Here is a 57,671-nt window from a genome sequence, read left to right on the forward strand (position 1 = left end):
GCAATGGAAATTAGAACCGATCAGTTCCACTGCTAAATCAAGTTTAAAAACAGAAGAACTTACCGCGGTTGAAGATAGTGCTGAAACGGTCCGTTTATATCCTAATCCGGCTAACGATAAAGTAAAATTGTTATTTCCTCAAAATGAGGGAGAATTTGCGACTATTCAAATCACAGATTTACTTGGGAATACTCAGATTTCTATAAAAGGTGTGACAGATGGTGAAACTTCATTGGACATTTCAAAACTAAATGCAGGCATTTATATTGTTTCAATTTCGAATGGAACAACTATAACTAATAAAAAGCTTGTGGTGAAAAAATAGTGTTTTTGAAAAAACAGAAGAATATGACTAGAATAAATACTTTCAAAACAGCAATTACAATAATGCTAATTTTTCTTACGGTAGTAAAAATAAGTGCTCAGAAACAGGTTGGAATATTTTATTTTTCCAATTTTGGACATTATTTGTACCAGCCTCAAATATTATCTCCAACGGGAGATTCCTGGATTATGCAGCAACAGTCACCGCCTTACAGTCCGCCGGGAGTAATTAATTTTTGGGGAAAGCCTTTGTATGCCAGTACGCATGGAGACGGGACTATCAAAAATAATTATGTTTTTTATTTTAATGGAGATCCAAATCAAACCAACAATGGATTATTGGATTATCATGCTGATTTAATCACACAAGCTTCAATTGATTTTATTGTGCTGGATTTTACAAATGGTGCTTTAGATTTTCCTGACGGACCGTCTTATATTTCTGCCACAAAAGCATTGTGCAAAAGATGGCAGGAAAGAATGAATGCGGGGTTACCGGTTCCTAAAATTGTATTTTTTGTTAAAGACGAAATCGCTTTAGATATTGTAGAGAATACCTATTTTAATGTCTATCGTCAAGATATGTTTTACAATTATTTGGGAAAGAAATTATTGTTGACCGCTATGCCCAATATGAATCTTCCACAAGGAGATCCGGGACAACCAGCCGTTCCTACAAATGGTAAATATGCAAATTACACTGCCAGACACTGTTGGGGCTTGGATAATACAGGAAGTTACTGGCAGTTTAAAGTAAATTCAGATGTACCGCCACCGCCATTTTACTATAACGGGCAACCGGAACAAATGTCTGTCCCTGTTGCAACACAGGCTACTTATATGACGACAGATGGAATCAATCCTTCCGCAGGAGCAAAAGGCAGAGTTAATGGAGATTATTTTGTAAAATATATGGATGCTGCAAAAAATGCAAATGTAAAGTTTGCTTTTATTCATTCCTGGAACGAATGGATTACAGGAAACTGGGGGACACAATCTTCGCCACATTTTGTAGATCAGTGGCTGCAGGAATACAGTTCTGATATCGAGCCTATGACAGGCGGACATGGTTCTTATTATTATGATTTAATGAAAACTAAAATCGCAGAATTTAAAGGAATTTCTTTAAATCAGACACCTTATGCCGGTGTAATCAATTTGCCCGGAATTGTTGAAGCAGAAAACTATGATAATGGTGGAGAAGGAATAGCGTATCACGACACAAATCCGCAAAATATAACCGGTGCCTATCGTAATGAAGGTGTAGACATTGAATCAAGTACTGAAGGGTTTTATAATTTATGTTTTTCGGATACGGGAGAATGGACAGAATATACCGTAAATGTTACCCAAAGCGGTAATTATGCTATTGATACCAGAGTTGCTTCAATGGCGGGAGGAAATTTTCATTTGGAATTTAATGGACAAAATGTAACAGGTTCTCTAGCTGCACCTAATACTGGAGGCTGGCAAAATTGGCAATGGGTTCATAAAGAAGTGTACTTAAACAGTGGAACTTATGTGATGCGTTTTGCCATTGATCAGCCAGGCTTTAATACCAACGGATTTGTTTTTACTTTTCTGAATAATAATAATGCAATTACCTCCGGACAAACTTATCGTTTAGTAAACCGAAACAGCAATCAGGTTTTAGAAATTGGAGGTTGCAATACAGCAGATGGGGCAGTAGCGCAACAATGGCCATGGCTAAATAGCGCTTGTCAAAAATGGAAAGTAGAAGCTACTGATAGCGGTTATTATAAACTAACGGCGCAACACAGCAATAAAACATTAGATATTGTTGGATGCTCTAATTCAGCAGGAGCATTGATTCGGCAATGGCCGTGGGTTGATGGTGTCTGTGAACAATGGAGTATTGAACCAACGGATAATGGATTTTACAGGATTATTTCCCGTGCAAGCGGACTTGCCTTAGAGGTTCGCGATGCCTTAACTACAAATGGAGCAGAAGTAAGACAATGGACTTGGAACACTGCTTCCTGCCAGCAATGGAAATTAGAACCCGTTAGCTCTACAGCAAAATTGACTCAAAATTTAAGGCTTTCAGAAAATGAAAAAATGATTTCTGATGTATTGCTTTTTCCTAATCCCGCAGTAAATCAGGTTCAGGTTTTGTTTTCCCAGAATGATGAAGAGAATGTAACGATTCAAATTGTGGATATGTCCGGAAAAATTGTTCAGTCAAAAAATAATATCAAAGGCGGTCAGATCAATGTTGATACATCAAATTTAAGTTCAGGAATTTATGTTGTTAAAATCAAAAGCGAAGAAAAAACAATGACGAAGAAGCTTATCATTAAAAAATAAAACCACACTATTACTTTACTAATTAACTATTTAAACCAAAATTTATGAAAAAAATCTACTATTATTTTTTAAGCATTTTTCTGCTCACAGGACTCAGTTCCAGAGCAGATATAGTGATAGAAGCAGAAACTGGAAACCTGTTTGGAACGCAATTTTTAAATTCCACCGCAGGATATTCCGGAACAGGATATGTAGGAAGTTTTGACAACGGAGGCGATAATGTTTCCTGGACATTTAATCTTCCATCTGCCGGATTGTACGAAATTAGATTTCGATATGCTTCTCCCTTTTCAGCAAAGAATTATGATCTACAGGTTAATAATGAAAATGCGCAACCTACATTTTTACAAAGTACGGGATGGAGCACTTCTTCAGCAGGAAAATATTTTCTGACTGCAGGTTCAAACACTATTAAAGTTTTTATGGGTTGGGGTTATTTTGATATTGATAATTTGACGCTGGTACCAGCTTCGGTAAATCCGCCAATTGCACCCGCAGCAAGCCTTGCAGATGCAAATGCAACGGCAGCTACAAAATCACTTTATAATTATATGAAAAGTCTTTACGGAAATAAAGTACTTTCAGGACAGCAGGATGATATTCAATATATTATTAATACAACAGGAAAAGAGCCGGCAGTCGCAGGTTTTGATTTAATGGATTATTCGCCTTCAAGAATAGAAAAAAGCGGATACACGCCGTCAAGTTCAGAAGCCAATATTGCGTGGGCGACAAAAGGAGCAAACAGAGGAATGATTAGCTTGGTCTGGCATTGGAATCCGCCAACAGATTTAATAGATCAGCCTACTAAAGAATGGTGGAGAGGTTTTTATACAGATGCCACAACTTTTGATATTCAGGCTGTTTTAGCTGATAAAAATGGTACACGTTATGCTTTACTGCTTCGCGATATTGATGCTATTGCAGTGCAGCTTCAAAAATATGCCAATGCCAATATTCCGGTACTTTTCAGACCGTTACATGAGGCAAGCGGCGGTTGGTTTTGGTGGGGAGCTAAAGGTCCCGGACCATTCAAAGAATTATGGCAGATTATGTACAACAGATTAGTAAATTATCATGGTCTTCATAATTTAATTTGGGTTTATACAGGTACAGCAGATGCAGCCTGGTATCCGGGAAATAGTTATGTGGATATATTTAGTCTTGATATTTATGGAAATGCCGGAGCAAGTATGAGCGTTGATTGGGATGGAACACAATCTTTTATGCAAACTAACGGAATCAATAAAATGTTGTCACTTTCAGAAACCGGAAATCTTCCGGATCCTGATAAAGTTAGAGCTTTTGGAACTTGGTGGTCTTGGTATGCCAACTGGCCTGGGACTTATTTAACAGGGCAACCAACGAGCGTTGTGCAAAAAATGTTTTTGGATAATGATGTCATTACATTGGATGAACTTCCCGATTGGAGAAACTTTAGCGGAGGCGGTATTCAAACACCTTATGCAGGAGTTATCAATCTTCCCGGAATTGTGGAAGCTGAAAATTTTGATAATGGAGGAGAAGGTGTAGCTTATCATGATACTAATCCGCAAAATATAACTGGAGCATATCGTAATGAAGGTGTAGATATTGAAAACAGCACCGAAGGCTATTATAATTTATGTTTTTCGGATATCGGAGAATGGACAGAATATACCGTAAACGTTACTCAAAGTGGGACTTATGCAATTGATGCAAGAGTGGCATCTGCAGGAGGTGGAAGTTTTCATTTAGAATTTAACGGACAAAATGTAACGGGTTCTTTGGTTGCTCCAAACACAGGAGGATGGCAAAATTGGCAATGGGTTCATAAAGAAGTTTATTTAAACAGCGGAACTTACGTAATGCGTTTTGCAATAGATCAGCCAGGTTTTAATACCAATGGTTTTATTTTTACACATCTTAGCGGAGGAAACGGAATTGCTTCCGGACAAACCTATCGTTTGGTGAACAGAAACAGCAATCAGGTTTTAGAAATTGGAGGCTGCAATACTGCTGACGGTGCATTAGCACAACAATGGTCGTGGCTGAATAGTGCTTGTCAAAAATGGAAAGTCGAATCTACCGACAGTGGTTATTATAAATTAACGGCACAACATAGTGATAAAACACTGGATATTGTGGGATGTTCTAATTCAGCTGGTGCGCTGATTCAGCAATGGCCGTGGGTTGGCGGCGTTTGTGAGCAATGGAGCATTGAACCAACAGATAGCGGTTATTACAGAATTATTTCACGCTCAAGCGGACTTGCTTTAGAAGTTCGAGATGCATTAACGACTAATGGTGCAGAAGTAAGGCAATGGACTTGGAATACTGCTTCTTGCCAACAATGGAAATTGGAAGCGGTTTCATCAACATCAAAAATGAGCCAAAGTTTGGGTGTTGCCGAGAAAGAGGAACAACAAAATAAGATTAGTATTTATCCCAATCCGGCAGCTAATCAGTTAACAGTGAGTATTCCAAGTATAATAAGTGAAAAAGTAAGCGTTGAAATAATTGATGTTTCCGGAAATATTAAAATTTCCAACAAAATTTCAGCTGGAGAAAATAATATAGATACATCAAAATTAAGTGATGGCATTTACATTGTAGCTATTAGTAGTGGTAACACAATTACTTCTCAAAAATTAATTATTCGCAATTAAGGTTGATTTTTAATTCTTATTAAATGATTAAGAGTTTGTTTAATAGCAAACTCTTTCATTTATAAGGTAAAATGAGAAATAATTACAGCAAGTTTTAAATATTTAATGACGTAAAATATTGATAAAGAAATATTCAATAAAAAAGAATTAGGATAGAAGATGTATAGGATATGATATTGGGAGTTCTTCAGACAAAGTTGCTTTGGTTGAGGCAGAAACAGGAAAAAAAGTAATTGTTTTGAATGAAACAGGTGCAGTGGGCGCCGCAAGAGCAGTCGGATTAGTAGATGGCGATTTGAAAAATTTGGTCTGATATTTCAAAAAATGATCATGTGATGACGTTTTCTCCACTGCGAAATAAAGAACCGTATCAGACAGCGTATCAAAAATGGAAAAAAGAATTAGCTACAATATTAAATCAAAAATAAAGTAAAATGGTAGTTTTAGGAAATAAAGAATACTACAAAGGTATTGGTCAAATTAAATTTGAAGGAAAAGAATCCGACAATCCGTTGGCCTTTAAGTATTACAATCCGGAGCAGATTGTGGCAGGGAAAACGATGCACGAACACTTTAGATTCGCCATTGCGTACTGGCATACTTTCTGCGGACAAGGAAGCGATCCGTTTGGAACAGGAACACAAAACTTTGCCTGGGATAAGTCTTCAGATATAATTCAGGCAGCAAAAGACAAAACCGATGCCGCTTTCGAATTTATCAGCAAAATGGGATTTGATTACTTTTGTTTTCACGATTACGATTTAATTGCCGAAGGGCCAACTTTCGCAGAATCTGAGAAACGTCTTTCAGCGATTACTGAATATTTAAAACAGAAAAAAGCAGAGTCTGGAATTAAATTACTTTGGGGAACTTCAAACTGTTTCTCCAACCCAAGATTTATGAACGGAGCAGCCACAAATCCAGACTTTAATGTTGTGGCAAGGGCGGGGGGACAAGTAAAATTAGCACTTGATGCAACGATCGCTTTAGATGGAGAAAATTATGTTTTCTGGGGCGGAAGAGAAGGATATATGTCACTTTTGAATACCGATATGGGAAGAGAAATGGATCACATGGCGCAATTCCTAACTATGTCAAGAGATTACGCAAGAGCGCAAGGTTTTAAGGGGACATTCTTCATCGAGCCAAAACCAATGGAACCTTCTAAACACCAGTACGATTTTGATTCTGCAACTGCAATAGGTTTTTTACGTGAATACGGTTTAGATAAAGATTTCAAAATCAATATTGAAGTAAATCACGCGACATTAGCACAACATACTTTTCAACATGAAATTGAAGTTGCTGCAAAAGCCGGAATGTTAGGAAGTATTGATGCGAACAGAGGAGATTATCAAAACGGTTGGGATACAGACCAATTTCCAAACAACATTCAGGAAACTACAGAAGCGATGTTGGTATTCTTAAAAGCCGGAGGATTGCAAGGTGGAGGCGTAAATTTTGATGCCAAAATCAGAAGAAATTCTACTGATCTTGAAGATGTTTTTTTTGCTCATATTGGTGGCGCCGATACTTTTGCAAGAGCGTTATTGACGGCGGATAAAATAATTACTTCATCATCTTACGAAAAATTAAGAACAATAAGATACAGTTCTTTTGATTCTGGAAAAGGAAAGGATTTTGAAGACGGAAAATTAAACTTAAATGATCTTTACAATATCGCTCATGAAAACGGAGAATTGACTTTGCAAAGTGGTAAACAGGAATTGTTTGAAAATATAATCAATCAATATATTTAATTAGTTTAATTTAATCCTAAAGTAATGATTAAGAAAAATGTTTCAATAAAGGATATTGCTCAGGATTTAAAAACCTCAATAACAACAGTTTCGTTCGTTCTCAACGGAAAATCAGAAGAAAAACACATATCAAAAAAGCTTACCAAAGAAATAATAGATTATGCTTTCAAAATAGGTTATAAACCCAATCAGATCGCCCAAAGTCTCAGAACTGGAAAATCAAAGATATTAGTTTTTATGGTGGAGGATATTTCTAATCATTTTTTTGCAAAACTGGCTAAAATTATTGAATATGCTGCGTATCAAAATGGCTATAAGCTTGTTTTCTGCAGTACTGAAAATAAAGATGACAAATCTACTGAGTTAATTGAGCTGTTTAAAAATAGAAATGTAGATGGTTTTATTATTGTTCCTTCGCCGGGAATAAAAAATGTAATCGAAGATTTGATTAAAGAAAAGCATCCCGTTATACTTCTTGATCGTTATTTCTCAGATCTCAAATGCAATAGTGTAATTATCGATAATCAGCAATCATCTTTTGATGCAACGAGCCATTTAATTGCCAATGATTATAAAAACATAGCTTTTATAACCACTGATTCTGAACAAACTCAAATGCAAAATCGTTTGCAGGGATATCAAAATGCAATTAATTTAAAAAATCTAAAAGAACATTTACTTAAATTACCATTCGAAGAAATAGGGAAAACGAATACAAAAAAGAATATAAAAGAATTTATAGATAATAAAGTGGAATTAGATGCGGTCTTTTTTGCGACAAATTATTTAGCAAAAGCAGGATTTGAAGTTTTTAAAGAGACTAATCCCAAATTATTTTATGAGTTAGGAATTGTAAATTTTGATGACAACGAGATTTTCGAGATTTACAATCCCTCTATTACAGCAATTTCTCAGCCATTAGAAGCGATTGGAGCTAAATTAATAGACTCAATGTTACGATTAGTGAACCAGAACGAAGAAAATGAAATGTCTGAAAATATTGTGTTTAAAACCAAGTTAATCATTCGGGAATCTTCACTTTCAAAAATTACAATGCAAAAATTATTTCGACCTTAATTTGAAGATAAAAATAGATTTAGTAATGATTAAATTGACTACAGTTTTTTACAAAGTGAAATAGTAAAACGGTAAATTAACCATTAAAAAACTTCAAAAACTTCTCATGTATTATTTGAAAGTTTAAACATAAAGAAAAAATGAAAAAGAAATTATTATTGTTGTCAATAGTCATTGGATTGCAGTTCTCTTGCAGATCCCAAAATATTGGAAATAAAACCACTGAAAATATAAAAAATAACAATCCTGTTTTTGAAGGATGGTACGCTGACCCGGAGGCCGTGATTTTTGGGAATGAATACTGGATTTACCCAACTTATTCTGACGATTTTCGAGTTCCAGACATTTCAAAAAAGATTTCAGAGAAACAAAAAGAAATTCAGAAAAACACAATAAATGAGCAATACTTAAAACAGACTTTTTTAAATGCTTTTTCTTCTAAAGATTTAGTTACCTGGAAGAAACATTCGCATGTCTTAGACATAGAAAATGTTTCCTGGGCTGCCTATTCTGTTTGGGCGCCATCCATAATCCATTCTAACAATAAATATTATCTTTTTTTTAGTGCTAATGATATACAGTCTAACAGCCAGATTGGCGGAATTGGTGTAGCAGTTGCAAACCAACCGCAAGGACCATTTAAAGATGCTATTGGTAAACCACTCATTGATAGTTTCCATAACGGAGCGCAACCGATCGATCAGTTTATTTTTAAAGATGATAACGGACAAAACTATTTATATTATGGTGGTTGGGGGCATTGTAATATTGTGAAATTAAGTGCTGATTTTCTTCATCTTGAAAAATTTGATGATGGGCAAACATTCAAAGAAATTACACCTCAAAATTACACTGAAGGAGTTTGTGTTTTTAAGCGAAATAGCAAATATTATTTGATGTGGTCAGAAGGAGACTGGACCGGTCCAGATTACAGTGTTTCCTATGCAATTGCCGATTCACCTATTGGACCATTTAAACGCATTGCTAAAATTTTACAGCAAGATTATAAAGTTGCAAGAGGAGCAGGACATAATTCTGTAATACATATTCCAAATTCAGATAAATGGTATATTGTTTATCACAGAAGACCATTGAGCACTGATAACGGAAATCATCGTGAAGTTTGTATAGATCAAATGTATTTTTACGAAAATGGAAATATTAAGCCTGTTCAAATTACTTTTGAGGGGATTAAGGCTGCTGTAATTGTGAACAAGTAATGTTTTGGAAAATTTGTATTGAGAAAGATCTTGACAAAGGTATCAAATTTAAACCTGATCCAATATTTTTAAACCGTTTTAACTTTTCATGGAAAAAAATTATCACCAGTTTATTTGTTACTAAATTGGCCACATAGGGAATAACAGTATAAGAGCCACTAATTTTTAAGAATGCAGATTCAGTAAAAGCAGCGGATGCTTCTGCCAAAATAACTTATCGACAAAAAAAATGATATGATTAATAACGGAATGATCCAAAGAAGTAGAAAGGCAATCAACTGCTTTAATAATGTTTTTAACGAAGTCTTAATTGGAATTTGATGAATATTCACATAATATAAATCCTCATCATCAACAGTTTCATTCTTTCCTTTTTGCATGTGGATATGCAAATAAAAAGTAGAGAAAAAGTTAAGATAGATTTTTGTAATTAGTTAATTTATTAAATTCTTCAATAGTTTTATAGTTCAAAGCAGAGTGCTTTCTTTTTTTCTTGTGCCAAATTTTGATGTATTCAAGTTCCATTTGATCTTTAGTAATTAGTTTATTTCCATAAATTAATTCTGTTTTTAGCGATTTTTAAAAACTTTCTGCAACAGCATTATTCCAACAATCTCCTTTACGGCCCATACTTCTAGTGAAGAAAATTAGAGAGATAGATAAGGGTGTAAAATTGCACCCTAAGTTATATTTTATAAAATCTATTTTTTTAGAGACGTAAAATATCATTAAAACAGCCTTAAGCTTTTGGGGCAAAAAAGGTATCCACTCCAAAGTGCTTGTGCCACGATTATGCCATAAAACTCAAAGTACTAATTTTTCATATTATTGGTAATAGAGCCTCGTTTCCTGAACTTTAAATACGAGTATTGCTAAGTGATTTGGCATTAACTTTAAGCCCAATGTATTAAACTTATTTCTATTTAACGGCTAAAGAGGAATTTGAACTTTTACCTCCCATTCCGCCTTTAAACTTCATTACTCAATATGTTTTAGTGCTATGTAGTTGTTTTCTCGACAAGTAAATTTTTTATTGATGTAATTACCTTTAAATCTGCTGGGATAAATTTGCCGATAAGAGAGCTTTTGCATAATTTTACATTTGTATGTATGAAATATTCCAAAAATATCTAGAAGATAGAACAACTTTGACAGATTCAGAATCTGCTTATATTAAATCCTTTGCCATTATAAAAAAACTGCGTAAAAGACAGTATCTACTTCAGGAAGGGGATATTTGGAAATATGATGCATTTATCACTCAGGGATGTCTTCGGACTTATTCTGTGGATGACAAAGGAAGTGAACATGTAAATAGTTTCAGTATAGAAAATTGGTGGACAGGCGATAGAGAAAGCCTGATGTTCCAGCAGCCATCACGTTTTAATATTGATGCAATTGAAGATAGTGAACTGATATTATTTACCCATGAAAATTTTGAAATGCTTTGCAGGGAAATACCAGCCTTTAACAATATGGTTAATGCAATTTTACAAAAAAGCTTTATAGCAGCACAAAACCGAATTCAGGCATCGCTTAGTTTTACGGCAGAAGAAAAGTACTTAAACTTTATCAACAAATATCCAGGTTTTGCTTCACGTATACCACAGACCATGATTGCATCTTATCTCGGCATGACACCAGAAACATTAAGCCGTATACGGAAACAGACGGCAAAGAAATAATTAATAGAAAGGAGCTTTAAGCTCCTTTTTTTATGCCCTATGCTGAACACTTGATCTATATCAAGTTTTTACTTATTTCTAATCAATGTACAGGTTTTGGAGTTGTCGCAACTTTGTAATGTTCAAAAGGGACAAACTTAATAAACATATAAAATTAGAAATCATGTCAAAAACAATTTTCATTACAGGTACAAGTTCAGGATTTGGTAAACTTACAGCTATAACATTAGCAAATGCTGGGCATTCAGTAATCGCAGGAATGCGAAATACAAAAGATAAAAATGCAGCAGCGGCAAAAGAATTAACTGCAATTGATAACATTGAAGTAGTAGATATAGATATTACAGATGATGTTTCGGTTAGTAATGCTGTAGAAAAAATGCTTACTAAGTACGGAAAAATTGATGTGCTTATCAATAATGCTGCAGTAAGCGGTTTCGGTCTGCTGGAAGGATATTCAATTGATCAGGTCCGCAGGATGTTTGATGTAAATGTTTACAGCGTGCTTCGCATGTATCAGGCAGTGCTTCCTGCTATGAGAAAAGAAAAAAATGGTCTTATTATCAATATTACTACTGGAGCAAGCGGTCATACACTTCCTTTTATGATTCCGTATATCGCATCAAAACTTGTGGTTGAAAGTTTTACCGAAGGTCTGCAAGATGAACTAAAAGATTATGGAATTGAAAACGTAAGTATTCAGCCTGGAGTTTATCCGACAGAAATGAATAACGGTTCTAAAGCTGGTATTCATGCTGATAAAGCTGAAATTATAGAGCAGTATGGAGAAGCCGCATCTGAAAAATTTAATGCATTAGGATCTGCCTTGTTTGGTAAAAAGGCTGAATTTGAAATGAATCCTCAGACTATTGCGGACGGAATTCTGGAATTGGTAAGTATGAAAAAAGGAGACAGACCGCTTCGTTTTCCACTAGATGCAATCGCTCAAGGCACGGACAAAGAATTTATAGAAGCTCGTGCAGCCATCAAAGCAAAATGGTTAGCAGCTTACAGTAATTAATTCACATCAAAAATCAAATCAAATTATATATAAATACATCAAAAACAGTAATCATGAAAACACATTATAAATCAAATCAAAAAATACAAACTTCTGCAGTTGCTCTATTAAATCTCGTTTTTTTCTTTTCGGCTTCAGAAAAGGCAGAGGCTCAAAATACTGCAGGAATTATTGGAATCGATCACGTTGGAATTAATGTACCTGATTTAAATCAAGGAATAACATTTTTCAGTGATGTACTTGGTTTTAAGCCCGTAACACAACTTGGACCTATACCGCTCGACGCTAGCTGGAAAGAAGCGAATCATATAAATCCTGCCACTGGAGCTGTAACTATAAAAATGATAAATGCCGGAACAGGCGCAAGTATTGAAGTATTTAGCTATGCTGATAATAAAGGGAGTAAAGTACATCCTAATTCAGACGATATTGGAGCTTCACATATTGCTTTTTATACATCAGATATAAATGAATCCGTAAAATATCTGAAATCTAAGGGCGTAAAAATATTGGGAGAACCATATTTAACTCCATCTGGAGATACGGCTGGAGAATCATGGGTATATTTTGAAACACCTTGGGGTTCTAAAATGGAACTGGTTTCTTATCAGAATGGAAAAGGTTACGAAAAGAATAATCCTTCAGCAATTCTTTGGTCACCTAAAGACACAGGAAAAAATGGGGCTGATAAACCGAATTCAAATATGCTCTCTGAGTCTGAAATCAAATCGTTAGTAGAATTGCACCTTGCAATTTGGAATGAAAAAGATCTTAATAAGCGCGATGATTTAATGAAAAAAGTGTATGCTGAGAACATCCAAATGGTTGATAGTCATTTTATTGCTAATGGCTACAAAGAAATAAATGGATTTGTGGATGGTCTTCAGAAAAAAAGTTTGAAATCCAGATTTTCGCCTGTGAAAGCAGTTGATGTAAATCACAATATAGCAAGACTTTACTGGCAGAACGGCCCTGCTGAAAAACCTGATGCCGTTACCGGAATGGATCTTTTTGTCTTCGAAAATGGAAAAGCGGTCAAACTATATGTTTTTGTTGACAGCAAAAAATAAAACAAAACATAAAAATTATCGGCGGCGCTTTACGGTTTTGTATTCAGAACTGTTAATGAAAAACGTCAATTTATATTTAAATACTAAACATTAAAAATCAACAATTATGAAAGCTTCAATAATAAATTCAAATTCAGAAAACGAAAAATTAATTCGAAAACTTTACAGCGTGGCAGAAAGCCAGGATGCCAATGCATTTGTCGAACTCTTTACAGATGACGGTCATTTTTTGGGATGTCTCTGCCGGAACTAAGTATTATGGCGAGGATATTGGAAAAACAGTAGATGTTTATGCAGCAGCTTTTCCAGATATGCACAGAGAACTATATGAGCTATATGTTTTGGACGATCAAAATACCGTAGTGGTAGAATTATCGTTAAATGGAACTCATAAAGGACCGCTGCAATTTTCATCAGGAGTAATAGAGCCCACTGGAAAAAAAATAGAGGTTCCGTGTTGTGATGTTTTTAAAATCGAAAATGGCAGAATAAAATCTTTCCATTGTTATAGTGCAGGGACGATTCTTTTAGGGCAGTTAGGAATTTTCTGATTTAAAATGAAGCAGGTTAATTGAATTTCCCAATTGCTTTATTTGCTTTTTTATTCTGGTTTTCGAAATATTGTTAGGTTATTGGTTGATAAACGAAAAATTTGTCTAATTTTTTGTCTGAATACATATTCTATTGCCAAAAATAAACAAACCAACTTGACGTATTTTAGCATATTATTTTTAAACTTTCTCAAGGTGAGAAATCTAGTTTGAGTAACAAATAAACAGGCGCCAATTGTTTTCAACTGGCGCCTTTTGGTTTTGGCTGACCGTTATCTAATTGTCTGCTTATTTCTAACCTGATGCACTTTCAGGTGTACTGAATAATAAAATGCTTTGGTTACTAGTACAAGATATAATATGTACTTTACGCTTTAAAAAATTGTTTTGAATAGAGGCTTTAAGTAACTTTGTAATATGAAATTCAAAAATATTTTCCATATCGATAATGACCCTGACGATACTGAATTCTTTTTCGCCGCAGCACTTGAGGCTTGCAGCAATGTCAGTGTTGATGTTTTTTTTGATGCGCGCAGGGCTTTGGAAAAACTATCGGACATGTCGATTATTCCGGATGCTATCTTTTTAGATCTCAACATGCCCATGATGGATGGCTTTCAGTTCTTAAAGGAAATCAAATGCCTCTCGGGCGCACAATCAATACCCATAATTATTTTATCAACTTCATCCCAGCCGGAAACTATAGATGCTGCCAAAAAAATGGGTGCGGAAGGTTTTATCACTAAGCCTTCGGACTATTACCAACTGGTAGATATATTAAAATCATATTTATAAACTTAATTATTAATATAAGATTCATTATAATTAAATCTGAAAGTATCAATTATTCTTTAACGTAATGGTGGGCAATTTGAAGTTTATTTCTATACGCTTAGGTCTGGTATTCAATAAAAGCTTCGTCTGGACCTTGCGCTAAATTTTGAAAGAAAGTCCAATTTCTGCAAATTTATCAGAAGAACCGTTCATGATGGAATTGCCCGCAATTACATCAAGCTGCATGTCGCCATTTACCAGGTACAGTAGCGCAATATCCGCACTATTATCGGCATGATGGTGGGCCTGCGCGAAGCCATAGGTTTCTACTACGAATTTAATTTTTTGTGAAAATGCATAATCAGCTGAAAGCGTGTAAATATACTCAGGCTGCGAAGTAGCAGCCAGCCACTGTACACCTGCATTATATCCCAAATGAGAAGATTTGGATAATTCATGCTGGGCCAGCAATCGAACCTCGGGACTGTAGTTGGGCTCCTGGTAGGCATTATCAGCCATCCATGGGATGCGAACGCGGCCCAGTACTGCAAGGTCCGGGATAACTTTCTTATGATCCAGTATGTGGTACTTTATCCCCACTATAACTGGTTCAATTCCAAATAAGTTATCATTTTGCTGATCGGTTATTTTAAGTGAGCTTTCAACGCGCAGCTCGGTATTCTTTAAAAGGCCGTATCGAAGAACTGTCTGGGGAACTTCAAATGTTTTCTCACCGTCTTTCTTTTCAAATGAAAAGCCGTTTTCAAATTGTAGCTGATGAAAAGGCACTGCATTTGGACCTTCGGTTTCATTCGGCCGGTCTGTCTGAATTTGCTGTCCTGTTGCATTGTAAGATGCACCTACAACGATTAATGCAAGAAGTTTTTTAATGATTTTCATATTGTTTTACATTATGATATTTGATTTATAGCTTCATTATTATTTGATGGTAAATCCTGCTTGCTTCAGCGCTTCACTTACTTTAATAATAATCTCCGAGCGATGTTTGCCATCGGTGACCGTTAAATCTGTTTTTACCCGTAGCGGATGTTAATTTGAATTGTGCTTCCCGTAATACCGGAAGCCACCGCTGAATTTTTATAGCCCTTTTCGGCCACTTCACTGTCCGCTTTCATAACTTCGGTAATAAGGGATATAGCCTTTCTATAATCCGAACCGTAGTCCAGTCCAATGGTAAAGTCCTGCAAAAGAAAGCCGCCGCTGTTAAAATCGATCAGCGTGTTTTTTATCAAAAGGGCATTAGGAATATAAATATTCTTGCTGTCGCTTTTAATCTGTGTATCACGAAGGTTCAGCGCTACAATTTTTCCCTTAACGCCATTGCTCTCTATAATATCCCCTACCGCAAAAGGCCTTTTGAAGGCAAGTAACATACCGGCCAGGAAATTCTCACCGATGTCCTTAAGGGCGAAACCGATAATAAATGCAGATATCCCGGCGCCGGCAAGCACGCTTTGTGCAACACCTGTCAGCCCAATAACCCGGAACATGAAAAGAAGCCCGATGATAATCAGAGCGGCTCTGATCAGATTAGCGATAAAAGTAGCCAAAAGCGGGTCGTGCATTTTGGTTTTGAGTCTGCTGTCTGCGAAACCCCTGACCCTTGAGGCAATAAACCAGGAGATTAAAACCACGACAATGGCCAGCAGCAATTTTGGTGTGATGTCAACAAGGCCTTTGTAATAGCCCTCAATATGATTGGCAATGTCATGCAAAAATTCTTCCATACGAGATATTTAAATATAATTGGCAATTTGCCATGCTGTTATTTTTTTTCCGTTTTACCGGATTTGGCGTCGTTAAAGTCGATGGAGCCTTCCACATCTTTATCAAAAGCTTTTATAAATCCATTCCGTAGCACATTGACAATGGCAGTCCAGGTAAATTTTTCACCGCCGTTAACATTTCCTTTTAGGGGAATTTTTGTGGCAAGCCTGTCCTTAGGCTGGTTAGTCACTATTTCAGCGCCGGTGCCCACTACAATTTCCCAGAGACGTTTGAAAAAAGGGCGTTTCTTTTCTTTGGGGGTATCGGGGGTTAAATCAATTATTTTAATATTTTCCATTACCGGTTTCACGTAGCCATTGTAATTTCCGTCATCCATGGCAAGTTCAGTCGAGACATAGAGCTGTCCGCGCTTAAAGGTAAAGTCTGCATATGCGTCGGTGAAATCTTTTAAATAGGTGAGGTCCATCCGCTCTAGTTCCAGGTTAAAATCAAAATCGGGTATTTCCTTCAGTGCATTTAGTTTTGCATTGCTTTTTATTTTGCCGTTACCGCTTGTACTGGCCGTCAGTTCAAGCGACGAGGGCAGTTTATTGCTTTTGTCTTCAATATTGCGCAGATTCCTTGCAGTTGCAGCAACCTGTGTAGCGGCAATATCAATTTTAGGGGAGGAGGTGAGATCTATGTAATGCACCTGTCCGTCCAGTATCTCCACAAAATTTATATTAACCGGTGATAATTTTTTTACCGTTTCAATAAAGTCGTTATTTCCTCCTGCATCCACTTCTTTTCCCCGCTTTATAAAATTCAGTACTGGCTGCTCAACTGAGAACTCCCCGACGATGGCCCCTTTGAATAGTGATTTCCATTCAATGGAAATGTCAATTCCTGCCGCCTTGAAAAACGGCTGGCTTTTCCCTTTTTCCATTTTATCTATGACAAGGGTGTCTATGCGGTAGGCTCCCCGGTAAAGATGGATGTCGACATCTTTAATGCTGCCTTTATAGCCTTTCAAATCTCCAAGTGCTTTATTGGCATAGTGCAATGCCACGGGCTCCAATGCAAAGTTTATTGCTACTAACAGCAGCAGTATGCCCAGGACTATAAGTAGTGATTTTTTTAGACGTTTCATATCGTAGCTTTTTCCTAAAATTAAAAATTACTATGGCTTTACATTTTATAATCTTTTGGTATTTCCTTATATAATTTGACGAGTTAACGATGCGGATTATTCCTTAATTTATTAGCTGCACTTTGACCACACCCTGGCCTGGGATCTCGTATTGATGCATATCAGCATTTTTTTCAACCGGCTGCAAGGATTTGTTATTGTGAAGCACTTCCATTTTAATAGCCCTGTTTCCCCCTTTAATAATTTTAAGACTGCAGGACAGGTGCCTGTCTCCATCCAGTGTGATAATCACAGTGCCCTCTCTTCTGGTAATGCGCGTAAGGGGATAATCGATAAAAATAAGAAAGTCGTCCCCTAATTTTATGTACTGCCTCGGTACAATGCCAAAGGCTAAACCCGCGCCGTAAACTTCCTGTCCGACCTGTCCGCTCGCCTGCCATCCCGTGTATAAATCTTCAAGAGGCACCCATAAATTTGGCTGTATTTCCCCAGTCTTTACCTCGCCCGAGAGCATATCTTCAGGAAGCAGAGCGGGATAATAGCAGGCTATCCTGTTGACGGCATATTTAACAAACTCAGGAATTAAAATGCGAAGCGAGGGAAGGATCTCGAGATCTTTAGCCTGAATTAAATATTCAGATAATGCCGCATAGACTTCCATTTCCTCGTAAGCAGCGGTGTACGGCGCATCCTTGAGTGGGAATATGGAAAAGAAATTTTTATAGTTTTTTCCATTACCATACTGGCAGTCCCAAATCTGCATGTTGCTGAAGAGTCCCGCAAGACAAGCGTAACTGGTCTCCAAATATATTTTGTTATTGGTTAACTTGTAAAGCTCCAGCAGGGCGCCAGCCGAGAAAGCGGTGTTGTTTGCCTGATAAAAAACATTTGTTCCCCATTCTGCCAATTTTGAGGCGCCTTTCTCCGCTTCGGCCAGATATCGTTTTTCTTTGGTAAGCTTGAAAACCAACAGCATCAAATGCGCATAGGATCCCGCAACGTCATTCTCTCCGCCTTCCCCTTCGGCTGTTTCCTCCTTCGCCACTTCAAGTGTTTCCATTTTGTAAAAAACCGGCCACTCGTATTTAAAATGATGCGCCACCTTAACTACATACTCTATGGAATCCAGAACTAATTTTCTCGCGGTTTTGTCCCCCTGCAGGGCAAGCCTAGCGAGGTTCATCAGCGGGTGGTGCAGGTACCACGAGTCCATAACTTTTTCTTTTTTCTGCTCTTCGGATTTGTCAAGGTCTTCTTCCAGCTCGGGCAGCCATCGGTTAATGGAATTAATCTGCTTGTCATAGAATGCAGACAAGCCCTGGAGCAGGTCATCGTACAAATTTCCCTGTGTGCCGTTCCATTTCTCGTATTCGTGAAAAGGAGTCAACACGGCAAGCTGCACCATGCTCTCAGCCGGGGGTATCATAATCGCACAGATAGGCATTCAGGTAAGGGCAGCCGTTGGTCTGTGTCCAGCACCCTTTGTTGTGATACAAATCATGGAGCACCTTTTGGGCTATATCCGGCCAGTGATGGTATTCCAGCTCGGGTTTGGGCATAATGCTGTAAACCGATGCCAGATGGGAAAGAAACTGAGCGCTGATCTCAGAAGGGGTATCAGGGAAATCATCTCTCAGCAGTATATAAGCATCCGAGAGAACAAGGGCCACTCCTGCTGGCAGAGGAGATTCTTCAGCCTGAGGAAGCCTGAAACCTATTTCGGGCCATTTTCCCCCAACCGCATCACACAATTCGGTCTTGGTCGCTTCACAGTAAGCCGATATTGAAGTAAGGTTCTGAAAGTAAAATAATGATCCTTTTTTAGGTTTGCTCATACTGGCATACAGTAGCCCGGTGCGGGTACCGGCCTGCTGCATATGGATTTGGCCAAAAGTGTTCTCCACGCTTCCATTTTGGGTAAGCGGCATTACATCACGCGGCCAAAATGGGATTATAAGGGGAATTCTGGCCGTAAAAGTAGTAGTGTAGTGCAGCATTGGATTGTTGCTGTCAGGAAAATTAACGCGCACTTCGCAATTTCCCAGCCTTGAGTTCAGTGACACAACAATGGTGTCCTTACCATCAAAAATATTTTCTACTTCAAAACAGCTGCTCATGGCAAAAGCTGCCCGGAAAGCAATTCTATTATTTTCCGGAGTTACCGCAACGATCCAAAGGAAATCACCGGTGTTAAAGAATTGATAGGTCTGGTTGTGAATTGTTTTTTCTAAAAGGATCTCATTGTTTTGAAGAGCTTCCTGCGCCGTTGCGCTCCATGGGGTTAATGTATGCATAAAAATGAATTTTAATTATAAATAGTTTAAGTTCCGTTCTTCCTATTTGCGACTATTGAACCGATTTTTTTTATGGAAAATAACAACTGTAAATTTGAAAAAACGTATGAAAAAAGCTTACATAATTTCATGTGAGATTTATAAATAAATACAGTTAGCTATTTATCTGATTTCACTATTTATTTTTCAACACGCAATTTAAAAGCTCCCAAGGCGGTTTAATTTCGGTACTTTGAAAATTTTAATGGTATAAACAGGAGGCTTTTTACTATATTTGAGTTATGAAGTTTAACAATATAATAATGCTCGATGACGACGAGGAAGATCATTTGATTTTCCTTGCTGCACTGGAACATATTTCTGAAACTGTACAATGCCATTTTTTTACTGACGGGCGCAAGGCCCTTAGTGATCTTCAGTCCGGTATTGTAACTGCTCAGGCTATATTTCTTGACCTGAATATGCCCCTTATGAGCGGGCACGATTTTCTAGCGCAGATCAAACAGATACAGAACCTGGAGCATATCCCCGTTATTATTTTTACAACTTCGTCGGATCCGGCAATCATAGAAATGACAATAGCGATGGGTGCGGCAGATTTCATCACTAAGCCTGATGATTTTCAGAACCTGACTACACTATTAACCACTTATATTTACTAAAAACCGATGCTTTTGTCTGATCCAAACCTGAATTTTCTCCGCGGCGGGGGTGAAATGGGTGAGCTCACCAGAAATTATAATTGGTCATCCACCTCAATTGGCGCTCCCCACCAATGGCCACAAAGCCTGCGCACCATTGTGAGCACAATACTGAATTCCAAATTCCCCATGTTTCTTTGGTGGGGTAAAGAACTTATACAATTCTATAATGATGCCTACAGGCCGAGCCTGGGCAATCAGGGCAAACATCCTGAGGCGCTGGGCGGAAACGGCTCTGATACCTGGCCTGAGATATGGCCTGTAGTTTACCCCTTAATACAGCACGTATTGGACGGGGGTGAATCGACCTGGATGGAAAACCAGCTTATACCGATTTACCGTAACGGCAGTCTGGAGAATGTCTATTGGACATTCAGCTACAGTCCTGTATTTGATGATTTGGGTGCAATTGGCGGGGTGCTGGTCACCTGTACGGAGACCACTGATGCTGTTGTAAGGCTGAAACAGCTCGATAAAGCAAATGCAGAGCTAAAGGCATCAATGGAGCACAATGAGAAAATGCACAAGGATCAGATTGAAAATGATCTCAAATTCAAAAATGTAGCCAATACATCCCCGACAGGACTCTGGCTTTCGGATGAAAGCGGAGCGCTGACTTACCTTAATAATACCCTGGTGGAATGGACGGGCATGCCGTACGAAGCATTGCTCGGACATGGCTGGGCTGAGGCTATTATTGAAGAGGACAGGGAGAATGCAGCAGCTGCTTTTATGAAAGCTGTTTCTTCCAGAAGGCATTATGATGTAGTGTTTCGCCTTAGAAAATTTGATCACAGCATTATTCAGTGCCATGCCGTTGGAGACCCTTTTTATAAGCCTGATGGAAGTTATGGAGGATATGCGGGATTCTGCATGGACATACAAAATATCATCGAAGGCCAGAAACAGATTTTGGAAAGTGAAAGGCGTTTTTTAAACCTGACACGCCAGGCGACAGTTGGCATTATTGTGTTGACCGGTGCGGATTTAAAGGTGGCAATTGTGAATGATGCGTATGCAAATTTAGTGGGCATCAGGCAGAACGAATTGCTGGAGAGTAATCTTTTTGATGTTATTCCGGAGGCCGAGCAGGTTTATCGCCCTATAATTGAAAATGTAAGGAATACCGGCGAGGCAATTTACTTATACAGCAGGCCATATTCTGTAAGTCATAAGGGGATAAAAAAAGAGGGTTATTTAAACTTAATTTACCAGCCATACAAGGAAACTGACGGAACGGTCATCGGAGTTATGGTAACCTGCCAGGATGTTACCGCGCAGGTAATAGCGCAGCAGCAGATAGAAGAGAGTGAAAGGCTGCTACGGACTTTGATAGAAAAAACACCTGTTGCCACAGCATTGTTTGAGGGCAGAGACCTTGTGATCAGGGTTGCCAACGATGTCATGCTGGGGTATCTAAAAAAGGACCGTGATATACTGGGCCAGTCCTATCGTAAAAGCGTTCCTGAACTTGAAGGTCAGGGCTATTTTGAGATTCTGGACCGCATATTTGAAAACGGTGAAGAATATCGCGCTGACGGATCACGGGCCGATATTGAGAAAGATGGAAAAACCACCACGCATTATTTTAATTACTCATATACCCCTTTGTTTAATGACACTGGCGAGGTTTACGCCGTACTGAATATGGCATACGATGTCACTGAAAGCACCATGGCACAGATGGAACTCGAACAAAGCAGGCAAAAGCTGCTCCGGTCATTTGAAAACTCTCCTGTTGGAATAGCCATTATCAGTGGTGATAAGCTGGTCTTTGACATGGCCAACTCTTTTTATGCCAGCCTGGTTGACAGGTCCGTGGAAGATCTTTCAGGTATGCCGCTACTGGAAGTTATACCTGAGCTGGTGGGACAGGGATTTGATATGCAGCTCAAAAAAGTTATGGACACTGGAGAGACCTTTACTGCAAAAGAGGTGCCAGTTGCGATAGTACGTGGAGGAAGAACTGACATTCTTTATCTTGATTACAGCTATCAGGCACAGCGGGATTCAGATGATCAGTCCAACAGCGTACTGGCTGTAGTTATTGATGTCACTCAGCAGGTACTGGCACGTAAAACCATAGAGAGCAATGAGAAGCGTTTTCGCTCCCTTATAGAGGAAGCTCCTGTGGGAACCTGCCTGTATGTGGGGCCTGATATGCGAATCGATATCGCCAATAAGATTATTATGGATTATTGGGGCAGGGGACCTGAGGTAATGGGCAAAAACATGCTGGAGGTTTTCCCTGAAATGATAGGCCAGCCTTTCCCTGAATTACTGAAACAAGTTTACAGCACTGGAAAACTCCATGAGCAAAAAGGGGCACGCGCCGATCTAATGATCCATGGTGTGCTCACGACTTTGTATTTTGATTTTACCTATAAGCCACTTTTTGATGATGATGGAAATGTGTATGCCGTTCTCGACGTTGCCGTTGACGTGACGCATCAGGTGAAAGCCAGCAGGCTATTGAAGGAAAATCAGGAATTCATAAGAAAGATATTTTATAAATCCCCTGTAGCCAAAATGGTTTATATTGGGAAGGAAATGATCGTTCGCGAGGCCAATGAAAAAATGTTTGAAATTTTTGGAAGAGGCGACGATATTTTAGGCAGACCTATTCTGGAGAGCATTCCTGAACTAAGGAAGACGGACCTGTTCGAGAGGTACAGCAGGGTATTGGAGTCCGGAGAAACCTTCGAGGCCTTTGCCCAGCGTATAGAACTCATTAAAGAGGGAGTGTCATATGTAGGCTACTATGATTACACCTATAAGCCCCTTTTTGACGATAATAAGAATCCGTACGGCGTAATCTGTATTACCATTGATGTTACAGATCAGGTATTTGCCCGGTTAAAACAGCAGGAAGCTGAAGCGTCGCTCAGAGGAGCAGTGGAATTGGCGCAGCTCGGGACCTGGAGTATCGACGCGGCAACAGGTGGCCTTGCATATTCCGATCGCCTTATTGAATGGTTTGGGTATGATCCGTCCAATTATGATTACGGAAATGTTATTCCAATACTCGCTGATGAGGACCGCCAGAGGGTGGCAGATGCAGTTGCCTGGTCAATGAAGGCTGAATCAGGAGGAATTTACGATGAAATTTATACGGTAATCCATCCGGAAACTGGAAAGAAACGAATCCTGCATGCACAGGGGAAAACAATCTTTGATCCGGAGGGCAATCCGCTGCGCATGAATGGTACTGCTCAGGATGTTACCTTGCATATAGAAGCCCAGTTGGCACTCGAGCAGGAAGTACGCACCAGGACTCAGGAACTGGCAAGGGTTGTCGAGGACCTTCAGGATTCCAATGTACAGCTTTTGCATTCCAATGAAGAGCTGGCTCAGTTTGCCTACATTGCCTCGCATGATCTTCAGGAGCCGCTGCGAAAAATAAGTACTTTTTCCCAGCTGCTTGAAAATACACTTCCTTCAGAATCTGCAGAATCTGTCCGTAGTTATCTGGCTAAAATTATGCAGTCCTCAGTGCGTATGAGGACCCTGATAAATGATGTCCTTAATTATTCAAAGCTCTCCACAGCCGATGAAAAATTTGAACATGTTAATCTAAATGAGATAATAGATTATCTTATTCTGGATTATGATCTGCTTCTTGAAGAAAAAAATGGTAAGATAACAGTGGGGGAGCTGCCGACACTGGATGCCAATCCAATTGAAATGACCCAGCTCTTCCGCAACCTTATCAGCAATGCACTGAAATTTTCCCAAGAAGGTGTCGACCCGCAGATCATAATCCGCGCTGTTGCGGCTAAAGAATCTGATTTAGACTATTTCCCGCCCGGAAAAAGCATCGGGGATCTTTACAAGATCGAAATAGAGGATAATGGGATAGGATTTGAAGAAGAGTATTTTCAAAGAATCTTTAATATTTTCCTCAGGCTACACCCTAAAACGAGCTATGAAGGAACTGGAATTGGACTTGCTATGTGCAAGAAGATCGTACAAAATCATGGCGGGGAGATATTTGCCTATGCCAAGCTTGGTAAAGGGGCGGTGTTCTCAATTATACTTCCCAAGATCACCAGATTGCCAAGAAAATAAATAATATCAAAAAACAGACTTTCTTGTAAAAACATTATCCATTGGATAATGTTTTTGCTTTCAGCTGACATGTTAAGTAGTTAAAGTCGGTCTATAATCGCTCTGAATAGAATTCAGCTGCATTAAATATTAAAAAGCTGTAACGATGTCGGAATATTTTGTAAAACATTACGCTGCTGTACATTGTATATTTGGTAAAATCTTAAAATCAAAATTATGAAAACGACTACAAAAAGTACGACAGCTTCAAAAAGCAATAGTGCATCTGAAAATAAAAGTAAAACTACAGCTTCCACGAAAACAGCTGGATCGAAAGCCAGTGAAACAAAAAAAGCAGCATCTAAAAGCGGAAGCGGTGCAGTAAAAGCCAAGTCTTCGGCAGCTGAAGGCCTTAGAGAATTATTTGTTGATTCCCTGAAAGACATCTACTGGGCGGAAAAGGCATTAACAAAAGCACTGCCTAAGATGGCCAAAAATGCGACCTCTGAAAATCTTATTACAACGATCAATGATCATCTTGCCGTAACCCAAGAGCAGGTGGCCAGACTTGAGGAGGTGTTCTCATTGGTAGGCGAGAAAGCCACGGCCAAAAAATGCGATGCGATGGAAGGCCTGATTAAAGAAGGAGAAAGCATTATGGAGGAAACTGAAGTTGGACCTGTACGTGATGCGGGCATTATTGCCGCTTCGCAAAAAATTGAGCATTACGAAATTGCGACTTACGGAACATTGGCTGCCTTTGCACAGACACTGGGTGAGGACGATGCCGTTTTGCTGCTTGAAAAAACTTTGGCGGAAGAAAAAGAAGCCGACTCGCTTCTTACCGAAGCTGCTTACAATACAATCAACTTCGATGCAAACGAAGAAGATCAAGAGTAAATCAAATTATTGCAATTCCACATTTGTTTGATTTTCATGAAACCTGTATTATTTTATAGTACAGGTTTTTTTATATATAGATATGAACAACTTATCTTAAACCATAGATGCTGAGAATTCGTATATACTCTATATAAACATAATTTTCTATGTACCGTACTATTTTATTGATTGACGATGACCCGGATGATCTCGAATTTCTTCAGCAGGCTATTGCTTCACTTAGACCGGACATACTGCTTCAGACTGCAGGGAATCGCTCTCAGGTGCTTGAACTGCTGGAAAATCTGCAAATTATTCCTGATCTTATATTTCTTGATTTTCATATGCCTGGGGTGATAGGCACAGAATTGTTGCAAAAAATTAAAACTTCAGGAGCAACCCAGCATATTGCTCTTGTACTGTATTCCACACATCCCAAAGAAGTGATGTGGCAGATTGCTGGGGCATTCGAGCCTGAGTACTGCCTCCAAAAGCCAAGCAGTTATAACGAGCTAATTAATGCATTAAAAGAAATTATTTGCTAATACGGATCTTCCAATTAGATATTGGCGTCGACCTCCAGATTCCTAACTCTGGTCTATGATTAATTTTAGATGCATAGTTGGGTTTTGTATATATATGTAAATATCGAACGAGTCTGATCCAATTTATTAGAAAATGGAGTGCGGCCCCCCGGAATATTTGCCTATCCTATTTTTTGAATAATTAGGCTGGCTGCTTTATCTGCAGCCTGCTGCACAATCTCTTCAGGGCTGCCGCAGAAAACTTCTCTGTGTTTGATGACACCCACAGGGGTGATAATATGCAGGAATATTGTACCCACGGGTTTTTCTTCGCTTTCGCTGCCGCCTGGCGTGGTAAGGCCAGTGAGGGCCACCGTTATATCGGAATTGAATATGACAGCGGCACGTTCGGCAAGCGCCTGGGTAACTTCTGCCGATTCCGGTGTATACTGCTCAATCAAAGCGTGACGTACCAGAAGTATCTGTTCCTTGACGAAAACTTCATAACAGACGATCCCGCCTCTTAATATCTTCCCTGATAAGGGCGTTAAAGAAAAATCAGCGCTTAATTTTCCTGCCGATGCGCTTTCGACAAAGGCAATCCTCCAGCCTTTTGCTGCAATTGCCTCACTGCATTTGATTATAGTTTGTGATGACATATCCTTTTATTTTACTTCATATTTTTACTCTCCTGTTTCCATATTTGGGGCATCGACCGGCTTGGATTGTGAGGATCCTATTTGGCGCAGGTATATAGAAAGCATTACGATAGCGAATACAGAAAGAAATTCGCTCTGCCAGTTCTGAAAAGACTCGAACCAAAATCTTGAGTCCCTTATATAATCAGCAGCGTTCTCCAATGGAAGGCCTTTAAGGGACAACTGTTCATTTTCATCCTTGAGGCTGCCATAAAAGTGCACCGCAAAGGAAACCATAAAGAGAATCATTAATGAAATCGTAAGTGAATGTTTGTAAACCGCCAGGATCCATCCGCCTTTTTTAACGGGCTATGGAGCATCTTTCCGACTTGCTGAAGGTTCTCTGTCTACTTCTTCCTCTTTGTCAAAATCCTTGGATTCAGAGGAACCTTTCTGCTGCAGGAATATAGTAAATATTACAAAAAGCGCCATCTGAAGGAACTCGCTTTCCCAGTTTTCAAAAGTCGCCTGCAGGAAATGCCCCGAGCTAAAGTAGCTGGCAAGGGTAATGGCTGGTGCATGTTCTTCCAGAAAATCCTTATTGTGTTCTTCAAACCCAAAAATAACCTGTCCGGCCATTGCTCCCAGGAATAGCATTATAAAACAGATCGAGAGTCCGTTATTGCGTATAAAAGTTTTCATATTTCAGTTGTTAGGCTACAAATATCAAAAAACTTAAAGGGTTCGTGTTACATTTTTTATGCGAGAAATTACAAAATTAAGGAATTGAAAATTGGTTAATGAAATTGTAGTTTAATACTGTTTCCAAAGCAGGCTGCCTATAGGTTTATAGAATTAAGTGATAAGTCTTTGCAGGGTGGAAACTTTATAATGAATTGCTTGGTGTCAGGCTTGTTTTCCAATATTCCACAATGCTTTGGATCATCGCTTTGTAGATCGTAAAATCATCCTCTTTTTTAAAATAACCTTGTACGTGGTATTCATAAGCCTTTGAAACATTCTCAGGGGTTTTTGAGGTGGACAGAAAAATATAAGGGACACATTTTCGGTTTACATGCTTATCGGCAAGAATCTGTGTCCGCAATTCATAACCGTCCATCTTGGGCATGTTGATATCAGAGATAATTAAAAAAGGATTGACCGCAGGATTTGACAAATAAGAAAGGGCCCGGGTCGGATCTTCGATGAAAACTAACTTATTTGTATAGGACAGGCTTTCAAAAATATCTTTAAGGAACATTCTGTCGTCCTCATCGTCCTCAATAATAACAATTTCTCCGTTTTTTCTCATGGTGTAAAGATAGGATTTTCTAAAAAATAAATCAACTTAACAAACGCTTAAATTCTCCAAATCTGTCGAATTTAGGAATCTTACTGAATTCGCAATTTACACCGTGCTGCAGGACAATGTTAGGTTAGTTGATTTATGTATGATTAATAAAAGTTTCTTTCGTGCAGTATGGAATTAAAATATGGTACATTTATAAAATCATCCGCAAACAGGACAAATAAAATGGCAAATTCATCAGATATCGGTTCCAAGTATGTAATAGTGGTGGGTACCTCAGCGGGAGGATTATCTGCCTTAAAAAAATTACTGGCTCATTTCAACGAAGATTTTCCCGTGCCAATCCTAATTGTGCAGCATATTTCTGCCGATGCAGTTGGAAATGTTCTGGTCGATAACCTTACCAGGTCCAGCAAATTAAAGGTGCTGCATCCTAAAAGTGGAGACAGGCTATTGCCTGGCAGTGCCTATATTGCTGCTTCGGATCATCATTTGATGATTGACGAGGATAAAAAAATTCTCATTACTAAAGGTGCTCACGAGAACCGCTCACGCCCGGCAATCAATCCACTGTTTCGTTCGGCCGCAGTATCCTATGGCAGTGGTGTTATCGGAATATTGCTTACAGGATATCTTGATGACGGGACTGCAGGTCTTGAAGTAATCAAACGTTGTGGGGGCATATGTATTGTGCAGGATCCCAATGATGCCGATTATCCCGATATGCCTCAAAATGCAATCAATAAGATCAAACCGGACTATATTCTGCCTATCGCTGAAATGGGCGGAATTATTTATCAGCTCATTGCAAAAAATCCCGCAAAACAGCGGACGATTTCAAAAGATATACTGATAGAGACTGCCATAGCCACCAGGGTAACAAGCGATCTTGCCTCAGTAAACACACTTGGCAGTCAGGTGCCGTTCAACTGCCCGGGATGTGGCGGGGTATTATGGAAAGTGGGGGATGGGGAAAGTTCAAGATTCAGATGCCATACCGGACATGCCTACACAGCCGCTACTTTACTGGCCGAACAGACCATGAAAATAGAGGAAACGATGTGGACAGCACTTCGAATGTTTGAAGAGCGTAAAAACTTGCTGGACAACATTGCCCAGGGCAAGTCCGGTGCTACATCCAAATCGGCCCAAGAGCGTTCTGCAGCCACCCAGGAGCATATTGAAAGAATTAGGCACATCCTGCTGGCAGACGACAAGGGCACAGATGGAGATGTACCTGTTTGACTAATACAAGTACGTTGTCGAGTTTATTGGTAAAAAGATATAAGCTAGCAGTATGAATTACTTTAATTCCGCTTTTCTTAGATAAGAATCTCTCAATTTATGATTTTATGCTGATAATTTGACTTGTAATTGCTTTATTTTTATATGAAAAAAAATTATCTTTGAGAGAAAGCCGCGTGCTAGTGTGATAAAAATTTAAAATTTAGCGTTCTCTCAGGTATGAATTTTCACAATAACAATTCAGGAAATACTAATTACTTTTTAAACGGCTCTGATGAAATTAGCAAGACCCTTCGAGAAATAGACTGGTCGCAGCATGTGTTGGGCATTCCGGAAAGTTGGTCCATCAGCCTGCGAAATGCCGTTGCAATGGTCCAGTCATCAAAATTTCCAATGATTCTCTGGTGGGGCAGCGAACTGATTCAATTTCATAATGATGCCTCGGTGCCGCTTCTCTCCGGTATCGGAAAAATGCAGGCGGTGGGAAAACCGGCAGATGATAACTGGTCGGGCACGTGGCATCTCACGGGGCCTGTTATACAAAAAGTAATGCAGAGCGTGGAAGCAGTTAATTTCCAGGACCAGCCGGTGAGCTTTACTGAAGCTGAAAATGAAAAGGAAGCGCAGCAGTTTTTCTGTTTCTCCTATAGTCCTCTATTTGGGGATACGGGGGAAGTTGCGGGAGTGCTTGGCATCTGCGCCGATATAAGCGCTGCAAAGCAGAGCGAGCAGCAAATCCGGTCGCTTGTGGCCAGTGCGCCATTTCCAATCGGTGTTTACCAAGGCAGAGAAATGCACATTGCAATGGCCAACCAGGCAATCATCGATGTCTGGGGCAAGGGGAACGATATTGTAGGGAAAACTTATTTTGATGTGCTTCCCGAACTGGAAAATCAGGATATTTACCCAAAACTGCTCGAAGTGTATAGTGAAGGCAGGCCCTTTAGCGCACGAAATCAGCGAGTGGACCTTTTGGTACAGGGAAATCTTCAGCCGTTCTACTTCAACTACAGTTTTACACCTTTATTTAACCAGGAAGGCCAGGTATATGGCGTGCTGAATACAGCTGCAGATGTTACGGACCTTAACCTTGCAAAGGTCAAAGTCGAACAGACGCGGCAGGAATTTAAAAATCTCATCCTTCAGGCCCCTGTCTGTATGTGTCTGCTTCTTGGACCTTCCCATACCGTGGAGGTAGCAAATGAATGTATGATTAATCTTTGGGGAAAGGAAGAGCGCGATGTGATGAACATGCCGATTTTTGAGGCGCTGCCCGACGCAAAGGAGCAGGGACTCGAAGCGCTTCTGGACCATGTATATAAAACAGGGGAGACTTTTACTGCCAATGAGATGCCGGTACACCTGATCCGCTTCGGAAATCCTGATATTGTCTATCAGAATTTTATTTATGAACCCTACAGGGATGCAAGCGGTGAAATTTTAGGTGTTATTGCCATATCAAACGATGTCACAAAACAGGTGCTGGCGATGAGAAGAATTGAAGAAATTGTTCAGCAGAGAACCCAGCAGCTTGAATCGGCTAATGAGAGCCTGAGCCGATCTAATTCCCAGCTGGCTGAATTTGCCTATATCGCTTCGCACGACCTGCAGGAGCCGCTGCGAAAAATCAGCATTTTTTCACAGATGCTCGAATCCAAAGTAGGCGGTTCCCTTGATGCAAAATCGCAGGGACAGCTCCAAAAAATAAAGGAATCCTCAGAAAGGATGCAGGCCCTGGTAAAAGATGTCCTTGCCTATTCCCAGCTGAACAATACAGGTGGAGAAATTGTAAGTGCAGACCTTAACCAAATCGTTGAAGGAATTTTGTCAGATATGGAACTGCTTATCGAACAGAAAGATGCTGTTATAGCTGTCGGCAGACTGCCCACAGTTCCGGGACAGCCACTTCAGTTAACCCAGCTGCTGAGCAATCTTATCGGAAATTCGCTGAAGTTTCATCGTCCGGGGTCCGTCCCGCAGATCAGCGTGGAAGCCTTCGAGGTCCCTGATCAGGAAAAAACAGCACTTAGCCTTGAAGCTGCAGTGGACTTTGTCAAGATTGTAGTGAGCGACAAGGGGATTGGCTTTAAAGAAGAACAGGCCGATAAAATTTTTGAACTGTTCCAAAGGCTGCATAGCAAGACGGAATTTGAAGGTACCGGTATAGGTCTTTCCATCTGCATGAAAATTGTTGAAAACCACCACGGACTGATCTCTGCACGGGGCAGTTCGGAGAATGGAGCACGGTTTAATATTTACCTGCCGCTGAAAAGGCCGCAGTAAGCCGTTACAGCTGTAAACTGGTCATTTGGAACTGTGATTAAGCAGTCAGCACTGCTCAATATTCCAGCCTGTTTAATATAAATCCTTCAAGTTCCTTGTCAAGGGACTGATCACGAAATTCCGTGGTGAGGATTTTGCTGTAGAGTTTTATATTATTTTCCATTAAAAATTCGTCCAGCGCATCAAGGGCTAGTAAAAAAGTTGGCTTTTCAGTCTGCCATGATAACGTATCTGGAGAGGACAGATCATTAAGTTCTAAAACAAACTGCGATTTCCCTGAAGATTTTTCAGGGATCGCAATAGTAAGTTCAAAATCATTGTCCTGATCCTTGTACGAGCCGGTAAGAAAGTATACTAAGGTCATAAATTTCAATTTAGGGTAAAAATTGCGGTATAACAATGCTGGGGTCACTGTCAGGATTGTCAGAAGAAAATGCTCTGGGCTTTGGCGAGGGCTTTTTTCATATCTATACCTTTCTGAAGTGCGCCTTTGAACAGGTCTCCTTCTGTCTTCATACGCGCAATGGAATTCTCAATATTAAAATCTTCATCGATAGTCCTTTTTTGATTTCTTCCCAGTGCAGCGGCATGGAAACAGTGGCTCCAACTTTCGGCCTCAGCGAATAGGGGCAGGCAATGGTTGCGCCAGGTCGGTTCTGAAGAAAGTCCAGATACATTTTGCCGTTTCTGTTTTTTATCTGGCGCTCTGTACTGGTAAAGTCCGGAAGCTTGTCCTGTACAATGGTCACAATGAGCCTGCCGAACATCTGGGACTGGTCATAGGAATATTTTGCGCCCAGGGGAATGTAAATATGAATGCCCGTTGACCCTGATGTCTTGACATAGCCGGTTATCTCCATGGCATCGAGAATTTTTTTAACCTCTTGAGCGGCTGTAATTACCTGCTCGAAAGTGTTGCTTTTGTCAGGGTCAAGGTCAATGACACAGTAATCGGGATTATCGGGATGTTTTATGGTGCTGAACCACGGATTCATTTCAATACAGCCAAGCGATGCCATATATAACAGTGTCGCCTCCTCGCCCCCGACCAGAAACTCTTTTTCCTCTCCGTCGCTGGTGGTGTAGGGGAAGGTTTTGGCCCAGTCAGGAGCTTTTCCTTTTACATCCTTCTGGTAGAAACTCTTTCCATGTATGCCCCCTGGAAAACGGTTGAGTGAAAGGGGGCGGTCTTTAAGGTAGGGAAGTATAAATTCCGCTGCCTGGTAATAGTAATTGAACATATCGCGTTTGGTATAGCCGTCCTCGGGCCAGTACACTTTGCTCAGATGGGAAAAAGTGAGACTGTGGCCTTTTATCTTCTTGGTCTGTGTTTCTTCTGTAGGGTTTAGCAGCGTTTTGCTTCCGGAACGCGCGGAACCTTTTACAAGACCGTTATTTTTTTCGGCTATCAAAACGGTTTCTGCCGCGGGCGCGGCAGTCTCCCGTACCACATCGCCCGCTTTTTTATCGGAGCGCATCCCTTCAAAAGAAGGATGGCGGAAAACCCCGTCTGTGGTAACTTCCGCGAAACTTACCTCGCAGACCAAGGATGGCTTAAGCCACGTTGCAGACGCATTGGGAGGGTTTGGACGAAAACGTGAGGGCTTGTTGATGTCCGGTTCCGATGCAAAGGGAATCTTTTTGGTAATTAATGGCGCAAACTCTTTGATCATCTCTTTCTGCAGTTTGTCGCTGAAGCCCGTGCCGACTTTACCCACATACTCAAAGCGTCCGTTTTCATAGACACCCAGCAAAAGGGAGCTGAACAGTTTGGAAGAACCTTCATTTCTTGTAAAACCGCCAATGACCACTTCCTGTCTCAGGTTCACCTTGATTTTCAGCCATTCCCTGTTGCGCGCATCGGGCGTGTAGAGAGAGGTCATCCTTTTGGCCATAATTCCTTCCAGTCCCATCTTTTTTGCCGCCTGAAAAAAATCGATCCCGCCGCTGGTAAATACCTGTGAGAGGCGGATGCGGTCGTCATCTGTGGGAAGCACCGCTGCAAGGATGGCCTGTCTCTCTGAGAAGGGCAGGCCCATAATATCAACGCCGTCGTACCAGAGAAGGTCAAAAGCATAGTAAACAAGATCACCGTCAGCTTCGCTGCGCCAGTTTTGCAGGGCGCTGAAATTGGCTTTGCCGTCTGTGCCAACCACGACAAGCTCGCCATCAAGCACCGCAGCAGCAGGCCATTTTTTCAGGGCATCGGTTATCGTGTAGTATTTCTCGGCAAAGGACTTGTTGTTGCGTGACGCTATTGAAACCTCTCCTTTATTTATATAGCAAAGCGCGCGGTAACCGTCCCACTTGACTTCATAGCTCCAGTTGGGATCATCAAAGGGCTCGTTTACCAATGTTGCCAGCATTGGTTTTATATTCACCGGCATTTTCGAGGTTTTTCCTTTTTCCAGCAGGGCCGCAATGTTTTTCTTTTCGGCTGCTGATAGTTTTTTTTTCTTCATGATCTTTTTCATTAAAACAATTCCAATTATTTCTCTTCGAGATGCTCTGAGAGGATTGATGTCTGCTGATCACACTTTAAAATTGCCGGGGTAAAGGCTATGGATGTAGACGCCGTCACTGCATGAAGTAATGCAGGTCGGAATAATAAAAAAAGCACTAAAACCTTCCTAAGAAGATTTTAATACTTTTTCAACGGCATCGGCAGAACTCGTGCCTGCTTTGTCAACAGCAGCCTGGAGCTGCTCTTTTGAAATACCAAATTTTTCTGTCCAGTAAGCCACTTCATGGGCTTCATTCATATTAATTCTGGATCTGTCCTGAAATCCTTTTTTGTTTAGATCGTCGCTCATAATAATAAAATTGTGTAGTTAGTAAAGCTTCTAATGTATTTTAGCTGTTTGTTGCAGCACTTCCGCTGCTTCCCGCGCCTCCTGAATTATCATTTCCTCCATCTTCATGACGGTCAGGATCGGTTCCTGCTTCATCGTCCTCGTCAAGATCGCCCCAGTCCCCTGTATTCTCGCTTGGATGATCATGTCCGGCGGCCTGGTTGTTATGGTAAGGGCATTTTTGCAGTTCTTCTGCTGTGTATTGGTTTGAATTTTCCATGACATTTTGTTTTACTGTTAAACGTTTAAAATTAAGTACATAGATGATCATTTGCCTTACAGGAAAATGCCCGGCTTTTATTAAATTTTCATGTCACTTTACTTTTGTGGAAAACACTGAAGGGCTGTTGCACAGAGAATTAAAATTTATATGGCAGTGATCGTAATTATTTGTAAATTAGGGTTTCATTATAAATAATTTGTTATGGAAGCTCATACTATGGTTCTATCAACTGCAAAAGTTGCCATTCCTGAGGTGACGACCGTTGAATTTGTTACGGGTCTGATAAACCGCGGACTGACACAGGTGGAATATTTCGGGGTTGAAATAGATAATCACTGCGATATTGTAAGCGATGATATGCAGCAGGTAAGCAGTGAAATTACCTATATTGACCTCCACTTTGATTCTGAACAGCGCATTGCGTACGACTCGCTGAACGAAACAGAGGTGGAAAGCCTGGCGCTAAATATGCTGCAGGAATGCCGCGCGGAGATAAGAACAGATTCAGATATAACTATTTACCTCTAGCAAAGGGATTCAAGTCATGATGGAAGAGTTTTTTTTTGCTGCTTTGCAATTGAAAATTTAGCTATTTTTATATTTGGATTTAAATTGAACTAAAATTATTGTACAGCATGAATATTGATTACAAGGACACCAATTTTTTTAATACAGATTATATATATCGAATTCAGACCTTTGAAAAGTACCTGGCCAGTTCAATGGCATCAGAAGAGCATTATGCCAATTATAAAGTTGGACTGATGCCTAATATTTTCTACGGACATAACCTGCCAGCAGTTTTAGGTTTGTTCAGAAAGGAGTTCCTAGATGTAAAATCTGGACTGGAAAGATATGAAGAAGATAATAATAATGATTTTCCAATGTTGAAGTCGTTTATCAATACCGAGAGAAATTTGCGAAAAGAATTGGATGAAAGACAACTGCAGGATTACACAGCATATTTGGAGCGGTCATTTGATAATCAGAAAATTGATGGGAACGCTGCAGCAGTTAGCCGATTTTTCTTAGCAACTCCGATACTAAATACATATATATACCAAGTAGAAAAAGTATTTGGTAAAGGGATTCTTGATTAATTTTTAATAATTGAACCGAAATTTTTCAGGTAAATATCTTGCTGGTTTGGGAAGGTATTGTAAAAATTATTAAGCTATAAACAAACCAATATGAATCCAAATGATGGTATAGAAAGATTTGTTGTGGCTCAAAATCGTGTTTACCAACAAGCTTTAAGAGAAATCAAAAATGGAAAAAAACTTAGTCATTGGATGTGGTTTGTTTTTCCTCAGATTAGAGGTTTGGGATTTACGGACTATAATGTGTATTATGGAATAAAGGACCTAAATGAAGCCGGTTATTATCTTAATGATCCAATTCTAGGAAAGCGCTTAATTGAAATTTCACAAGCAGTTCTTTCTCAGGAGGGTAAAACAGCTAAAGAAATATTTGGTAAACCTGACGAGAGAAAACTTAAATCATGTATGACTTTATTTACCCAAATTCAAAATACAAATCCTGTTTTCCAGAAAGTATTAGAAAAATATTATAACGGTTCGATTGATGATAAAACTATAGAAATACTTGTATCTCAAGAAAATAATAAGTGGCACCTTTAATCAAATTACTATCGAATTATTTTATAGTTTTAGTTTGTAGACCAAGTTGAAGACTAAAGCTGTTTCAGAGATCCGTCGTGAACCCTTAGAAGTGGAGGATGAAGTATTGGCTGGATGAATTATAAGATTATAAATCTACGAAAGTAAGTTTTACATTCTTTAGATAATCATCTGTTAATTTGTTCAGTTCGGGTCTAAGTTCCTGCATTTTTGCCCTTACAATTTCATTCCGCTCTTCCTGCTCGCGCCTGTAACTTTCAGTTCTTTGTTCAGCAGTTTGTTCAATTTCGATTTGGTCAGACTCAGGTTGCCGGTCACTGGTGTTTGAAATTTCGGCTTCTTGATTCTTTTGCAGGTAGGATCTTTGAAATTTTGCCTCAGCCTAGGTATTGTAAAGGTATTCATAAAGAATTCCCTGACATCTGTTTAAATGTTCCCATGGACCAGGATCTTCCTCAGTCATCTCATTTGGATAAGTGTATAGTGTAATTTGCATACGGGAATACAAATCCACTTTATAGTAATCAATAAATTCCTGATTACTAACTCCCTTAAAATAATCAATTTCTTCCATAACTCAATTTTTTATACTTGAAATGCGATTAGGTTGCCCTCATAAGGGTAGGCAAAATCTTCAATTTTAACAGACTGATCCAGCCATGCCGATTCATCATGTCTTTTAAGCATTATTGGCATCCGCATCTTATGGTTATGAATATATTGCATCGTTTTATTGGCTTTTGTTGTAACCATGGTATAGGTATTTTTAATTTCATCCGAGACAGGATCTGTCCAGGTGGAGTATAATCCTGCAAAAGTGAAGATCTCGTCATCTTGGGAGTTGATCTGATATTTATCTTTGCTTTTTCCTTTTTCATCATTCCAATGCCATTCGTAATAGGCGGATGCAATAATCAGACAGCGGTTATGGGTTATGTTCTTAAAAGATGCTTTCTCGTCAATGGATTCAATTCTCGCGTTGAGGGTGTTTTTTCTAAATTCCACATCTTTTGCCCATGTTGGAAGTAGTCCCCATGTATAGTTTGTTGTAATTAAATGGGGTGCAGAATTAAGTATTATAGGGATGTTAGGATGCGAAAATCCATTTATAAAATCTGACTGAAGATAGGTTTCCTCGTTATCCACTTCTGCATTAAAACGTCGTTTTACATTTTCAATGGCTGCTGATTGCTGGGTGTAGTAACACATAATTCTGGGTTATTAAGAAAAAAAATATTTTATTTTAATAGTATCTAGACTTTTAAAGGCAGTTTAATTAAATGTACGGTCATAAATTCGGTTTCAAAAATTACACAAATGAACCGGTATGAATTTGACATAAAGCAGATAGAAAAGCTGCTAGTGGAAAACGCACAAAGAAAAAATAGACTACGAGAGAAGAACAGTCGTAAACTGCTTATTCTTCTGATTTTTTTCATTTGTGTTTTTTTCACTCTCTATCAAAATTAGTTCATAATTTGGAATTTACATAGATAAAAAATCAAATTTTCATACGATGGCGCGGGAGATTAATTTCATGCTCCTGTGGATAAGGTTTACGATCCGTACTGCTTACATCTTCACGTATGAGCGCTTGTGTTTTATACTGGTCTTTTGCATCCATATACCGCGGATCGGGAATAAACGGCATTTTTGCCATCTTATGAATGGTAATGGTTGGGAAATAATAATCAATTTCCACAGTCCCTAAAAGCAGGTAACAGCCTCCGCCCTGAAAGGGAAAATTTACCAGACTGTCGGGAAAATGTGCCGTATCAAAATACGCGCCTTCATTATCAATCCAGGTTCCAAAATACATATTTCCTTTTTTAGTAGGTACCTGCTTGGTTGAAATAAGATAAGCGAGCATGCGCACCTGCTTTTTATGGCAGGAGGGAAGATCCCGGACCTTTATATCCCCTCTGTGCGAGGTCTGCAGCAGGTCAAATACTGTACAGGAGATAGGAAAACTTAGCAGCTCGATTTCATCAAAAGCATCTTCGAAAATTGATCTTTCCAGTGTGGGAAGCTTGTATTCCTTCACTGGCTGCTGCAAAAGCATGAGCCCTCTGTTTTCTGGCTTAAAGTTATTTAAAAGCAGGCTGGCAACAACCAAAAGCTGATTTTTGGTTTTGCCCGTAAAGCGGAATGCCCCGATAAAAATCAGGATTTTTATACTTTCTATACCCATAGGAATACGATTAATAAAGTCTTCCAGCGAACGAAATTCACCGTTTCTCTCCCTGTCTGATTCTATAAACTGAGCCATTTTGGCGTCGAGGCTCTTGAGGTGCGTAAAACCAAGATAAACATCATCACCATAAAGTGTGGTTTCAAAAAGGCTTTTATTCACGCAGGGATTATGGATAACCGCCCCTGCCATCCGGGCTTCATGCACATAAATTTCAAGACGATAAAATCCGCCCTCGTTATTGATCACCGCTACCATAAACTCTATAGGAAAATGCACCTTCAGGTAAAGGCTCTGATAGCTTTCCACGGCATATGACGCCGAGTGTGCCTTGCAGAATGAATAGCCGGCAAATGATTCAATCTGGCGATAAATTTCCTCACTAAGTGCCAGAGGATGTCCTTTCACGGCGCAACAGGCAAAGAAATTATCCTTCACCTTTTGCAGGGCGGATTTCGAACGACCTTTTCCCGACATCGCCCTGCGCAGGATATCACCGTCTGCTGCGGGCAATCCTCCATAATGAAGTGCAATTTTAATTACGTCTTCCTGATACACCATGATGCCGTAGGTTTCCCCCAATTGCTCTTGGAAAACTGGATGGAAATATTCAAACTTGGAAGGATGATTGTGGCGAAAAATATATTCTTTCATCATCCCGGACTGCGCTACACCAGGACGAATAATGGAGGAAGCTGCAACTAAGGTTTTATAGTTGTCGCATTTCAGGCGTCTGAGCAGTCCGCGCATCGCCGGACTCTCAATATAAAAACAGCCAATGGTTTTTCCTTCTGCCAAATAATTATTTGCCTTTGCTTCATTTTTTGATATTGAAGTATCTCTGATATTTATGCGTATTCCGCGGTTTTTCTCTATCAGCTTAACGCTCTGATCAATATGCCCAATACCCCGCTGGCTTAATATATCGAACTTCTCAAAGCCAATATCCTCGGCAACATGCATGTCGAAAAGTACTATGGGAAAACCTTTTGGAGGCATTTCCAGTGGTGTATAATTGGTCAGGGGTTCCTCGGATATCAGGATCCCGCAGGAATGCATGCTTCTCTGGTTGGGATATTTCTCTAGCATCATTCCGTATTCCTGCACAAATTTGACAATATGATTAGAGTCATGATTTTTCATGGGATTTTTGGCAAGCACGTCGAGTTCTTCTTTAGGCAGTCCAAAGACTTTACCTACTTCCCTGAAAATCGAACGGTATTTGAATTCCACATTTGTACCGCAAAAAGCCACATGCTCATAAGTGTACCGCTTGAATATATATTCCAGAATAACATCGCGTTCCTTCCAGCTCCAGTCAATATCGAAATCGGGAGGGCTTTTACGGTTGACATTCAAAAAACGCTCAAAATACAGGTCCAGTTCCAAAGGACAGATATCGGTAATACCCAGACAGTAAGCAACAATACTGTTGGCACCGCTTCCACGGCCGATGTGGAGAAACCCCTGGCTATTACTGAATCGGATGATATCTGCTGTTATCAGGAAGTAACCGCTGAACTCAAGCTGGTCAATAATTTTTAGTTCCTTTTCCATACGCTCCCTGGCCTGTATGTTTTTTCTGCCGTAGCGCCAGACGAGCCCCTGCTGAGCCAGTGAAGTGAGAAGGTCCATATCACTTTTGCGGTTGGAAGTGTAGTATTTCTTATTCTTCGGGGTCTGGAAATCATATTCAAAATTACAGCCCTCTATAATTTTTTCAGTATTGGAAATGATTTGCGGATACTCATTATACTGGTTTACCAATGATTCGACAGCTATCATTTTATCCTCTTTTGTACAACAGTCTTTCGGAGTCAGCTTTGAGAGTATAACATTGCGGTCAATGGCGCAGAGTATTCTGTGCAGATTATATTCTCTTTTAGTGCGAAATGTTACTGGCTGCAGGATTACCATTTTTTCTGTCCTTTTTTTCCAATCAGACAAAATCAATTTCTGAAGCTGTTCGGGACGGATGCCGATAAATTCATTTTCCCTTAAGATGTCCGGCGAGTTCTCCAGAGGATAAATTACATACACATCCTTAAAATCCGGGGCATAAGGAGGCAGTGTTGTTTTTTCAAAATTATGATGTGTTAGGAACCTGTTCATTTCGGCAAGACCTGATGCATTTTTTGCAAGACCGATAAAACGCAGCTGGAATTCTGAGCGAAATTCCATGCCCACCAGTGGCTTTATACCTGCCTGTTCACAGTTTTTTATAAAATCATAAATACCGGTTACCGTATTGATATCTGTAAGGGCCATTGCTTTGACACCACAGGAAAGAGCCTGGGGAACCAGTTCGTTCAGAGGTATGGTACCATAGCGCAGGGAGTGGAAAGAGTGGCAGTTGAGATACATGGTATTATGGTTTACGCTTTAAAATTTCATCTTTGTTGTTTGGTTTGAATGAGGCTCCGGCACAGCGCATCACAGCATCAAAGCCGTACCGGCTTTTCATTTTGTCCATTGCCTGGTAGAGTGCCAGCATTTCTTCAGTATCTTGAAAAAGATCAATCTGGTAAGTACCGCGGACAAGTCCGCTGAACCGAACCCCGATCAGGCGCAGGCGCATCCTGCGCTGGTACAATTTATCAAAAAGATCCTGCACGGTTTTAGTCAGTATATGGTCGGCAGAAGTGTACTGCACACGGGACTGTTTGGTTTCAGTATCAAAATTGGCGTAGCGTATTTTTATCGTTACTGTCGATGCTAGCCACTGCTCGGAGCGCAGCTGAAAGGCAAGTTTTTCCACCATGCCCAAAAGCACCCTTTTAAGCCGGTCGATATCGATGGTATCCTGAAGGAAAGTGTGCTCGGTAGATATCGACTTTTTCTCCCGGTAAGGTTCCACGGGATTATTATCAATACCGTTTGCTTTTTTCCATAGTTCTGTCCCATTTTTGCCAAGCATATCCTCTAATGCATCAGGGGGCATTTCAGAGAGTGTTCCGATAGTCCTGATTCCGATGCGAGAAAGAAGCTGGAATGTTTTTTCGCCTACCATCGGAATTTTTTGAATGGATAATGGATTCAAAAAGGACTGCACAAGATGCTCGGGGATTTCCAGATTCTGTTTCTGCTTTCCTTCACCAGTACCGATTTTGGAGACTGTTTTATTTATGGAAAGGGCAAAGGTGAGGGGCAGTCCGGTTTCTTTCGTAACGGTCTGGGCTAGCTCATTGGTCCATTTATAACTTCCATAAAATTTATCCATGCCGGTAATATCCAGATAGAATTCATCGATACTGGCTTTTTCAACTATTGGTGCTTTTTCCTGAATAATTTCAGTTATGTCGTGTGAGAGCCGGGAATATAGTTCCATATCACCTTTCATTACTTTTACCTGAGGACATAGGCGAAGAGCCATTTGAATGGGCATGGCAGAGCGTACCCCAAAGCGCCTTGCTTCATAAGAACAGGAGGCCACGACACCTCTTTCGCCCCCGCCTATGATAAGCGGAATGCCGTTTAACGCTGAATTTGTTAATCTTTCGCAGGATACGAAAAACGTATTCATATCAATATGTACAACTGACCTTTCCATAATCTTCTCATTTTATACAGAACAAAATTATTACAGATTGTAACATAATTCAAAAATATATTGTTATAATTACTAACAAAATTATTGAGTCATTATTTTCCGACAGAGCCAGTGCCTGTAAATACTGACAATTCAGGTCAGCCGATTCTGTATTTAAAATTGTAAAAAAATATTTTTTAATGTGTTTTTTCCTAATTATGATTTATCTTTACATTCCCTTGATCGATTTAAAATATCATTTTGCAGTTTTGAACTTACATGTATTGTAAATCTTAAATTCGATAAACCGAATCAGTCTCGTATTTATCGTTAAATGTAAATTTTATTAAAATGGCGTTTGAAAAACACAATTCCCGGAAATTTATTTATCTTGCAGATGATGACAGCGATGACAGGGACTTTTTTGCTGATGCACTGCTGGAAACTGATCCTGCTGTTGTACTGAAACAATTTCAGGATGGGATGTATTTAATGGACGATCTCCTCGCAATTGACCCGGCGGAGCTCCCTGAATTTATTTTTCTGGATATCAATATGCCGCGCAAAACAGGCCTGGAATGTCTGGAAGAAATCAGCAGTCATGAAAATTTAAAAGATCTTACTGTCATTATGCTCTCCACGAGCAACGACCCGGATAATATCAGCACCGCCAGGGAACTGGGCGCTGCATTTTATGCTGTCAAACCCAGTTCATTTGAAAAACTCAAATCCCTGCTGGAAGATGTACTGCGGATAAACCTGATGGGCAGTATCGAAGAAAAGAGAAAATTCCTTCTGCAATAGTCCTTTACGGCAGACCATACTTTTTATTTACAATTTTAAAAATCTAGCTGTTTTTATATAACTTTACTTTTAACTTTGCCTATACTTTTTTATTAAATTACAATAACTTTATACTATGAACATTGATTATTAAGACACTGATTTTTTTAATGTAGATTATGTGTTACAGAATTCAAAACTTTGAAAAGTGCAGAGTCTGGCAGCATCCGAAGAGCATTTTGCCAATTATAAAGCCGGACTCGTACCAGGTATTTTTTATGCGAATAATATACCGGCAGTGAAAAGTCTGTTCAAAAAGGAGTTCCTTGATGTAAAATCCGGCTTGGAAAGATATGAGCAGGATAACAATAATGATTTTCCCATGTTAAAATCATTTGTCAATACCGAGAGGGAGCTGCGAAAATACCAATGAGGGCCAGCTGCAGGATTATACTGCATTTCTGGAACGCTCATTTGATTATCAGAAAACAGAGGCACAGGCAGCCGCGGTTAGCCGCTTTTTTTAGCATCCCCATAGTAAACAGCTATATATTTCAGGTTGAAAAAATATTTGGGAAAGATATTCTGGACTGATCAAAATTGCTGTAAGTATCTAAAAGCAAACATTCGTATGCTTTTTTTGGATGCTTCCATGTCATCGCTGAATACATCACAGTGATTATCTATCTCCACACAATCTTCCACCTGGGCTACTCCCGATTAATTAAATTGGTGACAAAATCAATTGCTTTCTTTTATTATAATCTCGGACATTAGTATGCCGAAAATCGATGGCTTTGAGATCCGGGAAGAGATTATTGCCAATAAGGAAATTAGCAATTATATTTTTTGTCCACATCAAAGAATCCGGAAAACGTACTAAAGGCGTATGAATGCTAAATTCACGGCTATTTTATAAAACGGGAAAGTTTCCCGGAATACAAAACAATGATCAATAATATAATTGAGTATTTGGCGCGAAAGTCTAACTCCTATAACTTCTTTTAGTTTCATTTAAAAAATGTTTTATTCCAATTTTAAAAACTTTAATGGTTGGCTGATGTCAATCTTTTTTTTTGTTTAATATGTTGTTATACAGTAAAATGGATCGTTTTTTGTAAATTTTGGATCGTTTTTGATAACAATGCTTAAGGTAAACCGAGGTAATTTAGCCTTATTAATAATTCAAAGATATAGTGATACCCATTTGAGGGAAATAGATTGGATCTGGTACTATCGATGCCAATTGATTGAGTCAATTATATCTGTAATTCAAACGGGAAGAACATGAAATTATCTGAACCTTATAAAAGAATTATAGTTGAAACAATCTGTTTTCTTTATATCCTGCTATTTGTGTATGCAGCAGTTAGTAAATTACTGGATTTTGAAAATTTTAAGGCGCAGATCGGACAGTCTCCTCTTTTGAGCCCGTTTGCCGATTTTATTTCTGTTTCAGTAATTGTTGTTGAAATCATTATCGCCATTATGCTCAGTATTCCCAAAGTTAAACATGTCGCCTTATGGAGCTCTGCAGCATTGATGACTATGTTTACAGCATACATTCTAATTATATTAAATTACAGTTCTTTTATTCCATGTTCCTGCGGAGGAATTTTAGAAAAACTAGCCTGGCGTGATCATTTGATTTTCAATGTTGTGTTTTTACTGATTGCCGCTTTTGCAATAAGATTACAGTGTAATGATAACCGCGTTCTGATCAGGATATTTGTTTTAATAGTTTTGAGCGCTTTTGTTATTGTGGTCTTGTATCTGCTCTCGGAAGATATCATGCAGAAGGAAAACCCTTTTATACGCCGTTTTCCACATGCAACTGCATCTAAAACTAACAGTCTTGACCTGAGGAATACTACGTATTATGTAGCGGGTGTCGCCGGAAATAAAGTTTATCTGGCCAATCGAAAGTCGCCTCTTCAGATTCTTGAAACTGATTCAGAGTTTAAAAAAACGAGAATGCATACTATCATGCTTAATCGCGAAAATTTTAACTTTAAAGCAGTGGAGATTCGTCTCAGCGCCCCATTTTTTTATGTGACTGACGGTACAGTTCCAGTGATATACCGGGGATTAATTTCTGATTGGAAAGCCAATGTAATCATTGAGAAGAAATTCTATTTTTCAGACATTGTTTTCACCGATGAAAATCAATATGCTTTCCGTACTCAGAAGGCTCCAAGTGGCGAGAATATTATGGGCTTTGGGAGTTCTTATTCTAATCCTGAGATTACTTATAGCAGTAAGGTTTTGCAGAAACAAAAAGATGGAATTTTTGATACTGACGGAACACTGCAGTACAGTAAAAAAATGAATAGATTAATATATACCTATTACTATCGCAACCAGTATATTATAACAAAAAGCAATTTGACAGTTGATAATCGCGCCTTTACTATAGATACGACAGTCCATGCCAAATTGAAGGTAGTAAAAATAAAAAAGTCTGGCGATATTAGACTTGGGGCACCGCCTTATATGGTCAACAGTAGTACTACTGTGACCAGTAATTTACTTTTTGTTAATTCGCAACTTAGAGGGAAATATGAAGGAGATGAGGTGTGGAAGCATGCAACTGCTGTTGATGTTTATGATTTATCAAATCGTACGTATGCTTTAAGTTTCTATGTCTATGATGAGGAAGGTCAGCGGATGAAAAATTTTTTCGCTACAGATTCGGCGTTATACATTATTTCAGGACATTTTCTTCTTAAGTATGGATATGGGAAAAATATTAAATCAAAAATTAATAAGAGAAATGTACAATTAAAAAACTAACGGCCGTTAGCAGGAGCCAAGATCGAAAACCTGTAGAAAAGAGTAGATCAATTTTTTAATAATTTAAATTTTTAATATTATGAAATCTATCATTTTAAAAGCACTTGTGTTGCCTGTGGCAGCATTTGCTTTAGCCAGTGCTGGTGCTGTTAGTACCAATACTGCCAAAGAAAGCAAAGCCGATGTTTTGATTCAGGCTTATATTCACAATCCTACAGTGAATGACTGTTCGCCAGTTCAGGTAAACTGTTCCCCTGGAGCGGGACCAGCATGCCTTAGCTCAGGTTTTACTGCGTATGGTAAAATTAACCAAGACTGTAATCAGCAGCTGCACCGCAATTAGACAAATCAAAATTTTAATCAAAAGTGATGCAGTTTCTTATGGAAACTGCATTACTATTTAAGGTTATTTCTAATCAATAGAAGTACCTGTTGATATCCACTCAGAGTCCGATTTTCTTTTCAAAAAGTAATCAAACCAATCCATCATGCGTCTGCTGAGATCTTCTTTATTAGATGGATTTTCCAGAGTATGATCTTCTTTTGGATAGACAAGCATAATACTTTTAACCTGTAATTTTCTCATTGCGAGATAATAGGAAATACTTTGTGCATAGGGAACCACTCTGTCTTGTTTTCCTGCCCATAAAAGAAGTGGTGTTTTATTTTTTTCTGCATTGATAATGGGAGAACTTTGAATGTATCCTTTTTTATCTTCGTATAATGATTTACCCATTCGCCACTGCTGACTTTCAAAGCGCCACATCTCCGACTGAAAAGTTCCATTTTTACTTATATTGAAATAAAATCCTGTGGTATCAGAGATTCCGGCTCCGGAAACGGCAGCTGCGAAAATATCGCTTTGAGTGATTATGAAATTGGCTTCATAGCCTCCAAATGAATGCCCGCACAAACCAGGCAGAATATCTGAAGTACCTTTTTAAAACTGTTAGGAAATTTTTTGGCGAAGCAATCGTAGTAACGCAAGAGGTTGATGACATCATCCAATCACCAATCGTCAAGGAAAGTATCATCAACAACTCCGATTGTAAAATCCTGCTTGACCAGCGGAAGTACATGAACAAATTTGATGAAATACAGGCATTGCTGGGTCTCACTGACAAAGAAAAAGCACAGGTACTTTCCATTAATATGAACAACGATCCGGCGCGGCTTTACAAAGAAGTATGGATAGGTTTGGGCGGTACACACTCTGCGGTATATGCGACAGAAGTCTCGGTTGAAGAATATTTGGCATACACCACTGAAGAAACAGAAAAACTGGAAGTGATGCAGCTTGCCGGAGAATTGGACGGTAATGTAGAGCTTGCCATCAAACACATCGCCATGAGGCGACGCGCGAAAGAAAATCAATGACAACTAACAATTTAATAATCGAAAAAATGAAAAAATTATTATTTGTGGTGAGTATGGCACTCATGCTTGCCACTGCACCCCGTGCAAAAGCACAATTTGTGGTCACCGATCCTGCAAATCTGGCTTCAGGTATTCTTAACAGTGCCAATGAAATTGTACAGACTTCAAACACAGTATCCAATGTTGTTAAAAATTTCAAGGAAGTAGAAAAGGTCTATAAGCAGGGCAAAGAATATTACGACAAACTGCAGGCGGTAAACAATCTGGTGAAAGATGCACGCAAGGTACAGCAGACAGTACTATTGGTTGGCGATGTTTCTCAGATGTATGTAAAGAATTTTGGTAAGATGATAAACGACCCCAATTTTTCTGCTCAGGAACTGGCAGCTATTGCCAACGGCTATTCGACACTGCTTGGTGAGAGCACGGAATTACTGAAAGAACTCAAGCAGATTGTAAGCTCATCAAGCCTATCACTGAATGACAAAGACCGAATGGATATTATTGACCGCGTGTACAAAGAAGTTAAAGAATACCACAGTTTAGTACGCTACTATACCAATAAAAATATCTCGGTAAGCATACTACGGGCAAAGAAGCAGAACAATACAAAAAGAGTACTTGACCTTTATGGAACCCCAAATCAAAAATACTGGTAAGCGATGGAATTTAATAATCTTCACGAAGTCCTGCGTTCCCTGTATGATGAGATGCTGCCATTGTCCGCCGATATGGCGGCAGTGGCTAAAGGACTGGCTGGCTTGGGGGCCTTGTTTTATGTCGCCACCAAGGTATGGCAGGCTCTCAGCCGGGCAGAACCGATCGATATGTATCCTTTGCTGCGTCCTTTTGCACTTGGACTCTGCATCATGTTTTTCCCCACAATAGTTCTGGGAACTTTAAATGCGGTACTAAGTCCCGTTGTACAAGGCACTCACACTATCCTCGAAAATCAGGTTCTTGACCTGAACGATCTACAGGCAAAGAAAGACATGTTGGAGCGTGAGGCGATGCTCCGCGATCCGGAAACTGCCTATATGGTATCAAACGAAGAGTTTGATAAGAAATTGGACGAATTGGGCTGGTCACCTTCTGACATTGGAACAATGGCAGGAATGTATATGGATAGACAAACCTACGAGATAGAGAAAGCAATAAAGGAATGGTTCCGCAATTTGCTGGAAATACTTTTTCAGGCAGCAGCTTTGGTCATTGATACCATACGGACTTTCTTTCTGATCGTACTGTCAATTTTAGGCCCGATAGCTTTTGCCATATCGGTATGGGATGGCTTTCAGTCTACCCTCACACAGTGGCTCACCCGATATGTCAGCGTGTATTTATGGCTTCCTGTAGCTGATTTGTTCAGTTCCATGCTTGCCAAGATACAGTCCCTAATTGTTGAAAGGGATATTGAGATGCTTGCCGATCCGACTTTCATCCCCGATACCTCCAACACGGTTTACATCTTTTTTATGATTATAGGCATCGTGGGGTACTTCACCATTCCGACAGTCACAGGATGGATCATTCAGGCTGGTGGAGCAGGGAACTTTACCCGAAATGTCAACCAGACAGCCATGAAATCCGGAAATATAGCCGGGGCAGGAGCAGGTTCAACAGTAGGGAATATAGGCGGCAGGCTGATAAACAAGTAATATTTAATCATTCAATAAAATGGAATTTAAAACACTAAGAAATATCGAAAACAGTTTTAGGCAGATAAGATTATATGCAATTGTGTTTGCTTTATTCTGCACCGGAGTTGCAGGATATGCCGTCTGGCAGTCCTACCATTTTGCAGAGCAGCAACGACAAAAAATCTATGTTCTGGACAATGGGAAATCACTGATGCTGGCACTCGCACAGGATGCGTCGATCAACCGTCCGGTAGAAGCAAGGGAACATGTAAGGCGTTTTCACGAACTCTTCTTTACGCTCGCACCAGACAAGAATGCCATTGAGAGCAATATGAAAAGGGCGTTTAATCTCGCAGACAAAAGTGCCTTTGATTATTACAAAGACCTCTCTGAAAAAGGATACTACAACCGTATCATATCAGGCAATGTGCAGCAGCGTATTGAAGTTGACAGCGTAGTAGGCAATTTCGAAACATATCCCTATGCAGTGCGCAGTTATGCCAAACAATTTATCATCCGTTCCAGTAATGTTACAAAACGCAATCTGGTTACGTCCTGTTTCCTTGTCAACTCTGTCCGCTCGGACAATAACCCTCAAGGCTTTAATATTGAAAAGTTTGCAGTACTAGAGAATAGGGATCTAGAAGTCATTGAGCGTTAAAAAAATAATCTTATGGAAACATTATTAGAATTAAACAGGTTCGCAAAAATCCTGACCGACAAAGGATATAACGAGTATTTCCATACTCAGGGTGCTTATGCAGGAAAGCTGAAAGAAAGCTTAAGCGAATTCTTTGAAAGCTGCCAAAAAGGTACAGACAATCTGCCTAAGCATGATTTACTGCTGACAAGCTACCTGCAATGGTCAGGTGATGAAAAGCCTCGTATAGAATGTGCAATGTGGGTGAAACACCTTAATGAAGAACTCTCGCTAAGCCGAATGGAAATAATAAAAAAAGACCAATTCGGGCAGATACTAAAAAAAATCGAACTGAAAGACCTTTCTGTAATATCCGCACCAAAGTTAACCGAAGCAATTGCAATGGTCAGTGATGAGCCAAAGCAACAGACAGGTCAAAGTCCGAAGCGCTTCATGCTATAACCCAGAAATAATAAGGCTATGAAAACAATAAGAAGCAATATAGACAAGTGGTTTGAAAGGCTGGAGGGAAGGTGGCGGGCATTGCCTTTATATAAACAGCAGCGGTATACACTTTTTATTTTTGGAGCATATCTGCTTCTTACCGCAGGGGTAATTTTTAAAGTATTTTATGATACGGCAAGCTCAGAGCAAAGCATGAACATTGAGCATATTAAAAATCCAGTGTTCAAAAAGAAAGAAAGTCCCGAATTCTTGCAGGACACATTAGTAACAATTTTAAAAGACAAGATTTATGAAAGAAGATGAAAAAAAAGCCGTCGTCCTGTTAGAAGGAAACGGCCAAAGCAAAGTATCCAAGGAGACCGATGATAAAAGAAGTACCATTGAAAGATTTAAAAAAACACTGATATTCATTTTAATGGGGATCGTGTTTTTAGGTTCTATGTACCTCATATTTAAACCGTCTTCAGATAAAAAGGGAATCGAAAATATCGGAATGAACGATACTGTCCCACAAGCGACTGAAGAAGGAATGCAGGCAGACAAGCAAAAGGCTTATGAGAAGCAAATACTGGAAGAAAAAGAGCAGCAAAAGCGTGATGCCCTTACTACTCTGGCTGATTATTGGAACGAAGGAAGCACAACTGGTGAAGGGGAAGAGGGACTAAATGACGACGAGAACCAAAATCAAAACAATAGCAACAGATCAGAAAAACCAGTGAATCCGGCATTAAACAGTTATCGAAATGCACAAAGTACACTGGGTTCTTTTTATCAGGATGATAATGGTGAAACACAGGAACTCCGTAAGCAATTCGAAGAACTAAAAGAAAAAATGGCAGAAAAGGAAGTACCTGCCGGAGTAACGGTAAGTGACCAGTTGGCACTCATGGAGAAATCCTATCAGATGGCCGCAAAGTACCTTCCTTCAGGTACAAAAACTGCTGAAACTACAAGTAATAATGTCAATGCACCTGTCGTTTTGGACGATTCGCCGAAGAAACATTTTGCAGCATTCACCAGTGCAAGAAAAAATACGGTATCATCCTTATACCGTGAGCCTGCTGATAGTGCTTTTATAGCCGACTGGAGCGAAATCAGAAACCGTAGTTTTTACACAGAAGGTTCGGCGGAGCAGATGATACAGCCAAAGAACAGCATTACAGCCTGTGTACAGGAAACACAGACCATTGTTGGGGAAAGCAGTGTACGACTTCGTTTATTGGAGCCTGCCCAAACGGGGAATCTTATCATTGCAAAGGGAACAATCCTAACCGCTAATGCAAAGCTTCAGGGCGGTCGTGTGGAGTTAAAGATTACCTCCATAGAGCAGCAAGGAAATATCATCCCCGTACAGATCACCGTTTATGACCTTGATGGACAGCAGGGATTGTACGTACCGTATTCTCCGGAAATGAATGCCCTTAGCGAAATGGCCGGCAACATGAGCCAAACATCCGGAACAAGCCTGATGCTTACCCAATCTGCAGGACAACAGGCAGCGGCTGATTTAAGCCGTGGCGTAGTTCAGGGAATTTCAGGTTATTTCTCCAAAAAGGTAAGGACACCAAAAGTTACCCTAAAAGCAGGACATCAAGTATTCCTTGTTCCTAAAAAATAATAATAACTCAAATATACTAAACAATGAAAAATCATTTTAAAACTTTTTGGGCAATAGCCCTGATAATCGGGTTTGCCGTATCTTCTTTTGCACAGCAAAGCGCAAAAACTTCCCTTGCTTTGGGCAGGATAGAACCGTACCAAATGGAAGTTACCTATGATAAAACCTCCCATTTGATTTTCCCAACAGCTATACGCTATGTGGATTTGGGCAGTGAATACCTGATCGCGGGGAAGGCAGAAGATGCCGAGAACGTACTTCGTGTAAAAGCTTCAGCAAGGGATTTTACACCGGAAACCAATTTTTCGGTCATTACTGATGACGGACACTTTTACAGTTTTGATGTGTATTACAATTCCAGCCCTCAGACGCTCAGCTATAACCTGCTGACGATGCAAAAGATAGCGGATAAAAATACTGGAAACGATGTGCTTTTTGAAGAACTGGGCAATACTGCACCTTCGCTGGCAGGCTTGCTGTTGGAGACCATCTACAAAAAAGATAAACGTATTGTCAAACATATTGGTGCTAAAAGTTTTGGCATCCAGTTTACATTGAAAGGGATTTATATTCATAATGGTAAGTACTATTTTCATACACAGCTAACAAACCGAACTAATGTTCCTTTTAAGATTGATTTTATCAATTTTAAAATAGTAGATAAAAAGATTGCAAAACGTACCGTGGTGCAGGAAAGATCAATAATACCGCTTCGTAGCTATAAACCAATTGGTGAGATTGGAGGAAAAACTGCCGATCAGAACGTGTTTTTGTTAGACCAGTTTACCATATCCGATGACAAGGTGCTTCTGATTGAGATTTTTGAAAAGAACGGCGGCAGGCATCAAACCATGCAGGTAGAAAATTCCGATTTGATAAAAGCCCGATTGGTTAGCGATATGCATCTGAAATTTTATTAACCTAATAAAAACAACAGTAGAGAAATGAAAAAATATATTTATATAGTGATGCTCGTTTTGATGAGCATTACAATCGCGCAGGCACAACGAATGCTGTCCAAACAAAAAGGACTGGAATTGAGTGCAGGAAGTTTTTCGGATGAAAATCCCGGCAGGAACTATAACCTCAATATTGGTATGATCGTAAACGGCAAGAATGGCAATTACCAAATTTGGGCTTTGGAATATTCCCATCAGTATTACAAATACAAAGATCTGCGAATCCCACAGGAAACCTATACAGCCGAAGGCGGTTACAGTTTCTTCCTTTTAGGTGATGCCGATAAAAATATTACCCTGAATGCGGCTATCACTGGGGTTATTGGTTATGAGAGCATTAACAGGGGAGAGGTTTTATTATTTGACGGAGCTAAAATACTCAGTCAGGACAACTTCATCTATGGTGCTGGTGGGAGGCTGTCTATTGAAACATATTTATCCGACCGATTTGTACTGTTATTGCAGGTACGTACAAAAGTTCTGTGGGGCACAGATCAGGAACAGTTCCGACCATCGGCAGGAGCAGGATTAAGATTTAATTTTTAAAACATAAAATCATGATAATATTTTTAAATAAATTTACAGTAGGATTACTGCCCGTACTTGTGGCAGTCCTGTTAAGCTGTATTACTTTGGTATCTTGCAGTAAAGACGAACTGGAAATACAGAATGATTTTCCTTTTGAAGTGAAAATAATGCCAGTACCTTCAGCTATTGCAAAGGGTAGTACAATAGAGATCAGGATTTCAATAGAGCGAAGCGGTAATTATTCAGGCACGCAACACTTTATCCGTTATTTTCAGTTTGAAGGTCAGGGAACTTTAAGGTATTACGATGAAATGGAATACTTCCCAAACGATTTATATCTATTGCAGAAGGAACAGTTCAGACTGTATTACACTTCGAATTCGACCGTTTCCCAATCCTTTGAAGTATGGATTTCGGATAATTTCGGGAACGAAAAACAATTGAGTTTTGAGTTTAACAGCACCGATTAACTATTAGATATTGCCTTAAATATGCATTTAATCACAACCCGAAGCATAGCTTCGGGTTGTTTGGTTTTGCTATATTACTATAAGTTGCTAAAGAGATAATTGCTTAACTTTAGTAACTTAATGCTGATTTGTGATACCCAGTAAATATTTTTAGTAGTAGACTTTAATTCTATTCTTATGAAAAATATTATAGACCGTACCAATAGATTTTATATCGAAATGTCCAGAAAAGTACTCTCTGATAGAGAGTATGATATATTACAAAAGCTTCTGATCGAAAAGAAGACCCTTCAGGAAGTGGGAAGCATTTATGGCGTTACTGGAGAGCGGGTTCGTCAAATTTATGAAAGAACCTATAAAAAAGTAAAGAGCATAGCTCAAATACTTGGTGAAATTGACACCTATAAACACAAATTGCAACAGTTGAAGCAGGATTTTAATTTCGAAATCCAGCAAAAGAAAAAAGAAGATAATAAAAATGAAGTTGATTTGTGTAAAAAGCTGTATGCGAGCCATTTTCCTTTCAGCAAAAGAATGCACAGTCTGTTCGAGGTTTTGGATGTTCATAATATAGGGCAACTCGCTGAGATTCCTTTAAAAGGTTTTGAGTGTTTTAGGGGATTTAAAGTGCAGTGCAAAAAAGAAATGATTGCATTTATAGAATTTGAAAATATCGAGCATCTTTTTGAGGATTTTTCTGTTTGGAAAACACAGCCAATTGGTTCACAATAACAGAAAATTTAATTACATTAATGCGGACTTCTTTCGCTTCTTTTCTTTGTCCGCTTATGTGGAAAGAAAAGAAGTCCTCCAAAAATAAAAAATAGGATACATCATATCCTATCTAAAAAAAACTAACCTGTTTGATAAAATGCAAGGAGAGGCATAGCAAGCGGATGCATTTTGGCAAAGTGGTTGCACCGATTTAACGCAAAAAGACTGCCCCGACCATCGGAAGGGAGTGTCTTTTTGCCGCCCGATTTTCGGGTCAGGCAATTTTTAATGGATGGGAATTGAAATTTTTAAGATTGAGAAAAAATCCCCTGTTTTCTGTCATGCCATAGCGGAATAAGTTCCATAAAAGTGAGCACCCCATCTGTGCCAAAGCAGAATTGATAAACAAATCCTGTTTTTCAAGCGCTTCTGCTAACGAACAGCTTGGCGTGTCGTCCTGCTCTTGGGACTGTATTAATAAATCTCCAAATTCATCGGTCACAAATGGCAGGCTTGCCACAGTTTCGTATTTTTCAGATTTGGGTTGCTTTACAATTCCGATAGTAGACAAAATAACCTGACCTGTATACTGGGTGTTTCCGAAGTCCATCCAATATTTTGGTGCATCCCTTTGGAATCTGTGATTGTTTACAAGATTTAAAATATCCGCAATATCAAAGCGGGATTTTACGCTGTCCACACAAGAAATATAAATAGATGCTTCCGCATTCTTGGGCAATTTTCCTAAATGGCCTTTTTCAAATTTCACAGTTTCCGCTTTCCAATTCGTTCCCATAAAACGGTTTACACGATTTATCAGCGTAACGGATTTGTATAACCCAACCTCGCTCTCTGCAAAACGCTGTCTGCCCAAATTGGCACTCGTTACAATATCATCATCCCACAAGCGAACACATAATCCAGCGTGTCCGAGTTCAATGAGGCTATGGTTCATTTCCATGAGCGCAGTCAATACTTTTGAGCCTGTCCCGCCTGCACCGATTACATTTACGTTAATTGGGTTAGTTGGATTTATAAGATAGTTATCGGTAAAATGTATTTTTGTTTTCTCGGTATTCATCTGAGTAGATTTTTAAGTGTTTTATTATTCTTTTTTAATACTTCTTTAGGAAAAGGTTTTCCTGTTTCGATAAGGTCTTTCCAAAGGTTTACACAATTGCCTTTTACAGGGCTGTTTCTTCCTAATAAATGGCTGAAATAGCTGTTGAAAAAATAGTCTTCCCAAGCAACCATAAATTTCTCTACAGAAGCGGAGTTTTTAATGTTAATATTGACTGTACCCATACACACCCTGCCATCTTCATAGATGTTGAAAAATGGTGCATAATATAAAGGTGTTTTCTCTGTAGGTCTTCGCTCGCTTGCTAGGGCAAACACCGTAAGGCTGTTTTTAGTGGCATACCAAATCATAGGTGGTACACTCGCCATTGCGCTGGGAATGTCCAAACCATCCACAAAATACAGTTGTCGCCTTTGCATCTTAGTGTACCACAAAACTGCACCTTTATCTTCGTTCCGATTGATATGCAGAATGTTTGGCATTAAAATCCCACTTGATTTTAAAAAGGCTTTATCTTTTTCCTTTTCTGTCTGCAATGCCCTTGCCAATTTATTAGCTTCCCTGACGGTCAAGGGATGGGCATTAACAGGACTGCCGTTTTTATCCATGTCAAAATGCTCCACATATACTTCGGTATCTGCTCCTTTGGTTTCATAGAAGACCAAAGCTGATTTAGGATGGTATAATGTTCCAAAACTTGCTGTTATGTCATTTATAGTATTCATTTTCTTGTCGTTTCATAGTTATACAATAGGTTACATATATCATCCAAAAGAGCAAACAACTTATTCTCAAAATCAAGGCTGTTATTTGTTACATCTGCCTGGTCAAAATGTTTGCAAGTGGTAGGTTCTTCCATTGCCCCGTATTCGTTAAATTCATTATTGATGGTCTCGGCAATACTTTCATATAACCATCCTTTTGTTTGAGATATAAAGGAAATATACTTTTCCATGCCAATGGTTTCATATTCTTCGCTTTCATGGTCTTCCTTTTTGGGTGCATTTCGAAAAATGGTTTCATTTGGATATTCTGTATATAAGGCAAATGCATTCTTTGCCATCCTTAAACATTCAAGGTCAAAGCTGTCACAGCGTTTAAAAGAATTGATACGCTGTTCAAACACAGATAAATTGATACGGTTAAAAATCTTTTGTTCCATATAATCGCCAATCCATTCTGCTTTTTCGAACTCAAGTCTGTACATTTCGTTTTCTCGTTCTTCATCGTCCTGCTCCATCCAATCTTTGTGCATTTCGTACATCCAATACAAATAAGTGTCTTCTTGTCTGAAATAGGGAATATCCGCAATATGGTACAGGTAAGAGCAAATAGAAATAAGCAATTGGGCATTTCTATTGCGCTTTTGGTCGTGTAACATCTGATAAAGCGGTTCAATTGGGATATAATACAAGGTTGTACCTGTATTGTATTTTTCCTCGCTGATAAAGTAGGTTTTCTGCTTGTCCTGCACCAAACGTATTTCCTGCCAGTTTAAAACATTTTGCTGTAGTTTTTCTTTTATGTCCCAAATAGCCAATGCTATGTTGTTGGGATATTCAAATTGATTGGTCTGCATTGGCACAATGCCGTAATGAATAGCAAGTTTAGAAAGAGAAGTATAAAAATCTTTCTGCATTTTTACTGTTTTCTGACAAGCCTGTACCGTTTTGGTTTCTTGCAGTTTAGGCAGGAAAGAAGTTCTTAGAAAACCATTGGAAGCATTTGAGCAGGTACTGATTTGCGTTTGTCTTTCTGAACTTCGTTTGCATCTTTGGGTTTTTGCATCCAATTGGCAAATTCGCTGAGTTGTCGGTGTAACTGCCTTTGCTGTTTTTGTTCGGGTGGATTGATTGTTCCCGATATAATATGTTTGTGCATCGTTCATTGTTTTAAAATTAAGTTTAACCTTTCGTTCCCATTACACTTTCAAATCTGTATTCTACCGCATCGTCTTTGATGACAGGTGCAGATATTTTGGCGGTGGTCAAAATAGGGTAGGTGTTGGCATAAAAATTCAATACGGCATCCACGCTCCAACGTGGTTCGGGATCGGTCAGTTTTATGTCCTGTCCTTTATCTTTAAGTATAAATACTCTTGCTAATTGCGTTGCTAATAACATGGTTTTTGAATTTTACGATTATACATTCTGTGCCTGTTCTGCTCCAAAAAGGCTTGGGGCAGAAAACTTGTCGGATAGTTCAGTTTTACGTTTGCGTATCTCGTCAGCCTTTTCGGGAAACTCTGTTATCTCGGGTACTTTCATCCATGCTTCACGATGCTTGCCTTCTTTCTCCAATTCATCCGCTTTTGCTATTGCGTCTTTAAACTTTTTGTCTTTAGTTTCCTGTTCTTTTTTCTGCTTTTCTTCTTTTTCTTTCTCCATTGCCGATTGCTTTTTGGCTTCTTCCAATTGTTTCATAAATGCTTCCATATCCACCATTAAACCTGAAGCAGACTGCAAGGGTGTGGTTATCTGCTCAAAAAAACCATTGTCAAGTTCTTCTGCTGTTCCCCTAAGATTAAGAGGAGGTATGATATTTTTTGCCATATCTCCGCACTCGTTGTTTTGGAGCATAACTGATACAATAAGGTTGTTTTCTACTCCTTTGGATATGGTAAGATGCAAGTCACCTGCAACTCCCAATTGTGCTATCTGATTGAAAAAATTCGTGTTCATCATTGTAAAATTTTAATGGTTGTTTAATTGTTCTTTTTTAAGACTATCTGCGGTCAACAAACGATTCAATTTTCATAGTTACCCTTCTGTTTTCCCAATAGACATACTCACGGGCTTCTTTCTTCGTTCTGAATCTTCTACCGTTTACTTTCCAACGAACCTTTATCCTATAGATAGTCAATGGTTTTCTGAATGCATCAGACGTAATTCCCGTAATTTCTTTCTCCT

At 39.3% G+C, this 57,671-nt stretch carries 56 protein-coding genes and 2 pseudogenes (2 of these 58 running past the window's edge); 35 read left to right on the plus strand and 23 right to left on the minus strand.

The annotated features are described in order from the left end of the window. From EV144_RS20960 to EV144_RS21010, 12 genes are all read left to right on the plus strand, one after another. Nucleotides 1-325 carry the 3' end of an RICIN domain-containing protein gene (locus tag EV144_RS20960; RefSeq protein WP_134151096.1) on the plus strand. Its footprint begins 2,654 nt before the window's first position, so the window shows 325 of its 2,979 coding nt (coding positions 2,655-2,979); the start codon falls outside the window, past its left edge; the stop codon is at nucleotides 323-325. Nucleotides 326-348: 23 nt separating this feature from the next. After that, the gene (locus EV144_RS20965; protein WP_134151097.1) at nucleotides 349-2,652 is read left to right on the plus strand and encodes an RICIN domain-containing protein; all 2,304 of its coding nucleotides are present in this window, start codon (nucleotides 349-351) and stop codon (nucleotides 2,650-2,652) included. 44 nt (nucleotides 2,653-2,696) lie between these two features. Next, complete coding sequence (locus EV144_RS20970; RefSeq protein WP_134151098.1) at nucleotides 2,697-5,300, plus strand: glycosyl hydrolase; 2,604 nt, start codon at nucleotides 2,697-2,699, stop codon at nucleotides 5,298-5,300. A gap of 434 nt (nucleotides 5,301-5,734) precedes the next feature. Further along, nucleotides 5,735-7,060 carry a xylose isomerase gene (gene xylA / locus EV144_RS20975; protein WP_134151099.1) on the plus strand — a complete coding sequence of 442 codons (1,326 nt, stop codon included), beginning with the start codon at nucleotides 5,735-5,737 and terminating at the stop codon, nucleotides 7,058-7,060. A gap of 24 nt (nucleotides 7,061-7,084) precedes the next feature. Continuing rightward, nucleotides 7,085-8,137, plus strand: coding sequence for a LacI family DNA-binding transcriptional regulator (locus tag EV144_RS20980; protein WP_134151100.1), 1,053 nt, complete (start codon nucleotides 7,085-7,087; stop codon nucleotides 8,135-8,137). Nucleotides 8,138-8,277: 140 nt separating this feature from the next. Then, nucleotides 8,278-9,357, plus strand: a complete 1,080-nt coding sequence (locus EV144_RS20985; RefSeq protein ID WP_134151101.1) for a glycoside hydrolase family 43 protein — start codon at nucleotides 8,278-8,280, stop codon at nucleotides 9,355-9,357. A gap of 1,106 nt (nucleotides 9,358-10,463) precedes the next feature. After that, nucleotides 10,464-11,042, plus strand: coding sequence for a Crp/Fnr family transcriptional regulator (locus EV144_RS20990; RefSeq protein ID WP_134151102.1), 579 nt, complete (start codon nucleotides 10,464-10,466; stop codon nucleotides 11,040-11,042). A gap of 163 nt (nucleotides 11,043-11,205) precedes the next feature. Continuing rightward, a complete protein-coding gene (locus tag EV144_RS20995; protein ID WP_134151103.1) occupies nucleotides 11,206-12,063 on the plus strand; it encodes an SDR family oxidoreductase in 858 nt (285 codons plus the stop codon). A gap of 53 nt (nucleotides 12,064-12,116) precedes the next feature. Further along, entirely contained in the window at nucleotides 12,117-13,133 is a 1,017-nt protein-coding gene (locus EV144_RS21000) for a VOC family protein (protein ID WP_134151104.1), read from the plus strand. 106 nt (nucleotides 13,134-13,239) lie between these two features. After that, nucleotides 13,240-13,386, plus strand: a complete 147-nt coding sequence (locus tag EV144_RS24290) for a hypothetical protein (RefSeq protein WP_208326872.1) — start codon at nucleotides 13,240-13,242, stop codon at nucleotides 13,384-13,386. Continuing rightward, complete coding sequence (locus tag EV144_RS21005) at nucleotides 13,349-13,684, plus strand: ester cyclase (RefSeq protein ID WP_208326873.1); 336 nt, start codon at nucleotides 13,349-13,351, stop codon at nucleotides 13,682-13,684. Before EV144_RS24290 ends, EV144_RS21005 begins: the two co-directional genes overlap by 38 nt. A gap of 417 nt (nucleotides 13,685-14,101) precedes the next feature. Further along, nucleotides 14,102-14,479: a response regulator gene (locus EV144_RS21010; RefSeq protein WP_134151105.1), complete on the plus strand. Its 378-nt coding sequence runs from the start codon at nucleotides 14,102-14,104 to the stop codon at nucleotides 14,477-14,479. Between the two features lie 138 nt (nucleotides 14,480-14,617). Here EV144_RS21010 and EV144_RS21015 read toward each other — a convergent pair whose 3' ends face one another. The 5 genes from EV144_RS21015 to EV144_RS24380 all read right to left on the minus strand — a co-directional run bounded on the left by EV144_RS21015 (nucleotide 14,618) and on the right by EV144_RS24380 (nucleotide 19,630). Beyond that, nucleotides 14,618-15,358: a transporter gene (locus EV144_RS21015; RefSeq protein WP_134151106.1), complete on the minus strand. Its 741-nt coding sequence runs from the start codon at nucleotides 15,356-15,358 to the stop codon at nucleotides 14,618-14,620. Between the two features lie 134 nt (nucleotides 15,359-15,492). Further along, on the minus strand, nucleotides 15,493-16,206 hold the full coding sequence (locus EV144_RS21020) for a mechanosensitive ion channel family protein (RefSeq protein WP_243854722.1): 714 nt from the start codon (nucleotides 16,204-16,206) through the stop codon (nucleotides 15,493-15,495). Between the two features lie 38 nt (nucleotides 16,207-16,244). Then, nucleotides 16,245-17,336, minus strand: a complete 1,092-nt coding sequence (locus EV144_RS21025; protein ID WP_134151107.1) for a DUF748 domain-containing protein — start codon at nucleotides 17,334-17,336, stop codon at nucleotides 16,245-16,247. 103 nt (nucleotides 17,337-17,439) lie between these two features. Next, a complete protein-coding gene (locus EV144_RS24375) occupies nucleotides 17,440-18,762 on the minus strand; it encodes a hypothetical protein (RefSeq protein ID WP_243854723.1) in 1,323 nt (440 codons plus the stop codon). Then, nucleotides 18,746-19,630: a hypothetical protein gene (locus EV144_RS24380; RefSeq protein ID WP_243854724.1), complete on the minus strand. Its 885-nt coding sequence runs from the start codon at nucleotides 19,628-19,630 to the stop codon at nucleotides 18,746-18,748. The genes EV144_RS24375 and EV144_RS24380 overlap by 17 nt, the downstream gene beginning before the upstream one ends. 302 nt (nucleotides 19,631-19,932) lie before the next feature. Between EV144_RS24380 and EV144_RS21035 the strand changes: the two genes are divergently transcribed. The 4 genes from EV144_RS21035 to EV144_RS21050 all read left to right on the plus strand — a co-directional run bounded on the left by EV144_RS21035 (nucleotide 19,933) and on the right by EV144_RS21050 (nucleotide 25,805). Further along, nucleotides 19,933-20,292: a response regulator gene (locus EV144_RS21035; RefSeq protein WP_166670614.1), complete on the plus strand. Its 360-nt coding sequence runs from the start codon at nucleotides 19,933-19,935 to the stop codon at nucleotides 20,290-20,292. A gap of 12 nt (nucleotides 20,293-20,304) precedes the next feature. Further along, a complete protein-coding gene (locus tag EV144_RS21040) occupies nucleotides 20,305-24,399 on the plus strand; it encodes a PAS domain-containing protein (RefSeq protein ID WP_134151109.1) in 4,095 nt (1,364 codons plus the stop codon). A 216-nt stretch (nucleotides 24,400-24,615) separates the two neighbouring features. Further along, entirely contained in the window at nucleotides 24,616-25,278 is a 663-nt protein-coding gene (locus tag EV144_RS21045) for a ferritin-like domain-containing protein (protein WP_134151110.1), read from the plus strand. A gap of 149 nt (nucleotides 25,279-25,427) precedes the next feature. Further along, nucleotides 25,428-25,805, plus strand: a complete 378-nt coding sequence (locus EV144_RS21050) for a response regulator (RefSeq protein WP_134151111.1) — start codon at nucleotides 25,428-25,430, stop codon at nucleotides 25,803-25,805. A 161-nt stretch (nucleotides 25,806-25,966) separates the two neighbouring features. Here the strand turns inward: EV144_RS21050 and EV144_RS21055 are convergent, their stop codons facing one another. The 3 genes and pseudogenes from EV144_RS21055 to EV144_RS21065 form a co-directional block, all read right to left on the minus strand. After that, nucleotides 25,967-26,443, minus strand: coding sequence for a CinA family protein (locus EV144_RS21055; RefSeq protein ID WP_134151112.1), 477 nt, complete (start codon nucleotides 26,441-26,443; stop codon nucleotides 25,967-25,969). A gap of 24 nt (nucleotides 26,444-26,467) precedes the next feature. Further along, nucleotides 26,468-27,124, minus strand: a pseudogene (locus tag EV144_RS24435) (DUF6766 family protein). 184 nt (nucleotides 27,125-27,308) lie between these two features. Continuing rightward, complete coding sequence (locus EV144_RS21065; RefSeq protein WP_134151113.1) at nucleotides 27,309-27,734, minus strand: response regulator; 426 nt, start codon at nucleotides 27,732-27,734, stop codon at nucleotides 27,309-27,311. Nucleotides 27,735-27,956: 222 nt separating this feature from the next. On the opposite strand from EV144_RS21065, the gene EV144_RS21070 reads away from it, so the two are divergent. Together EV144_RS21070 and EV144_RS21075 are read left to right on the plus strand one after the other, a co-directional pair. Further along, a complete protein-coding gene (locus EV144_RS21070; protein WP_134151114.1) occupies nucleotides 27,957-28,976 on the plus strand; it encodes a chemotaxis protein CheB in 1,020 nt (339 codons plus the stop codon). 219 nt (nucleotides 28,977-29,195) lie between these two features. Beyond that, a complete protein-coding gene (locus EV144_RS21075) occupies nucleotides 29,196-31,259 on the plus strand; it encodes a PAS domain-containing protein (RefSeq protein ID WP_134151115.1) in 2,064 nt (687 codons plus the stop codon). A 55-nt stretch (nucleotides 31,260-31,314) separates the two neighbouring features. Here the strand turns inward: EV144_RS21075 and EV144_RS21080 are convergent, their stop codons facing one another. The 4 genes from EV144_RS21080 to EV144_RS21095 form a co-directional block, all read right to left on the minus strand. Then, nucleotides 31,315-31,623: a hypothetical protein gene (locus EV144_RS21080; protein ID WP_134151116.1), complete on the minus strand. Its 309-nt coding sequence runs from the start codon at nucleotides 31,621-31,623 to the stop codon at nucleotides 31,315-31,317. Nucleotides 31,624-31,771: 148 nt separating this feature from the next. Beyond that, on the minus strand, nucleotides 31,772-33,721 hold the full coding sequence (gene ligD / locus EV144_RS21085; protein WP_243854726.1) for a DNA ligase D: 1,950 nt from the start codon (nucleotides 33,719-33,721) through the stop codon (nucleotides 31,772-31,774). Nucleotides 33,722-33,889: 168 nt separating this feature from the next. Further along, a complete protein-coding gene (locus EV144_RS21090; RefSeq protein ID WP_134151117.1) occupies nucleotides 33,890-34,072 on the minus strand; it encodes a DUF3606 domain-containing protein in 183 nt (60 codons plus the stop codon). Between the two features lie 40 nt (nucleotides 34,073-34,112). Further along, a complete protein-coding gene (locus EV144_RS21095; RefSeq protein WP_134151118.1) occupies nucleotides 34,113-34,331 on the minus strand; it encodes a hypothetical protein in 219 nt (72 codons plus the stop codon). A gap of 204 nt (nucleotides 34,332-34,535) precedes the next feature. Between EV144_RS21095 and EV144_RS21100 the strand changes: the two genes are divergently transcribed. The 3 genes from EV144_RS21100 (at nucleotide 34,536) to EV144_RS21110 (ending at nucleotide 35,974) form a co-directional block, all read left to right on the plus strand. Then, entirely contained in the window at nucleotides 34,536-34,862 is a 327-nt protein-coding gene (locus EV144_RS21100; protein ID WP_134151119.1) for a hypothetical protein, read from the plus strand. Between the two features lie 107 nt (nucleotides 34,863-34,969). Next, nucleotides 34,970-35,434, plus strand: coding sequence for a hypothetical protein (locus EV144_RS21105; protein WP_134151120.1), 465 nt, complete (start codon nucleotides 34,970-34,972; stop codon nucleotides 35,432-35,434). 90 nt (nucleotides 35,435-35,524) lie between these two features. Beyond that, a complete protein-coding gene (locus EV144_RS21110) occupies nucleotides 35,525-35,974 on the plus strand; it encodes a DUF1810 domain-containing protein (RefSeq protein WP_134151121.1) in 450 nt (149 codons plus the stop codon). Between the two features lie 382 nt (nucleotides 35,975-36,356). On the opposite strand, the gene EV144_RS21115 is transcribed toward EV144_RS21110, so the two are convergent. The 4 genes from EV144_RS21115 to dinB form a co-directional block, all read right to left on the minus strand. Next, complete coding sequence (locus EV144_RS21115; protein WP_134151122.1) at nucleotides 36,357-36,548, minus strand: hypothetical protein; 192 nt, start codon at nucleotides 36,546-36,548, stop codon at nucleotides 36,357-36,359. 11 nt (nucleotides 36,549-36,559) lie between these two features. After that, nucleotides 36,560-37,183: an SOS response-associated peptidase gene (locus tag EV144_RS21120; RefSeq protein WP_134151123.1), complete on the minus strand. Its 624-nt coding sequence runs from the start codon at nucleotides 37,181-37,183 to the stop codon at nucleotides 36,560-36,562. Nucleotides 37,184-37,475: 292 nt separating this feature from the next. Beyond that, nucleotides 37,476-40,529 (minus strand): DNA polymerase III subunit alpha, encoded by a 3,054-nt coding sequence (locus EV144_RS21125; RefSeq protein WP_134151124.1) that lies wholly within the window; start codon nucleotides 40,527-40,529, stop codon nucleotides 37,476-37,478. Between the two features lie 4 nt (nucleotides 40,530-40,533). After that, nucleotides 40,534-41,715 carry a DNA polymerase IV gene (gene dinB / locus EV144_RS21130; RefSeq protein WP_134151125.1) on the minus strand — a complete coding sequence of 394 codons (1,182 nt, stop codon included), beginning with the start codon at nucleotides 41,713-41,715 and terminating at the stop codon, nucleotides 40,534-40,536. Between the two features lie 330 nt (nucleotides 41,716-42,045). Between dinB and EV144_RS21135 the strand changes: the two genes are divergently transcribed. The 3 genes from EV144_RS21135 to EV144_RS21145 all read left to right on the plus strand — a co-directional run bounded on the left by EV144_RS21135 (nucleotide 42,046) and on the right by EV144_RS21145 (nucleotide 45,613). After that, nucleotides 42,046-42,498, plus strand: coding sequence for a response regulator (locus EV144_RS21135; RefSeq protein WP_134151126.1), 453 nt, complete (start codon nucleotides 42,046-42,048; stop codon nucleotides 42,496-42,498). A 1,266-nt stretch (nucleotides 42,499-43,764) separates the two neighbouring features. Further along, complete coding sequence (locus tag EV144_RS21140) at nucleotides 43,765-45,270, plus strand: MauE/DoxX family redox-associated membrane protein (RefSeq protein WP_134151127.1); 1,506 nt, start codon at nucleotides 43,765-43,767, stop codon at nucleotides 45,268-45,270. Nucleotides 45,271-45,385: 115 nt separating this feature from the next. Next, a complete protein-coding gene (locus tag EV144_RS21145; protein ID WP_208326874.1) occupies nucleotides 45,386-45,613 on the plus strand; it encodes a hypothetical protein in 228 nt (75 codons plus the stop codon). Between the two features lie 69 nt (nucleotides 45,614-45,682). Here EV144_RS21145 and EV144_RS21150 read toward each other — a convergent pair whose 3' ends face one another. Next, on the minus strand, nucleotides 45,683-46,183 hold the full coding sequence (locus tag EV144_RS21150) for an alpha/beta hydrolase family protein (protein ID WP_166670615.1): 501 nt from the start codon (nucleotides 46,181-46,183) through the stop codon (nucleotides 45,683-45,685). Here EV144_RS21150 and EV144_RS21155 point away from each other — a divergent pair. The 11 genes and pseudogenes from EV144_RS21155 to EV144_RS21205 form a co-directional block, all read left to right on the plus strand. Beyond that, nucleotides 46,174-46,647, plus strand: a pseudogene (locus EV144_RS21155) (TraG family conjugative transposon ATPase); the annotation flags it as partial. The gene EV144_RS21150 and the pseudogene EV144_RS21155 overlap by 10 nt on opposite strands. Nucleotides 46,648-46,673: 26 nt before the next feature. Next, entirely contained in the window at nucleotides 46,674-47,306 is a 633-nt protein-coding gene (locus EV144_RS21160) for a DUF4141 domain-containing protein (protein ID WP_134151131.1), read from the plus strand. A 3-nt stretch (nucleotides 47,307-47,309) separates the two neighbouring features. Then, a complete protein-coding gene (gene traJ / locus EV144_RS21165) occupies nucleotides 47,310-48,305 on the plus strand; it encodes a conjugative transposon protein TraJ (RefSeq protein WP_134151132.1) in 996 nt (331 codons plus the stop codon). Between the two features lie 19 nt (nucleotides 48,306-48,324). Continuing rightward, nucleotides 48,325-48,948: a conjugative transposon protein TraK gene (gene traK, locus EV144_RS21170; RefSeq protein ID WP_134151133.1), complete on the plus strand. Its 624-nt coding sequence runs from the start codon at nucleotides 48,325-48,327 to the stop codon at nucleotides 48,946-48,948. 12 nt (nucleotides 48,949-48,960) lie between these two features. After that, nucleotides 48,961-49,389 (plus strand): hypothetical protein, encoded by a 429-nt coding sequence (locus tag EV144_RS21175; RefSeq protein WP_134151134.1) that lies wholly within the window; start codon nucleotides 48,961-48,963, stop codon nucleotides 49,387-49,389. Nucleotides 49,390-49,407: 18 nt separating this feature from the next. Continuing rightward, nucleotides 49,408-49,695, plus strand: a complete 288-nt coding sequence (locus EV144_RS21180; RefSeq protein ID WP_134151135.1) for a nitrogen regulatory IIA protein — start codon at nucleotides 49,408-49,410, stop codon at nucleotides 49,693-49,695. Further along, entirely contained in the window at nucleotides 49,682-51,010 is a 1,329-nt protein-coding gene (gene traM, locus EV144_RS21185) for a conjugative transposon protein TraM (protein ID WP_134151136.1), read from the plus strand. Before EV144_RS21180 ends, traM begins: the two co-directional genes overlap by 14 nt. Nucleotides 51,011-51,033: 23 nt before the next feature. Continuing rightward, nucleotides 51,034-51,930 carry a conjugative transposon protein TraN gene (gene traN / locus EV144_RS21190; RefSeq protein ID WP_134151137.1) on the plus strand — a complete coding sequence of 299 codons (897 nt, stop codon included), beginning with the start codon at nucleotides 51,034-51,036 and terminating at the stop codon, nucleotides 51,928-51,930. Between the two features lie 24 nt (nucleotides 51,931-51,954). After that, the gene (locus tag EV144_RS21195) at nucleotides 51,955-52,515 is read left to right on the plus strand and encodes a conjugal transfer protein TraO (protein WP_134151138.1); all 561 of its coding nucleotides are present in this window, start codon (nucleotides 51,955-51,957) and stop codon (nucleotides 52,513-52,515) included. Nucleotides 52,516-52,526: 11 nt separating this feature from the next. Beyond that, nucleotides 52,527-52,967: a DUF3872 domain-containing protein gene (locus tag EV144_RS21200; protein ID WP_134151139.1), complete on the plus strand. Its 441-nt coding sequence runs from the start codon at nucleotides 52,527-52,529 to the stop codon at nucleotides 52,965-52,967. Between the two features lie 177 nt (nucleotides 52,968-53,144). After that, nucleotides 53,145-53,699, plus strand: a complete 555-nt coding sequence (locus tag EV144_RS21205) for a sigma factor-like helix-turn-helix DNA-binding protein (protein ID WP_134151140.1) — start codon at nucleotides 53,145-53,147, stop codon at nucleotides 53,697-53,699. Nucleotides 53,700-53,955: 256 nt separating this feature from the next. On the opposite strand, the gene EV144_RS21210 is transcribed toward EV144_RS21205, so the two are convergent. The 6 genes in view from EV144_RS21210 to EV144_RS21235 are tightly spaced (at most 43 nt apart) and all read right to left on the minus strand, a layout consistent with a single transcriptional unit that may run on beyond the window. After that, entirely contained in the window at nucleotides 53,956-54,762 is an 807-nt protein-coding gene (locus tag EV144_RS21210; protein WP_134151141.1) for a PRTRC system ThiF family protein, read from the minus strand. Further along, nucleotides 54,759-55,487: a PRTRC system protein B gene (locus EV144_RS21215; RefSeq protein ID WP_134151142.1), complete on the minus strand. Its 729-nt coding sequence runs from the start codon at nucleotides 55,485-55,487 to the stop codon at nucleotides 54,759-54,761. The genes EV144_RS21210 and EV144_RS21215 overlap by 4 nt, the downstream gene beginning before the upstream one ends. Continuing rightward, complete coding sequence (locus tag EV144_RS21220) at nucleotides 55,484-56,650, minus strand: hypothetical protein (protein ID WP_134151143.1); 1,167 nt, start codon at nucleotides 56,648-56,650, stop codon at nucleotides 55,484-55,486. The genes EV144_RS21215 and EV144_RS21220 overlap by 4 nt, the downstream gene beginning before the upstream one ends. 16 nt (nucleotides 56,651-56,666) lie before the next feature. Then, entirely contained in the window at nucleotides 56,667-56,885 is a 219-nt protein-coding gene (locus EV144_RS21225; RefSeq protein WP_134151144.1) for a PRTRC system protein C, read from the minus strand. Nucleotides 56,886-56,903: 18 nt separating this feature from the next. Then, nucleotides 56,904-57,443 carry a PRTRC system protein E gene (locus EV144_RS21230; RefSeq protein WP_134151161.1) on the minus strand — a complete coding sequence of 180 codons (540 nt, stop codon included), beginning with the start codon at nucleotides 57,441-57,443 and terminating at the stop codon, nucleotides 56,904-56,906. 43 nt (nucleotides 57,444-57,486) lie between these two features. Continuing rightward, nucleotides 57,487-57,671: the final stretch of a hypothetical protein gene (locus EV144_RS21235; protein ID WP_134151145.1), read on the minus strand. Its footprint extends 214 nt past the window's final position; the window shows 185 of its 399 coding nt (coding positions 215-399); its start codon lies beyond the right edge, outside the window; its stop codon occupies nucleotides 57,487-57,489.

This window comes from Flavobacterium sp. 270 (assembly GCF_004368785.1).
Taxonomy (GTDB): domain Bacteria; phylum Bacteroidota; class Bacteroidia; order Flavobacteriales; family Flavobacteriaceae; genus Flavobacterium.

Excerpts from the sequence above, each read along its gene's own strand:
- traJ (WP_134151132.1), top strand. The coding sequence starts at position 47,310 with ATGGAATTTAATAATCTTCACGAAGTCCTGCGTTCCCTGTATGATGAG.
- EV144_RS21180 (WP_134151135.1), top strand. The coding sequence starts at position 49,408 with ATGAAAACAATAAGAAGCAATATAGACAAGTGGTTTGAAAGGCTGGAG.
- EV144_RS21045 (WP_134151110.1), top strand. The coding sequence starts at position 24,616 with ATGAAAACGACTACAAAAAGTACGACAGCTTCAAAAAGCAATAGTGCA.
- traK (WP_134151133.1), top strand. The coding sequence starts at position 48,325 with ATGGAATTTAAAACACTAAGAAATATCGAAAACAGTTTTAGGCAGATA.
- EV144_RS21200 (WP_134151139.1), top strand. The coding sequence starts at position 52,527 with ATGATAATATTTTTAAATAAATTTACAGTAGGATTACTGCCCGTACTT.
- ligD (WP_243854726.1), bottom strand. The coding sequence starts at position 33,721 with ATGAAGAAAAAAAAACTATCAGCAGCCGAAAAGAAAAACATTGCGGCC.
- EV144_RS24290 (WP_208326872.1), top strand. The coding sequence starts at position 13,240 with ATGAAAGCTTCAATAATAAATTCAAATTCAGAAAACGAAAAATTAATT.
- EV144_RS21195 (WP_134151138.1), top strand. The coding sequence starts at position 51,955 with ATGAAAAAATATATTTATATAGTGATGCTCGTTTTGATGAGCATTACA.
- traN (WP_134151137.1), top strand. The coding sequence starts at position 51,034 with ATGAAAAATCATTTTAAAACTTTTTGGGCAATAGCCCTGATAATCGGG.
- dinB (WP_134151125.1), bottom strand. The coding sequence starts at position 41,715 with ATGGAAAGGTCAGTTGTACATATTGATATGAATACGTTTTTCGTATCC.
- EV144_RS21175 (WP_134151134.1), top strand. The coding sequence starts at position 48,961 with ATGGAAACATTATTAGAATTAAACAGGTTCGCAAAAATCCTGACCGAC.
- EV144_RS20985 (WP_134151101.1), top strand. The coding sequence starts at position 8,278 with ATGAAAAAGAAATTATTATTGTTGTCAATAGTCATTGGATTGCAGTTC.
- EV144_RS20980 (WP_134151100.1), top strand. The coding sequence starts at position 7,085 with ATGATTAAGAAAAATGTTTCAATAAAGGATATTGCTCAGGATTTAAAA.
- EV144_RS20995 (WP_134151103.1), top strand. The coding sequence starts at position 11,206 with ATGTCAAAAACAATTTTCATTACAGGTACAAGTTCAGGATTTGGTAAA.
- EV144_RS21210 (WP_134151141.1), bottom strand. The coding sequence starts at position 54,762 with ATGAATACCGAGAAAACAAAAATACATTTTACCGATAACTATCTTATA.
- EV144_RS21095 (WP_134151118.1), bottom strand. The coding sequence starts at position 34,331 with ATGGAAAATTCAAACCAATACACAGCAGAAGAACTGCAAAAATGCCCT.
- EV144_RS21125 (WP_134151124.1), bottom strand. The coding sequence starts at position 40,529 with ATGTATCTCAACTGCCACTCTTTCCACTCCCTGCGCTATGGTACCATA.
- EV144_RS20990 (WP_134151102.1), top strand. The coding sequence starts at position 10,464 with ATGTATGAAATATTCCAAAAATATCTAGAAGATAGAACAACTTTGACA.
- EV144_RS21215 (WP_134151142.1), bottom strand. The coding sequence starts at position 55,487 with ATGAATACTATAAATGACATAACAGCAAGTTTTGGAACATTATACCAT.
- EV144_RS21000 (WP_134151104.1), top strand. The coding sequence starts at position 12,117 with ATGAAAACACATTATAAATCAAATCAAAAAATACAAACTTCTGCAGTT.
- EV144_RS24380 (WP_243854724.1), bottom strand. The coding sequence starts at position 19,630 with ATGCATACATTAACCCCATGGAGCGCAACGGCGCAGGAAGCTCTTCAA.
- EV144_RS21100 (WP_134151119.1), top strand. The coding sequence starts at position 34,536 with ATGGAAGCTCATACTATGGTTCTATCAACTGCAAAAGTTGCCATTCCT.
- EV144_RS21080 (WP_134151116.1), bottom strand. The coding sequence starts at position 31,623 with ATGACCTTAGTATACTTTCTTACCGGCTCGTACAAGGATCAGGACAAT.
- EV144_RS21140 (WP_134151127.1), top strand. The coding sequence starts at position 43,765 with ATGAAATTATCTGAACCTTATAAAAGAATTATAGTTGAAACAATCTGT.
- EV144_RS21115 (WP_134151122.1), bottom strand. The coding sequence starts at position 36,548 with ATGGAAGAAATTGATTATTTTAAGGGAGTTAGTAATCAGGAATTTATT.
- EV144_RS21015 (WP_134151106.1), bottom strand. The coding sequence starts at position 15,358 with ATGAAAATCATTAAAAAACTTCTTGCATTAATCGTTGTAGGTGCATCT.
- EV144_RS21105 (WP_134151120.1), top strand. The coding sequence starts at position 34,970 with ATGAATATTGATTACAAGGACACCAATTTTTTTAATACAGATTATATA.
- EV144_RS21230 (WP_134151161.1), bottom strand. The coding sequence starts at position 57,443 with ATGAACACGAATTTTTTCAATCAGATAGCACAATTGGGAGTTGCAGGT.
- EV144_RS21135 (WP_134151126.1), top strand. The coding sequence starts at position 42,046 with ATGGCGTTTGAAAAACACAATTCCCGGAAATTTATTTATCTTGCAGAT.
- EV144_RS21035 (WP_166670614.1), top strand. The coding sequence starts at position 19,933 with ATGCTCGATGACGACGAGGAAGATCATTTGATTTTCCTTGCTGCACTG.
- EV144_RS21050 (WP_134151111.1), top strand. The coding sequence starts at position 25,428 with ATGTACCGTACTATTTTATTGATTGACGATGACCCGGATGATCTCGAA.
- EV144_RS21010 (WP_134151105.1), top strand. The coding sequence starts at position 14,102 with ATGAAATTCAAAAATATTTTCCATATCGATAATGACCCTGACGATACT.
- EV144_RS21075 (WP_134151115.1), top strand. The coding sequence starts at position 29,196 with ATGAATTTTCACAATAACAATTCAGGAAATACTAATTACTTTTTAAAC.
- EV144_RS21220 (WP_134151143.1), bottom strand. The coding sequence starts at position 56,650 with ATGAACGATGCACAAACATATTATATCGGGAACAATCAATCCACCCGA.
- EV144_RS21070 (WP_134151114.1), top strand. The coding sequence starts at position 27,957 with ATGGCAAATTCATCAGATATCGGTTCCAAGTATGTAATAGTGGTGGGT.
- traM (WP_134151136.1), top strand. The coding sequence starts at position 49,682 with ATGAAAGAAGATGAAAAAAAAGCCGTCGTCCTGTTAGAAGGAAACGGC.
- EV144_RS21005 (WP_208326873.1), top strand. The coding sequence starts at position 13,349 with ATGACGGTCATTTTTTGGGATGTCTCTGCCGGAACTAAGTATTATGGC.
- EV144_RS21110 (WP_134151121.1), top strand. The coding sequence starts at position 35,525 with ATGAATCCAAATGATGGTATAGAAAGATTTGTTGTGGCTCAAAATCGT.
- EV144_RS21205 (WP_134151140.1), top strand. The coding sequence starts at position 53,145 with ATGAAAAATATTATAGACCGTACCAATAGATTTTATATCGAAATGTCC.
- EV144_RS21065 (WP_134151113.1), bottom strand. The coding sequence starts at position 27,734 with ATGAGAAAAAACGGAGAAATTGTTATTATTGAGGACGATGAGGACGAC.
- EV144_RS21090 (WP_134151117.1), bottom strand. The coding sequence starts at position 34,072 with ATGAGCGACGATCTAAACAAAAAAGGATTTCAGGACAGATCCAGAATT.
- EV144_RS21160 (WP_134151131.1), top strand. The coding sequence starts at position 46,674 with ATGAAAAAATTATTATTTGTGGTGAGTATGGCACTCATGCTTGCCACT.
- EV144_RS21055 (WP_134151112.1), bottom strand. The coding sequence starts at position 26,443 with ATGTCATCACAAACTATAATCAAATGCAGTGAGGCAATTGCAGCAAAA.
- EV144_RS24375 (WP_243854723.1), bottom strand. The coding sequence starts at position 18,762 with ATGATACCCCCGGCTGAGAGCATGGTGCAGCTTGCCGTGTTGACTCCT.
- EV144_RS20965 (WP_134151097.1), top strand. The coding sequence starts at position 349 with ATGACTAGAATAAATACTTTCAAAACAGCAATTACAATAATGCTAATT.
- xylA (WP_134151099.1), top strand. The coding sequence starts at position 5,735 with ATGGTAGTTTTAGGAAATAAAGAATACTACAAAGGTATTGGTCAAATT.
- EV144_RS21225 (WP_134151144.1), bottom strand. The coding sequence starts at position 56,885 with ATGTTATTAGCAACGCAATTAGCAAGAGTATTTATACTTAAAGATAAA.
- EV144_RS20970 (WP_134151098.1), top strand. The coding sequence starts at position 2,697 with ATGAAAAAAATCTACTATTATTTTTTAAGCATTTTTCTGCTCACAGGA.
- EV144_RS21120 (WP_134151123.1), bottom strand. The coding sequence starts at position 37,183 with ATGTGTTACTACACCCAGCAATCAGCAGCCATTGAAAATGTAAAACGA.
- EV144_RS21020 (WP_243854722.1), bottom strand. The coding sequence starts at position 16,206 with ATGGAAGAATTTTTGCATGACATTGCCAATCATATTGAGGGCTATTAC.
- EV144_RS21025 (WP_134151107.1), bottom strand. The coding sequence starts at position 17,336 with ATGAAACGTCTAAAAAAATCACTACTTATAGTCCTGGGCATACTGCTG.